The 57,671-nt window shown below is 33.5% G+C and carries 48 protein-coding genes and 1 riboswitch (2 of these 49 cut by a window edge); of the genes, 32 read left to right on the plus strand and 16 right to left on the minus strand.

The features are described from left to right. Positions 1-153: the end of a hypothetical protein gene (locus C8P67_RS15855; RefSeq protein WP_115814155.1), read on the plus strand. The gene continues 459 nt to the left of window position 1, outside the view; 153 of the gene's 612 nt are visible here — the last part of the coding sequence; its start codon lies off the left edge, out of view; its stop codon occupies positions 151-153. Between the two features lie 103 nt (positions 154-256). Here C8P67_RS15855 and lpxB read toward each other — a convergent pair whose 3' ends face one another. The 3 genes from lpxB to surE form a co-directional block, all read right to left on the minus strand. Next, the gene (lpxB, locus tag C8P67_RS15860) at positions 257-1,369 is read right to left on the minus strand and encodes a lipid-A-disaccharide synthase (RefSeq protein ID WP_115814156.1); all 1,113 of its coding nucleotides are present in this window, start codon (positions 1,367-1,369) and stop codon (positions 257-259) included. 100 nt (positions 1,370-1,469) lie between these two features. Next, on the minus strand, positions 1,470-1,742 hold the full coding sequence (locus C8P67_RS15865) for a hypothetical protein (protein WP_115814157.1): 273 nt from the start codon (positions 1,740-1,742) through the stop codon (positions 1,470-1,472). A 78-nt stretch (positions 1,743-1,820) separates the two neighbouring features. Continuing rightward, positions 1,821-2,603: a 5'/3'-nucleotidase SurE gene (surE, locus tag C8P67_RS15870; protein WP_115814158.1), complete on the minus strand. Its 783-nt coding sequence runs from the start codon at positions 2,601-2,603 to the stop codon at positions 1,821-1,823. Between the two features lie 214 nt (positions 2,604-2,817). Between surE and C8P67_RS15875 the strand changes: the two genes are divergently transcribed. Then, on the plus strand, positions 2,818-5,061 hold the full coding sequence (locus C8P67_RS15875; protein WP_115814159.1) for a carboxy terminal-processing peptidase: 2,244 nt from the start codon (positions 2,818-2,820) through the stop codon (positions 5,059-5,061). A gap of 225 nt (positions 5,062-5,286) precedes the next feature. Beyond that, a complete protein-coding gene (locus C8P67_RS15880; protein WP_394338661.1) occupies positions 5,287-7,440 on the plus strand; it encodes a carboxy terminal-processing peptidase in 2,154 nt (717 codons plus the stop codon). Between the two features lie 176 nt (positions 7,441-7,616). Here the strand turns inward: C8P67_RS15880 and C8P67_RS15885 are convergent, their stop codons facing one another. The 5 genes from C8P67_RS15885 to C8P67_RS15905 all read right to left on the minus strand — a co-directional run bounded on the left by C8P67_RS15885 (position 7,617) and on the right by C8P67_RS15905 (position 15,314). Next, entirely contained in the window at positions 7,617-10,205 is a 2,589-nt protein-coding gene (locus tag C8P67_RS15885) for a sodium-translocating pyrophosphatase (protein ID WP_115814161.1), read from the minus strand. 113 nt (positions 10,206-10,318) lie between these two features. Beyond that, positions 10,319-10,849 carry an inorganic diphosphatase gene (locus tag C8P67_RS15890; RefSeq protein WP_115814162.1) on the minus strand — a complete coding sequence of 177 codons (531 nt, stop codon included), beginning with the start codon at positions 10,847-10,849 and terminating at the stop codon, positions 10,319-10,321. A gap of 111 nt (positions 10,850-10,960) precedes the next feature. Continuing rightward, the gene (locus tag C8P67_RS15895) at positions 10,961-11,560 is read right to left on the minus strand and encodes a DNA-3-methyladenine glycosylase family protein (protein ID WP_115814163.1); all 600 of its coding nucleotides are present in this window, start codon (positions 11,558-11,560) and stop codon (positions 10,961-10,963) included. Positions 11,561-11,772: 212 nt separating this feature from the next. After that, positions 11,773-14,271 (minus strand): DUF5686 and carboxypeptidase-like regulatory domain-containing protein, encoded by a 2,499-nt coding sequence (locus C8P67_RS15900; protein ID WP_115814164.1) that lies wholly within the window; start codon positions 14,269-14,271, stop codon positions 11,773-11,775. Between the two features lie 65 nt (positions 14,272-14,336). Further along, a complete protein-coding gene (locus C8P67_RS15905) occupies positions 14,337-15,314 on the minus strand; it encodes a pyruvate dehydrogenase complex E1 component subunit beta (protein ID WP_115814165.1) in 978 nt (325 codons plus the stop codon). 421 nt (positions 15,315-15,735) lie between these two features. On the opposite strand from C8P67_RS15905, the gene C8P67_RS15910 reads away from it, so the two are divergent. Together C8P67_RS15910 and C8P67_RS15915 are read left to right on the plus strand one after the other, a co-directional pair. Beyond that, a complete protein-coding gene (locus tag C8P67_RS15910) occupies positions 15,736-17,832 on the plus strand; it encodes a tetratricopeptide repeat-containing sensor histidine kinase (protein WP_245980479.1) in 2,097 nt (698 codons plus the stop codon). Positions 17,833-17,837: 5 nt separating this feature from the next. Then, entirely contained in the window at positions 17,838-18,479 is a 642-nt protein-coding gene (locus tag C8P67_RS15915; RefSeq protein WP_115814167.1) for a response regulator, read from the plus strand. 21 nt (positions 18,480-18,500) lie between these two features. Here the strand turns inward: C8P67_RS15915 and C8P67_RS15920 are convergent, their stop codons facing one another. Both C8P67_RS15920 and C8P67_RS15925 read right to left on the minus strand, forming a co-directional pair. Continuing rightward, entirely contained in the window at positions 18,501-19,541 is a 1,041-nt protein-coding gene (locus C8P67_RS15920) for a hypothetical protein (RefSeq protein WP_115814168.1), read from the minus strand. Between the two features lie 387 nt (positions 19,542-19,928). Then, positions 19,929-21,437, minus strand: coding sequence for a T9SS type A sorting domain-containing protein (locus C8P67_RS15925; RefSeq protein ID WP_115814169.1), 1,509 nt, complete (start codon positions 21,435-21,437; stop codon positions 19,929-19,931). Positions 21,438-21,730: 293 nt separating this feature from the next. On the opposite strand from C8P67_RS15925, the gene C8P67_RS15930 reads away from it, so the two are divergent. The 4 genes from C8P67_RS15930 to C8P67_RS15945 all read left to right on the plus strand — a co-directional run bounded on the left by C8P67_RS15930 (position 21,731) and on the right by C8P67_RS15945 (position 25,277). Beyond that, positions 21,731-22,477: an electron transfer flavoprotein subunit beta/FixA family protein gene (locus C8P67_RS15930; RefSeq protein ID WP_115814170.1), complete on the plus strand. Its 747-nt coding sequence runs from the start codon at positions 21,731-21,733 to the stop codon at positions 22,475-22,477. Between the two features lie 122 nt (positions 22,478-22,599). Beyond that, a complete protein-coding gene (locus C8P67_RS15935; RefSeq protein WP_115814171.1) occupies positions 22,600-23,568 on the plus strand; it encodes an electron transfer flavoprotein subunit alpha/FixB family protein in 969 nt (322 codons plus the stop codon). 163 nt (positions 23,569-23,731) lie between these two features. Beyond that, the gene (locus tag C8P67_RS15940) at positions 23,732-24,349 is read left to right on the plus strand and encodes a bifunctional nuclease family protein (protein WP_115814172.1); all 618 of its coding nucleotides are present in this window, start codon (positions 23,732-23,734) and stop codon (positions 24,347-24,349) included. 76 nt (positions 24,350-24,425) lie between these two features. Further along, positions 24,426-25,277, plus strand: a complete 852-nt coding sequence (locus C8P67_RS15945) for a thymidylate synthase (RefSeq protein ID WP_115814173.1) — start codon at positions 24,426-24,428, stop codon at positions 25,275-25,277. A gap of 43 nt (positions 25,278-25,320) precedes the next feature. Here the strand turns inward: C8P67_RS15945 and C8P67_RS15950 are convergent, their stop codons facing one another. After that, on the minus strand, positions 25,321-25,617 hold the full coding sequence (locus C8P67_RS15950) for an isoamylase early set domain-containing protein (RefSeq protein ID WP_115814174.1): 297 nt from the start codon (positions 25,615-25,617) through the stop codon (positions 25,321-25,323). Between the two features lie 234 nt (positions 25,618-25,851). Here C8P67_RS15950 and C8P67_RS15955 point away from each other — a divergent pair, with 234 nt between their 5' ends. The 4 genes from C8P67_RS15955 (at position 25,852) to porT (ending at position 28,734) form a co-directional block, all read left to right on the plus strand. Then, the gene (locus C8P67_RS15955; RefSeq protein ID WP_115814175.1) at positions 25,852-26,184 is read left to right on the plus strand and encodes a 2TM domain-containing protein; all 333 of its coding nucleotides are present in this window, start codon (positions 25,852-25,854) and stop codon (positions 26,182-26,184) included. An 11-nt stretch (positions 26,185-26,195) separates the two neighbouring features. Then, the gene (locus C8P67_RS15960; RefSeq protein WP_115814176.1) at positions 26,196-26,678 is read left to right on the plus strand and encodes a dihydrofolate reductase; all 483 of its coding nucleotides are present in this window, start codon (positions 26,196-26,198) and stop codon (positions 26,676-26,678) included. 592 nt (positions 26,679-27,270) lie between these two features. Further along, on the plus strand, positions 27,271-27,999 hold the full coding sequence (ubiE, locus tag C8P67_RS15970) for a bifunctional demethylmenaquinone methyltransferase/2-methoxy-6-polyprenyl-1,4-benzoquinol methylase UbiE (protein ID WP_115814177.1): 729 nt from the start codon (positions 27,271-27,273) through the stop codon (positions 27,997-27,999). 24 nt (positions 28,000-28,023) lie between these two features. Continuing rightward, complete coding sequence (gene porT / locus C8P67_RS15975; protein ID WP_115814273.1) at positions 28,024-28,734, plus strand: type IX secretion/gliding motility protein PorT/SprT; 711 nt, start codon at positions 28,024-28,026, stop codon at positions 28,732-28,734. A gap of 4 nt (positions 28,735-28,738) precedes the next feature. On the opposite strand, the gene C8P67_RS15980 is transcribed toward porT, so the two are convergent. Beyond that, on the minus strand, positions 28,739-29,467 hold the full coding sequence (locus tag C8P67_RS15980; protein ID WP_115814178.1) for a TrmH family RNA methyltransferase: 729 nt from the start codon (positions 29,465-29,467) through the stop codon (positions 28,739-28,741). Positions 29,468-29,512: 45 nt separating this feature from the next. Here C8P67_RS15980 and tamL point away from each other — a divergent pair, with 45 nt between their 5' ends. The 3 genes from tamL (at position 29,513) to accD (ending at position 34,211) form a co-directional block, all read left to right on the plus strand. Beyond that, on the plus strand, positions 29,513-32,140 hold the full coding sequence (tamL, locus tag C8P67_RS15985; RefSeq protein ID WP_115814179.1) for a translocation and assembly module lipoprotein TamL: 2,628 nt from the start codon (positions 29,513-29,515) through the stop codon (positions 32,138-32,140). 70 nt (positions 32,141-32,210) lie between these two features. Further along, positions 32,211-33,278: a class II fructose-bisphosphate aldolase gene (gene fbaA, locus C8P67_RS15990; RefSeq protein ID WP_115814180.1), complete on the plus strand. Its 1,068-nt coding sequence runs from the start codon at positions 32,211-32,213 to the stop codon at positions 33,276-33,278. 78 nt (positions 33,279-33,356) lie between these two features. Next, entirely contained in the window at positions 33,357-34,211 is an 855-nt protein-coding gene (gene accD / locus C8P67_RS15995; protein WP_115814181.1) for an acetyl-CoA carboxylase, carboxyltransferase subunit beta, read from the plus strand. Positions 34,212-34,278: 67 nt separating this feature from the next. Here accD and C8P67_RS16000 read toward each other — a convergent pair whose 3' ends face one another. Together C8P67_RS16000 and C8P67_RS16005 are read right to left on the minus strand one after the other, a co-directional pair. Continuing rightward, positions 34,279-35,163, minus strand: coding sequence for a cupin-like domain-containing protein (locus C8P67_RS16000; RefSeq protein ID WP_115814182.1), 885 nt, complete (start codon positions 35,161-35,163; stop codon positions 34,279-34,281). Positions 35,164-35,264: 101 nt separating this feature from the next. Then, positions 35,265-36,512: an ABC transporter permease gene (locus tag C8P67_RS16005; RefSeq protein ID WP_115814183.1), complete on the minus strand. Its 1,248-nt coding sequence runs from the start codon at positions 36,510-36,512 to the stop codon at positions 35,265-35,267. Between the two features lie 166 nt (positions 36,513-36,678). Here C8P67_RS16005 and purH point away from each other — a divergent pair, with 166 nt between their 5' ends. From purH to rodA, 6 genes are read left to right on the plus strand one after another with little or no spacing between them, the layout of a single operon-like run. After that, entirely contained in the window at positions 36,679-38,205 is a 1,527-nt protein-coding gene (gene purH / locus C8P67_RS16010; RefSeq protein WP_115814274.1) for a bifunctional phosphoribosylaminoimidazolecarboxamide formyltransferase/IMP cyclohydrolase, read from the plus strand. Positions 38,206-38,259: 54 nt separating this feature from the next. Continuing rightward, positions 38,260-39,288 carry a rod shape-determining protein gene (locus tag C8P67_RS16015; RefSeq protein ID WP_115814184.1) on the plus strand — a complete coding sequence of 343 codons (1,029 nt, stop codon included), beginning with the start codon at positions 38,260-38,262 and terminating at the stop codon, positions 39,286-39,288. A gap of 54 nt (positions 39,289-39,342) precedes the next feature. After that, a complete protein-coding gene (gene mreC / locus C8P67_RS16020; RefSeq protein WP_115814185.1) occupies positions 39,343-40,170 on the plus strand; it encodes a rod shape-determining protein MreC in 828 nt (275 codons plus the stop codon). Continuing rightward, positions 40,163-40,669, plus strand: coding sequence for a rod shape-determining protein MreD (locus tag C8P67_RS16025; protein ID WP_115814186.1), 507 nt, complete (start codon positions 40,163-40,165; stop codon positions 40,667-40,669). The genes mreC and C8P67_RS16025 overlap by 8 nt, the downstream gene beginning before the upstream one ends. Beyond that, complete coding sequence (gene mrdA, locus C8P67_RS16030) at positions 40,666-42,603, plus strand: penicillin-binding protein 2 (protein WP_115814187.1); 1,938 nt, start codon at positions 40,666-40,668, stop codon at positions 42,601-42,603. Before C8P67_RS16025 ends, mrdA begins: the two co-directional genes overlap by 4 nt. A gap of 14 nt (positions 42,604-42,617) precedes the next feature. After that, on the plus strand, positions 42,618-43,853 hold the full coding sequence (gene rodA, locus C8P67_RS16035) for a rod shape-determining protein RodA (protein ID WP_115814188.1): 1,236 nt from the start codon (positions 42,618-42,620) through the stop codon (positions 43,851-43,853). A gap of 97 nt (positions 43,854-43,950) precedes the next feature. Here the strand turns inward: rodA and C8P67_RS16040 are convergent, their stop codons facing one another. Together C8P67_RS16040 and metK are read right to left on the minus strand one after the other, a co-directional pair. Next, complete coding sequence (locus C8P67_RS16040; RefSeq protein WP_115814189.1) at positions 43,951-44,565, minus strand: deoxynucleoside kinase; 615 nt, start codon at positions 44,563-44,565, stop codon at positions 43,951-43,953. A gap of 283 nt (positions 44,566-44,848) precedes the next feature. Then, positions 44,849-46,099 (minus strand): methionine adenosyltransferase, encoded by a 1,251-nt coding sequence (gene metK / locus C8P67_RS16045; protein ID WP_115814190.1) that lies wholly within the window; start codon positions 46,097-46,099, stop codon positions 44,849-44,851. Positions 46,100-47,046: 947 nt separating this feature from the next. Here metK and C8P67_RS16050 point away from each other — a divergent pair. The 10 genes from C8P67_RS16050 to C8P67_RS16095 form a co-directional block, all read left to right on the plus strand. Continuing rightward, the gene (locus tag C8P67_RS16050) at positions 47,047-47,235 is read left to right on the plus strand and encodes a hypothetical protein (RefSeq protein ID WP_115814191.1); all 189 of its coding nucleotides are present in this window, start codon (positions 47,047-47,049) and stop codon (positions 47,233-47,235) included. 57 nt (positions 47,236-47,292) lie between these two features. Beyond that, positions 47,293-48,585, plus strand: a complete 1,293-nt coding sequence (locus C8P67_RS16055) for an O-acetylhomoserine aminocarboxypropyltransferase/cysteine synthase family protein (protein ID WP_115814192.1) — start codon at positions 47,293-47,295, stop codon at positions 48,583-48,585. A 99-nt stretch (positions 48,586-48,684) separates the two neighbouring features. Further along, entirely contained in the window at positions 48,685-49,686 is a 1,002-nt protein-coding gene (locus C8P67_RS16060; protein WP_115814193.1) for an alpha/beta fold hydrolase, read from the plus strand. Then, a complete protein-coding gene (locus C8P67_RS16065) occupies positions 49,673-50,779 on the plus strand; it encodes a homoserine dehydrogenase family protein (RefSeq protein WP_115814194.1) in 1,107 nt (368 codons plus the stop codon). The genes C8P67_RS16060 and C8P67_RS16065 overlap by 14 nt, the downstream gene beginning before the upstream one ends. 108 nt (positions 50,780-50,887) lie before the next feature. Next, positions 50,888-52,102, plus strand: coding sequence for a sterol desaturase family protein (locus C8P67_RS16070; protein ID WP_115814195.1), 1,215 nt, complete (start codon positions 50,888-50,890; stop codon positions 52,100-52,102). An 803-nt stretch (positions 52,103-52,905) separates the two neighbouring features. After that, positions 52,906-53,115, plus strand: a complete 210-nt coding sequence (locus C8P67_RS16075; protein ID WP_115814196.1) for a hypothetical protein — start codon at positions 52,906-52,908, stop codon at positions 53,113-53,115. Positions 53,116-53,350: 235 nt separating this feature from the next. Next, positions 53,351-53,459: riboswitch (SAM riboswitch) on the plus strand. Positions 53,460-53,529: 70 nt separating this feature from the next. After that, complete coding sequence (locus C8P67_RS16080) at positions 53,530-54,498, plus strand: alpha/beta fold hydrolase (protein ID WP_115814197.1); 969 nt, start codon at positions 53,530-53,532, stop codon at positions 54,496-54,498. 21 nt (positions 54,499-54,519) lie between these two features. Continuing rightward, positions 54,520-56,934: a bifunctional aspartate kinase/homoserine dehydrogenase I gene (thrA, locus tag C8P67_RS16085; RefSeq protein ID WP_115814198.1), complete on the plus strand. Its 2,415-nt coding sequence runs from the start codon at positions 54,520-54,522 to the stop codon at positions 56,932-56,934. A 115-nt stretch (positions 56,935-57,049) separates the two neighbouring features. Further along, positions 57,050-57,352, plus strand: coding sequence for a DUF1330 domain-containing protein (locus tag C8P67_RS16090; protein ID WP_115814199.1), 303 nt, complete (start codon positions 57,050-57,052; stop codon positions 57,350-57,352). A 90-nt stretch (positions 57,353-57,442) separates the two neighbouring features. Beyond that, on the plus strand, positions 57,443-57,671 hold the 5' portion of the coding sequence (locus C8P67_RS16095; RefSeq protein ID WP_115814200.1) for an OsmC family protein. Its footprint extends 206 nt past the window's final position; the window shows 229 of its 435 coding nt (coding positions 1-229); it begins with the start codon at positions 57,443-57,445; the stop codon falls past the right edge of the window.

Below are 57,671 nucleotides of genomic sequence, written 5' to 3' on the forward strand. Positions count from 1 at the left end.
TTAATTGTTTTAGTAACTAAAAAATATGGAGTAATTGGTTCATATTACACAGACAATAATTTAGAAGCAGAAAAAATAATGATTGCACCTGCGGGAGATTTATTAAATGAATATATAGATTATTCAAAAGTTCAAATAATGACTTTAAAATAAACATCACATAACAGCTACAACGGATTTGGGCAATTGGCTTAATGTAAAAAAAAGTTTCGTATTTAGGCGCTTCTATGACTGGCTAGGAACAATGAAATTTAAATTATTTTACAGCATCAACTATTAAATGTGCTGTTTTTTTGCTGGCGCCTATTCCTCCCAGTTTTTCTTCGAGCAGATCATAGTTTTCAAGCAGTATTTTGCGGTAATTGGGTTCAAGGATTTTGGTTAGTTCTTCGCGGATGCGTTTGGTGGAGCAATCGTCCTGAATTAATTCGGTAACCACTTCTCTGTCCATGATTAGGTTAACGAGCGAAATATATTTTAGCGTGATAATTCGTTTGGCTATTTGGTAGGAAGCCCAGCTGCCTTTATAACATACCACTTCGGGAACTTTGAAAAGTGCTGTTTCGAGAGTTGCTGTTCCAGAAGTAACTAAAGCTGCCGTAGAATTTCGCAGCAATGCATATGTTTTGTTAGAAATAAATTTTATGTTTTCACTCGAAATAAATTGCTGGTAAAATGTAAAATCCTGACTTGGCGCTCCTGCAATTACAAATTGATAATCGGGAAAATCACTAACAACGCTTAACATTACCGATAGCATTTTGCTTATTTCCTGTTTGCGGCTTCCAGGCAAAATGGCAATGATTGGTTTTTCGGATAATTGATTTTCGGTTCTAAAAGCATTTATATCTATGCTCGACTGATTATGTATGGCATCGATTAATGGGTGTCCCACAAAGGTGACAGGAAAATTATGTTTCACTTCATAGAAATCTTTTTCGAAAGGTAAAATCACATACATTTTATCAACATCATGTTTGATAGCTGTGATTCGGTTTTCTTTCCAAGCCCAGATTTGAGGCGAAATATAGTAATGGTTTTTATATCCGGTTTGCTTAGCCCATTTGGCTATCCGCATATTAAAACCAGGATAATCAATATAAATAATTACATCGGGATTGAATTGCGCAATGTCTTTTTTGCAGATTGTAATGTTGCTCAAAATAGTCTTTAGATTAAAAACTACTTCAATGAAACCCATAAATGCCAAGTCACGGTAATGCTTAACGAGTGTACCGCCTACATTTTGCATCAGGTCTCCTCCCCAAAAACGGATATCGGCCTGTGGATCTTCTTCATAGATTGCTTTCATTAAATTAGAGCCGTGTAAATCTCCTGAAGCTTCTCCTGCAATAATATAGTATTTCATTTTGTGAATTTTTTGGATGGACAAAGATAATATTTAGATTCTAAGACTCTAAGTCACTAAGATTTTTTTCTTAGAATCTCAGGATCTTAGAATTTTTTAATTACAGAAATAAGGTAGTAATGGTCAACGCAATAACTGCCAGAACGACACCTCTGGCCATTAATTCCTTATTCATTTTTAGTAAAACTCCAAAAACGATTAAATCGAGTATAGAACCAAGAGTGACAATTTTTCCGAGGTTGCCTTCGTTTTTCATCAGCTGTAATCCAATTATAAAATCGTTGTCAGTCACTAATGTAATGTAGAGAAACATTCCTAAAATAGAAGCGATGATTCCAATTATAAATCCGATGAGTAAGTCTGTTTTATTCATGTTGAGATAGTATTTGTTTTTGTAGTCTAACAACAAGTAATTGAAATTTCTTGAGAGCTGTTTGTGTTTTAGACTCATTTAGATTTCGTTCCATTTCCATGTATTAAGCTGCTGCATAGTATGATGCGCTGTCAAATCAAACTGTACGGGAACTACCGATATATAACCGTTTTCTAAGGCCCATTCATCGGTATCTTCGCCTTTGTCCTCGTTTATAAAATCTCCTGCAAGCCAATAATAATCTTTACCTTGAGGTGTCTGCCTTTTATCAAATTTTTGGTCATATTTTGCATTCGCCTGACGGCAGATTTTAATTCCTTTAATTTCTTTCTCTTTTAATTTTGGAAAGTTTACATTCAGGACAACTCCTTTTGGCAGGTTGTTTTTTAAAACTTCAAGAGCAATATTTTTGACGTAAGATTTAATTTGGGTAAAATCAGCATTCCAGTCAAAATCCAGCAATGAGAATCCGATACCCTGAATTCCTTCAATGCCAGCTTCCAAAGCGGCACTCATAGTTCCGGAATAGATTACATTTATAGAGGAATTTGTACCGTGATTAATGCCGGAAACACATAAATCTGGTTTTTGTTTAAGAATTTCGTTTACTGCTATTTTGACACAGTCTACTGGTGTGCCAGAACAGCTGTATTCTGTGACAGCATCCGAATCTTTAGATATTTTATTGAGATATAATGTGTTGTTAATAGTAATTGCATGCCCCATTGCGCTTTGTGGTTTGTCTGGTGCAACAACAATGACTTCTCCGATTTCGGCCATTATCTCTATTAAAGTTCGGATTCCCGGTGCCGATACGCCATCGTCATTTGTAACAAGTATTAAAGGCTTTTTAGTTTTCATCAGAAATTTATGTTTTAAAAGGCCAATTTTATAAAAAAATTGTGTTCAGGAACAAATGTAGTAACACAAAATCTTATATTGCGAACAAATAAAATATATTTTTGAACCTGTTTTTAGTAAAGGACAAAAATCTATTTTATACCTTTAACAAAAAATTATATAGCACTGTTGGGGGTTGGCATGGTTTTTAATGTAACTTAGTTTAAAAAAATTGATGAATTCTATAGTAAGTTTTATGAAAAGAAATTATAAAATACTCATAGCTGTGGTATGCCTTTCCGCTACCTTATTTGCCTTTAATATTAACTCAAAAAAAGCGATTGATCCGGATAGGGATAAATTGCTGTTGGAATTGCTGACGTTTGTGATTGAGAAAGGACATTATAATCCAGCTGTTATTGATGATGATTTCTCAAAAGGAGTGTACAAGGATTATATAGCAGCATTAGATCCGTCTAAGCGGTTTTTTCTGCAGTCGGATATTAATGAATTTTCTAAATTCGAATTGGAAATTGATGATCAATTGATTAATAAAGACTTGACCTTCTTCAATCTTACTTATGATCGTTTGATGCTTCGTATGGATGAAAGTAAGAAAATATTTAAAGATATTTTAAGTAAGCCATTTGATTACAGTATTGATGAGAGTTTTAACGTAGATTATGATAAAGCTCCATATGCTAAAAACAGTACAGAATTAAAAGAAAGATGGAGAAAACAAATAAAGTTATCTACATTATCATCTTATACAGATAAGCAAAAAATTGAAATAGATAAAAAGGGTGGGAAGGAAGTAGCTTTTACTGCAAATTTGACTATTGCAGAAAAGCAAAAACTAGAAGAAGAGAGAAAACTAAAGAATTCTAATTATGTTCCCAAATCGGATGCTGTTCTAGAAGCGGAAACTAGAGAAAGCTCATTGAATTCCCTGAATGATTCTTTTGCATTTATGAGCGAATTGAAAAGAGATGATTGGTTTACATTGTATATTAATTCAATTATGTCTCGTTTTGATCCGCATACTACTTATTTTGCTCCAGAAGAAAAAGAGCGATTTGATGTGAGTATGAGCGGTAAGCTTGAAGGTATCGGAGCCAGATTGCAAAAGAAAAATGACTATACAGAAATTTCAGAATTAATCTCAGGCGGTCCTGCCTGGAGAGGAAAAAAACTGGAAGCAGGAGATTTAGTAATGAAAGTGGCGCAAGGCAACGGTGTTCCAGTTGATGTTGTTGGCATGCGTCTGGATGATGTTGTTAAAAAAATTAAAGGGCCTAAAGGTTCTGAAGTTCGTTTGACAGTTAAAAAAGTAGATGGAACAATTCAGGTAATTTCTATAATAAGAGATATTGTAGAAATTGAAGAAACTTATGCTAAATCAAGTATAGTTGAAAAGAACGGTAATAAATACGGAGTGATTTATCTGCCTAAATTTTATATTGATTTTGAAAATAAAGATGGCAGAGATGCAGGAAAAGACATAGCGCTGGAAGTTGACCGTTTGAAAAAAGCAGGCGTAAATGGTATTGTTCTGGATGTGCGTGATGATGGCGGAGGTTCATTATCTACTGTTGTTGATATTGCTGGTTTATTTATTGAGCAAGGTCCAATAGTACAGGTAAAATCGGCAGGAAAGAAAAAAGAGATTTTGTATGATACTGATAAAAAAATTGAATGGGATGGACCTTTGGTAATAATGGTAAATGAGTTTTCGGCTTCAGCTTCAGAAATTCTGGCTGCTGCTATCCAGGATTATAAAAGAGGAATCATTATTGGAAGTAAACAGACTTATGGGAAAGGAACTGTTCAAAATGTAATTGATTTGAACCAATTTGTACGCAACAGTTCTGCAGGAGATTTAGGAGCATTGAAAACAACCACTCAAAAATTTTACAGAATAAACGGCGGTTCTACTCAGCTGGAAGGAGTAAGCAGCGATGTAGTAATGCCAGACCGCTATGCTTATTTAAAAATGGGAGAACGTGATGAAGAGAATGCGATGAAGTGGGATAAAATCGATCCAGCTCCATATACAGTTTGGAATAAAAATTCAAAATTTGATCAGGCTATTGCAAATAGCAGACACAGAATTGCAAATAACGTTCAATTTCAGCTGATTGAAGAGAATGCTAAATGGATTGACAGCAGAAGTAATGAGAATACTTACAGCTTGAATGCAGATAAATTTAAAATTGCTCAAAATCAAATTGAAGAAGCTGCAAAAAAGTTTAAACCAATTGTGGATTTTCAAAACAGTTTAAAATTTAATTCTTTGCCATACGAATTAGAAGAGTTTGGTAAAGATCCAGTTCTAAAAGAAAAAAGAGATAGATGGCATGAAAGTTTATCTAAAGATATTTATGTTGAGGAAGCTTTAAATGTACTTGATGATCTGCAGGACAAATCAATTGTGAAAAGTACCATTCCTGGAGATAAAAAAAAGTTAGTTAAATCATAAAATTTTTTTCAAAAATTATAAAAAAACGCTTCAATTGGTTGAAGCGTTTTTTTATGATATGTGTAATATATGGAGACTCATGATTCAAAAGTTGTTTTCGGCTCATTCATGTTCCAATATTTTATAAACAGACGGTTTTATATCTTTAACAAAATAGCTTTCATAAATGATTTTGATTTTAATGTAATTTAAATATATTTGATGAATTCTATCATTAGAACATTTATGAAAAAAAAATACTTAAGACTTGTAGTAATAGTAAGCCTTTCGGCTTTTTTACTTGGGTTTACTACTGCCTCAAAAAGACCGATTGATCCAGAAAAAGATAAATTATTACTCGAATTATTGACGTTTGTCATTGAGAAAGGACACTACAATCCTGCCGTTATTGATGATAATTTTTCAAAAGGCGTATACAAAGATTATATTGCTGCTTTAGATCCGTCAAAACGATTTTTCCTGCAGTCGGATATTAATGAATTTTCTAAATTTGAATTAGAACTTGACAATCAGCTGAATGAAAAAGATTTAACCTTTTTTAATCTTACGTATGATCGACTAATACTTCGCGTCAATGAAAGCAAAAAATTGTTTAAAGACATTTTAAGCAAGCGATTTGATTATACTATGGACGAGAGTTTTAATATCGATTTCGATAAAACGCCCTATGCTAAAAACAGCAGAGAATTAAGAGATAAATGGAGAAAACAGATTAAATTATCTACTCTTTCGTCTTATACAGACAAGAAAAAAATGGAAGAGGATAAGAAATTAAAGGACCCAGCATATGTAATGAAGACGGATGCTGTACTTGAGACAGAAACAAGAGAAAGTTCTTTGAATTCGCTGAATGAATCTTTCGGATTTATGAGCGAATTGAAAAGAGACGATTGGTTTACATTATACATCAATTCTCTTATGTCTCAATTTGATCCGCATACTTCTTATTTTGCACCCGATGAAAAAGAGCGTTTTGATGTAGGGATAAGCGGTAAGCTGCAGGGGATTGGTGCTTTATTGCTAAAGAAGAATGACTACATTGAGATTTCAGAACTAATTTCAGGAGGACCTGCATGGAGAGGAAAGCAGTTAGCAAAAGGAGATTTAGTTATGAAAGTAGCGCAGGGAAATGGTGTTCCAGTTGATGTTGTAGGAATGCGATTGAAAGATGTAGTGAAAAAAGTAAAGGGACCAAAGGGTTCGGAGGTTCGTCTTACTGTTAAAAAGACGGATGGTACAATTCAGGTAATTTCTATAATAAGGGATATTGTAGAGATTGAAGAAACGTATGCAAAATCAAGTGTAGTTGAAAAGAATGGTAACAGATACGGAGTTATTTATCTGCCTAAATTTTACATTGATTTTGAGAATAAAGACGGTAGGGATGCTGGTAAAGATATTGCTTTAGAAGTAGACCGTTTAAAAAAGGCTGGTGTTAATGGTATTGTTTTAGATGTTCGTGATGATGGGGGAGGATCTCTGTCTACTGTTGTAGATATTGCGGGTCTGTTTATTCAAAATGGCCCAATTGTTCAGGTTAAATCAGCAAAAAAAGAAAAAGAAATTTTGTATGATACCGATAAAAAAATAGCATGGGATGGTCCATTAGTAATTATGGTAAATGAATTTTCAGCTTCGGCTTCCGAGATATTGGCGGCAGCTATTCAGGATTATAAAAGAGGAATTATTATTGGTAGTAAGCAAACTTATGGTAAAGGTACTGTTCAAAAGGTAATCGATCTGAATCCATTTGTGAGTAATAGTTCTTTTGGAGATTTAGGAGCATTGAAAACTACTATTCAAAAATTTTATAGAATAAATGGGGGTTCTACTCAGCTTGAAGGAGTAAGAAGCGATATAGTGATGCCAGACCGCTATACTTATTTAAAAATGGGCGAACGTGACAAAGAGCATGCAATGTCATGGGATAAAATTGATCCAGCTTCATATACTGTTTGGGGTAATACATCCAAATTTAACCAAGCAATAATTAATAGTAAAGCAAGAATTGCAAATAACGTTCAATTTCAGCTAATCGAAGAGAATGCTAAATGGATTGACGCTAGAAGTACTGAAAACACTTATAGCTTGAATATCGATAAATTTAAAGTAGCTCAAGACCAGATTGAAGAAACTGCTAAAAAGTTCAAATCTATTGGTGATTACCAGAACAATTTAAAATTCAAATCACTTCCATATGAGTTAGAGGAGTTTGTTAAAGATCCAATTCTAAAAGAAAAAAGAGATAGATGGCATGAAAGTTTATCCAAGGATATATACGTCGAAGAAGCTTTGAATGTACTTGATGACCTGCAGATCAAATCAATTGTGAAAAACAGCATTCCTGGAGATAAAAAAGGAAAATTAGTAAAGACATAAAATCTTTAAGAGCTGAAAAAATATATAAAGCAACGTTTTGTTAAATTCTTGACTGTCTATAAAAATAGGTTAGGAATTATTGAAATACCACTTTTATAAAAAAGGCTTCGATATTATCGAAGCCTTTTTTCAGTTTATAGAATTTAAACCAACAAACTATTCTTGGAATTTGATGTTTATTCTATTGCATCAATTTGTGCCTGTACTTCGGCATCTGTTCCTTGAAACTTTTTAACAACTTTCATCCCATTAACAGAAGTGGTAACGGTAGCATTTACTTTGCCATTAATATTAGTTTTTTCAATTCTAATTTCATGATCTGAACTCATAGACATTGGTTTTTTAGCACAGCAGTTTTTCCCTTTTGGCTCAACAAATTTCCCGTCTTTATCATAATGTGACAAACACATTTCTTTTTGCTTAGGAGAACATTTTAGGCTGTCGCACATTTTAGCACATTCTTCTTTGGTCATTTTTGCGCATTTAGACATGTCGCATTTGCCCATCATCATAGCTCCTTTATCTGCATGGCATTCTTTCATTTTGATTTCTTTCTTTGCACAACAGCTGTCAGTTTCAATAGTACTGCTTCCGCTTCCTAAAATCGGAGCCATTACTAATCCTATCAGACAAGTTAATTTAATCAAGATATTCATAGATGGTCCTGAAGTATCTTTGAATGGATCTCCAACTGTATCTCCGGTAACCGCTGCTTTATGCGCATCAGAACCTTTATACGTCATTTCACCATTAATCATAACACCCGCTTCAAATGATTTTTTAGCATTATCCCAAGCACCGCCGGCATTGTTTTGAAAAACTGCCCAAAGCACTCCCGAAACAGTAACTCCAGCCATATAACCACCCAGCATTTCAGCGATTAACTGATTGTTATCTCCATAAACTAATTTTCCTAAAAGCACGATTGCAATTGGAAAACCTATTGTCAAAATACCCGGCAGCATCATTTCGCGCAAAGCGGCTTTAGTCGAAATATCCACACATTTTGCGTATTCCGGTTTTCCGGTTCCTTCCATAATTCCTGAAATTTCCTTGAACTGACGGCGTACTTCATACACCATGTCCATTGCTGCTTTTCCAACTGAATTCATCGCTAAAGCTGAAAAAACAACTGGTATCATTCCTCCAACGAAAAGCATTGCCAGTACAGGAGCTTTGAAAATATTGATTCCATCAATACCAGTAAAAGTCACATACGCAGCAAATAAAGCCAAAGAGGTTAAAGCCGCCGAAGCAATTGCAAACCCTTTTCCAGTTGCTGCTGTAGTATTTCCTACTGAGTCCAAAATATCTGTTCTGGTACGCACTTCTTTTGGAAGTTCGCTCATTTCGGCAATTCCTCCAGCGTTATCAGATATAGGACCAAAAGCATCAATAGCCAATTGCATTGCTGTAGTTGCCATCATCGCTGAAGCGGCTAATGCAACACCATAAAATCCTGCTAAAGCATAAGAAGCCCAAATTGCAGTTGCAAATAACAATACCGTTGGAAAAGTAGAAATCATTCCTGTTGCCAATCCTGCAATTACGTTTGTTCCTGCGCCAGTACTTGATTTTTGAACAATCGCCAATACTGGTTTTGTTCCCAATCCTGTATAATATTCGGTTACCGATGAAATGGCACCGCCTACGACTAAACCTATCAATGTTGCATAGAAAACATGCATTGACGAAATATCTTTTGAACCTTCGCCGAAGAAAGTCATGCTCATTGTTTCCGGAAGCATGTGCTGTACTAAGAAAAAACAAGCAATTGCTGTTAAAACAATTGAAACCCAGTTACCAATATTCAATGCTTTCTGCACTTGAGCTTCTTTGGCGTTTTCGTCAGTAATTTTAACGAGCATGGTTCCAATTATAGAAAACAAAATTCCAAAACCTGCAATTGCCATTGGTAATAAAATTGGCCCGATTCCTCCAAAAGCGTCCTGAATGTTTCCGCCCATGTCTTTTATTACATAATTTCCAAGAACCATTGCAGCCAAAACGGTTGCTACATACGACCCAAATAAATCGGCTCCCATTCCTGCAACGTCTCCAACATTGTCTCCAACGTTATCTGCAATTGTAGCAGGATTACGAGGATCATCCTCTGGAATACCTGCTTCAACTTTGCCAACTAAATCCGCACCTACATCGGCAGCTTTTGTATAAATCCCTCCGCCTACACGGGCAAACAAAGCGATGGATTCAGCTCCAAGAGAGAAACCAGCCAGAGTTTCCAAAACAACGGTCATATCTTCTGTTGAAGTCCATTCTCCGTTCATAAATATTCTGAAAAAAAGAATAAAAAAACCGGTTAAACCTAAAACGGCCAAACCAGCTACTCCTAATCCCATTACTGTACCTCCGCCAAAAGAAACATTCAAGGCCTGTGGTAAACTTGTGCGGGCGGCCTGAGTTGTTCTAACATTGGTTTTTGTTGCAATTTTCATTCCCATATTCCCTGCCAATGCGGAGAAAAATGCTCCAAAAACAAAGGCAACTACTATTAATATATTGGTTTTAACTCCAGGGATAAAAGTGATTCCAGCTAATACAACACTTGCGATTAATACAAAGACAGCTAATAATCGATATTCTGCCTTTAAGAAAGCCAAAGCCCCTTCATAAATATAATCTGATATCTCCTTCATTTTGCCATCTCCAGGATCCTGTTTTAACACCCAAGATTTTTTGACAGCCATAAAAATAAGCCCTATTATTGCCATGACAATTGGCACATAAATCATAATTGAATTCATAAATATTCATTTTGGTTCGTTAATAATAAAAAAAGTAATGGATAGCAATTTAACAAAAAAAAGCAACACTCTTTGCAGAGTATTGCTTTTTTTATAAATTCAGAGTGTAAAAATTATTTAATGCTAAATAATCCTTCTGCTTTATTTGGAATGTCATTAAAACGCTGTGTACATTCTTTGATGATATCAAATGCTTCATTCACATCTCCCCATCCTTCTACATCAACTTTTTTGTTTTCAAGATCTTTGTAAACCTGGAAGAAATGTTCAATTTCTTTCAATAAGTGAGGATTAATATCCGATAGGTTTTCTAATGAATTCCAGATTGGGTCAGAAACCGGTACACAGATAATTTTTTCGTCTGGTCCTTTATCATCAGCCATGTGGAAAACACCAATAGGTTTTACTTCTATTACACAGCCAGGAAAAGTAGGTTCGTTTATCAAAACCAAAACATCTAACGGGTCACCATCTAATGCTAAAGTTTCTGGAATGAATCCATAATCAGCTGGGTACATCATTGAAGAGAATAACATTCTGTCAAAACGCATTCTTTTTATTTCAAAATCGTACTCGTATTTATTTCTACTTCCTCTTGGTATTTCAATTAATACATCAAAAGTTTTTAATTTGTCTGCAGTCATTATTTTTTTGTCTTTTCTTAATTTTATTAACGACTGCAAAAGTAATCAAACAATACTTTTTTGCAATAAAAAAAGACAATAATGACTATAAAGTTTTTGTTAATTAACAATTTAATACACAATTGTCCTTTTTCGTTTTCTTAAATAATAATGCCAAAGCAAAAATGTTGCATAAGAGCGATATGGACTCCATTTTTCTGTGTGAATTTCCATTTCTTTCTTGTCATGAATGTCAAGCAGTTCTTTGATCGTATTGATGACTGCTATGTCGCCTAATGGAATTAAATCTGGCTCCTGCAGACAAAACATCAGGTAAATATCGATAGTCCAGTTTCCGATGCCTTTTAACCTGATTAATTCTTCCCGAACCTGCTGCGCTGATTTGACTGCTAAACTTTCAATATCAAGCTCTTTATCAAGAACAGCTTGGGCTAATATTTTTATATAATTAGTTTTTTGACGGCTGACTCCCAAAGCTCTAAACTCTTCGTCAGGCAAAACCGACATCGCTTCGGGACTGCAGTCTGTGTGTGCTTTTATTTTTAAAAAAGTAGCTTTGGCTGAATCTATAGAAACCTGCTGCTCTAGAATTAACAGCACCAGCGTTTCAAATCCTTGAGGTCTTCTTGGAATTGTCGGCAATCCGTAGGTATCAATTATGTGCTGAAATATAGGATCTTTTTGAAATAGATGGTCGATTGCTTCTTGCATAGTTTGATTTTTTTAGCCCAGATTGCTTCGCCAGTTCGCTTCACTCGGACTAAATGAAAAGCCTTATGAAAAAAACTGCTAATTTTTGTTGAAGTAAAAAAAGCGGCCAAAGGAAACTTTTTTACTTTTTACAAAAATAGCAGTTTTTGAGTAAGCTTGTAATGGATTGCTTCGACAGTTCGGCTTTTCTGCCTCGTGCGCTGAATTAGCTCCTAAAAATAGAATCCAAACGATGCTTTTACTGCAAATTTATTAACATTAGGCACATCCAGATAGTTACCTCTCCAAGAGAAATCAATACGGAGTATTTTGAAAATATTTCCCACTCCTGCGTTGTACTCCCAATATACATCCTCGGGTGCTGTATATAGTAATCCGGAAGCATTGATGGCTTTATTATCATCTGAAACGCTTCCGTAAGCTGCTTTTACGCCTACAAATTCTCTCCAATTGAGTTTTCTCATAAAAGGGATTCTGGCAAAAATCCTTCCGTTGAAATCATGATTCCACTGGAAAGTGGCATACTTATCGGTGACAAATTCGTAATAATTAAGATTGCTAAACGTATTTTCAATAGTAAAAAACGTCTGGTTTCCAGGAACAATACTCAATAATCCCAAAGGAACTGTACCAAAAGTCTTTCCAAGTTCCAATATTAGATTTGTACGTCCAAGCGGACCAATGATAATAGGCTGTTTATAATAAACTTCTAGTTTTCTATAGTTAAAATCACTATTCATGATTCCTTTGTAACCTTGGCTGTAATTGACAAACAGCGTGGTGTATGGACTATTGGCTATACTTCTTTCGACTCCGTAAGCGATAGTTCTCCTGTTAGGCGTATACTCCGCCTGAATGTTAAACTCGGATTGAGTAGTAGTGCTTTTTACAACTCCAGCGGGATCCGCTGCTGTAGGCAGCGTGGTATAATAATCTAAACTAAAAACAGGCGATGCCGATTCCAGTGTTTTATACGAAACTCCTGTTTGAAAAGTCAAATTTTTAACCGGCTCTATAGCGATATAAGCATTGGTCAAACCTATATTGGTCAATTTTCCATTCGATCCTGTGGTAAAAAATGCCGAAGAACCATAATTTCTAGCCAAAATATCATTGGTAATTGTCAATTGAGAACCTAACTGCTCTATATCGCGTCTGTTCCCTCCGGAAATAATGATTCGGTTTTTCTTGTCTATCATCCACTTTCCTGCAAAACCATATTTAAATTTATCGTCTCTGGCTCCATAGGCAATAAATGCCTGTACGCGCCAGGGATCATTCGGTCCAAAGTAAGTTCGCGCGCCTAATCGGGTTTTAAATCCTTCGACTTCATTGTATCCAAAAGTGGAAAAAATAGGTCCGAAATCATAATTCCCATAATTGACATAACCGCTCGCAAGCATCGTTACTAAACTAGTAATCTGTTTAAAGGCTTGTACGTTTTTCAAAGTGTCGAGCATTTTGTAGACTCCCTGTTCGTCTTTGGTCAATTTCTCAAAACGATTCTCTTCCCAGTATTCATCGCTTTTCTTATATATTTCGTTGTCTACAAAATTGACTTCTTCTTTGTAGAATTTCTCCGGTTTTTCTACGTTGAACTTATGGTTTTGATAATAAGTTGTTCGCTTTCCATAAACCCCTTTTGATTTTTCTTTTTTATTAAAAGCAAAATCAGACATCAAATAATCTTTGGTCAAAAGAAAAACAGAATCGTTTAAAACTTCAAATTCCTGTTCGACATAAATATCCTTTACCCAGTTAATATTGGCACTTTTGGTAACTGCCATATTGATTTTTTTTATGGCAAATGTGGTGTCATTTACCCAAAAATCTCCTTTGAAAGTCAATTCGTTTTTTCTCCTTGGATAGAAAACAATATTATAACACCATTTTTTATCAATATAAGCACTGTCTTTTAATACATAATTATAGACATCGATTCCCGTTCTAGACAGCGGACTAGTAAAACTTTTGTCAAATAAAGCGATGTAATTATTATATATATTGTAATCAGAATATAAGTCTTTTATGAATGATAAAATTTGCTGATTTCCATCAAAACCAGAAGTTTTACTGGCTTTGGTGATTTCTTTTACTTTCGGTATTTTGTTGTCTCCATAAACATCTACCAATGCCTCATTAATAAAAATCGGCAGATAGGTTTTTCCAGTTACTTTAGAAGTATCAACGTGGTCAAATATGAATTCCATGCCTTTGAAAATCTTTTGTTTTCTATATGCACTGTCAATGGAATTGATGTCAAATTCCACTTTTTCATACTTCTCCATTTGGTATTGAGAAAACTGATAGAGTCCGTTTTTTTTCTTTTTCTCCCAGATTTTTCGCAGGATATCAAGCGCCGGATTATTTTTCTTAGAAGTTTTTCCAGCAAAAATTACAACTTCTTTCAGTTCCTGCTGTTCGCTTAATTCAATTGTAAAATTATAATTAACTGTTTTGCTAAGTGTAATTTCTTTGTCAGCAAAACCTATCGAAGTAATTAATAATATTGTGTAGGTGTTTGGAGATTCCATATAAAATCTTCCATCTTCATTGGTTACAGTACCTATGCTTGAATTCTTGAAAACAACATTCGCGTAAGGAACTGGCTGTTTGAGTTTATCCACAACAATGCCGCTCACTTTTGTCTGACCAAAAATGGAGTTAGCTGCAATAAAAATTAATACGATAACGGCTAATATTTTCTTCATGATGTATAAAAAAAAGCTTCATCAAAATTACAATTGATGAAGCTTTTTAAATAGTTATATGCAAATTATTTGTATAATACTTTCTTCACTGCTTTTACAACATCAGCAGCATTTGGCAACCATTCTTTTAATAATACCGGAGAATATGGCGCTGGAGTATCAGCAGTAGTAATACGTTGAATTGGCGCATCAAGGAAATCGAATGCCTGCTCCTGAACCAAGTAAGCAATCTCTGAAGACACACTTGCAAAAGGCCAAGCCTCTTCAAGAATTACCAGTCTGTTTGTTTTTTTAACAGAAGTTAAAATCGCTTCATTGTCCATTGGACGAACAGTTCTCAAATCGATAATTTCACAAGAGATTCCTTCTTTTGCTAATTCATCAGCAGCGATATAAGCTTCTTTGATAATTTTTCCGAAAGAAACAATAGTTACATCAGTTCCTTCTCTTTTAATATCAGCAACTCCAATTGGAATAGTATATTCACCGTCTGGCACTTCTCCTTTATCACCATACATCTGCTCAGATTCCATGAAAATAACCGGGTCATTATCACGAATAGCCGATTTCAATAAACCTTTGGCATCATAAACATTTGAAGGAACCACAACTTTAAGTCCTGGAGTATTTGCAAACCAGTTCTCGATAGCCTGAGAGTGAGTTGCTCCCAATTGTCCTGCAGAAGCAGTTGGTCCACGGAAAACGATTGGCACATTAAACTGCCCGCCGGTCATCTGACGCATTTTGGCAGCATTGTTTATAATTTGATCAATTCCAACTAAACAAAAGTTGAAAGTCATATACTCAACTATCGGGCGGCATCCATTCATTGCCGATCCTACTGCAATTCCAGTAAAACCAAGTTCGGCAATTGGTGTATCGATTACTCTTTTTTCGCCAAATTCAGCCAGCATTCCTTTAGATGCTTTGTAGGCACCATTATATTCTGCTACCTCTTCACCCATTAAGTATATGGACTCATCGCGGCGCATTTCTTCGCTCATCGCTTCACAAATGGCCTCTCTAAATTGTATCGTTCTCATATTTATATAGTCTGTGTGTAATTTTTAGAAATGCAAAAATAATTATTTTAAATTACTTAAAAGCATAAAACACTTTAAAATAACAAGGTTTTATGCTATTGTTTTTTTTAAGGCTTGTTTACCAAGTCAGTTCGTCTCGCTAGTGTACATCTATACGTTATATCTTCTTGAAGTTAAGACAGTCATAAGAAGGATGTCTTTATTAGCTGGGCTGTAGGATGATGTGAAAAAACATCATTGCATGCATAAAAAAATCGGCGTTTATAACAATTATAAGCAATAATGATAAATTATATTCAAAAAACAATTCTTCGGTGACAATTTTGTTACTTGCATGTATCCTTAAATTATTTTAGAAAATAAAAAATGAATATATTTGCTTATGCCCCAAATGTTTAAAAGTATTATTTTTCTAAGTTTTTTGAGTTTTTTTTGTATTTCGAATGCACAAAACTCAAAAAAGACACCATCTCAAAAGAGTACACCCCTTGAACTACAGGAAAAAAGGGTGGTTTCTGATGCTTTTAATTTACTGAATAAAAATGAAGATAAAAAAGCGTATAAAACTGCTCACCGACTTTTAAAAGAATCTAGAATAAAAGCTAGTTTAACTAACTCTAATTTACTTTTGGCATTTTATTTCAACAAACGATCACAAATTGATTCCTCTCTTTTTTATACCCAAAAAGCCATGCGGCTTAATCCAATTGCAAATGACTCTCTAACTTGTCGTCTGTATTCATTAGGATATAATTTATTGGCAATTAATAATAAAAAAAGAGGTCTTCTCGGAGAAAGCAAAAAATGGCACATTAAGGGAATTGATATTTCTCAAAAATTCAATGAAACTGATTTGTATTACACCCATGTGCATGGTTTGGCTTTGACCTATAGTGATTTGGGCGATTACAATAATGCATTAAAACTATTCCAACAATGCCTTGATTACAAGCAAAGTCGAGAAATAATGATTGGGAGCTACATCAATATTGGGGATATTTACAGTATCTTAAAAGAATATGAAAAATCCAATTGGTATTTATACAAAGTAAAAGCACTTTGTGAAAAAGGCAGTGATTTTCAGGCTAAAGCTGTTATTGCCTATAATTTGGGAGCTAATTACCAATATCAGAATAAAATTGAAGAAGCAATTTCTTTGTATAATGAAGCAATAGAAATAGCCGATAAAAACGAATTGCCTCAAATCGCTATTAATGCACGGCTCAGTGTGGGAAACATACTTTTAGAAAGAAAAAAAACAGAAGAAGCAAAAGATATTTTTTCCAGTGCATTAAACGATGCCATAAAACTTGGTTATCTTACAGAACAAGGAAATATTTATGACAATTTACAAGAGATCTCCCTGATGCAGAATGATTATAAAGATGCTTATTTTTATGCGGGAAAATCGGTAAAAATAAAGGATTCCATAGCGCATCTTCAAAAAGAAAAAGAAATCAATGAGTTAGAAGTGAAATTTAAAACCTGGCAAAAAGAAAAAGAAATCAGTCTGTTGCAAATAGAAAACAAAGCCAATGTCTTAGAACTTAAAAATAAAGAAGAAGCGCTTCAATTTTTTAATCTTCAAGAAGAAATTAATCAGAAGGCAAATGAGAATAAAATATTGAGCCTGAATAATATTTCGCAAAAAAAAGCAAGTGAAATTGTATCGCTCAAAAAAGACCAGCTGTTGAAAACTGCTGAAATTAATTGGCAGAAGCAAACTAAAAACATAACCTTCATTTCTTTTGTGGTATTCCTCATTCCTATTATAGGGTTGCTCTTTTTGTATTATCAGAGACTCAAAACACAGCGATTACTGAACCTCAGTGAAAAAGAGATCAGTGAGCAAAAAATAATTTCGCTGGTAAAAGACCAAGAACTGAAATTAATAAAAGCATCCATAAAAGGTCAGGATAAAGCGCGGGCTAAAATAGCCCAAGAACTGCATGACAGCATTGGGGGGAATCTAGCTGCAATAAAACTGCAGCTTAACTCGATTGCATCAAAACCAGATATAGTTCATAGCATCCGCGAACAATTGGAAGAGACTTATCAGCAGGTTCGGGACTTATCTCATAATTTGATTCCCGAAAAATTTAGTCAAAATAAATTTTCCAGCCTATTAGAAGAATATCAAAAAAGCCTAGCAGAAATTGATCATCTTAAAACTTCTTTTACGGCTTATCCAAGACAAAAAATTGATTCGATTACAGAAAGTCTGCAAATGGAAATTTATAAAATCATTCAAGAATTAGTTACTAATACGCTTAAGCATGCAAAAGCAACAACAATTGATTTGCAATTGAATTATGTCGAAGACAATCTTAATATTTTATTTGAAGATAATGGAATTGGTTTTGATTCTCAAAAAAAAGAGGAAGGAATTGGTTTCAAAAATATTAATAGCCGATTATACAGTGTTTCAGGTTCGATGGAAATTGATTCAATGATCAATCGGGGAACAATAATAAATATAGACATTCCGCTGAATGAATTCCATTTTAAAACTGAATAATAAGTATGGAAAAAATAAAAATCATTATTGCCGATGATCATACGATGTTTCTCCAAGGAATTGTTTCCTTGCTGGAAAATGAAGAAAATATTTCCATTTTAGGCAAAGCAGAAAACGGAAATGAAGTGTTCAAAGTAATAGAAAAACGCATTCCTGATATTATACTGCTGGATATAAGTATGCCCGAAATGGATGGAATTGAAGTCAGTAAAATAGTAAAACAAAAATATCCTGACATCAAAATTCTGATTGTAAGCACTCATAGTAATACTCAGATGATAGCCAAGCTTATTCGGATTGGCATTGACGGTTATTTACTAAAGAATGCCGAAAAAAAAGAACTTCTTTATGCGATTCAAACTATTCATAACGGAGAGGTTTATTTTTGTAAAGAAGCTGCAGAAAAAAATGACGGAAACAATTCAAAAATGAAAAGTGAGATTTTGCAGATAACTGAATTGAGCAGCAGGGAAAAAGAAATTTTGGTACTTATTGCCCAAGAATTTACAGGAAATGAAATTGCCGAGAAAACTAACATTACTCTCAATACAGTAAATACCCACCGTAGAAATTTATTATCTAAACTGAATGTAAAAAACACGGCGGGATTAGTAAAGTATGCTATTGAATATGGATTGTTGGATTAAAACACTTTTTTAGACAGTGTTTTAGTTTGTCGTAACAAATATTCCAGTAGCATTTGACCCTCTGCCAGGTGAAGTTTCAATAGTTTTAGCCATCCCATTTTCCCAATACATAGCAATAGAATTGTCTCCATTATTTATTGAACCTGCTATATATACATTATCTCCGGCTACAGATACAGCGTCAGAATTTATTGAAAAATTGGAGGGTAAAGTTAATGGTATGGCTGTATTATTTTTCCAGTAAAGTGGTTTCCACATATCTTGAGAACCAACTATATAAAGTTCATTACCTGCTATTGATAAAGATATAGCTTCGGTATCAGTCTGCTGTGAATCGACTGAGAGGGGAGTCTCTACTCCATTTTTCCAATAAACAGCAACACGTTTATTGTTCTTGTATACAGATCCCGCTACATAAACGTCATTGTTTGATATAGCTATATCATATGCAAAAGAGGTAACAGGGCTTTCAGGTAATATTGTAGCCACGCCATTTTTCCAGTATTTGGCTATAAAATCACAAACATCACCCGCTTCGTATCCTGACACGTAAACATTATTTCCGTCTACTGCCATTCCCGTGGCAAATGAATCTCGTGTTCCATCACCGAGAGGTACAGCCTTCCCATTTTTCCAGTATTTTGCTACGAAATGACCACTATCGTCTGCTTCATATCCTGCTACATAAACGTCGCCTCCTATTACAGCTATATCGCGTGCGGTGGAATAGCGTGTGTTATTATTAGTAAGTACAGTAGCTATTCCATTTTTCCAGTAAACAGCCACCATAACATCCTTGTTATTTTTTACACCACCTGCTACATACACATCATTTCCTATAACTGTAATGGCCTTCGTCTCTGCAGACTTTGTGCCATCAGTGAGTGAAAATGCTTTGCCGTTTTTCCAGTACTTGGCAATAAGTGATTTGTCGCTGGATTCATAGCCGCAAATATAGATGTCCTTTATTGTGCCAGAAGTTTCAGATGGTGTCTCATTGTCATTTGAACAGCTGCTTACAATGACAGTTAATGCGAATAAAATGGTTTTTAATTTTTTCATAATAGGTTTGGTTTTTACCTTGGTTTTTAATTTTTAGTTAATTAAAGAATGCTTTTATTAAATTGTGGTTTGTTTTGTCACTCTCCAATCTACTCTATAACAATTCTGTAGTATAATACCCTACTTTATATGCGCTTTATTTTGAAATTAAATTATTCATTGAGATCTAGTTACTTTATTTTTAATGATTTACAAAGTATAGATTAATATTTTAATAAAAAAAGCAGATGCCGGGTTTAGAAAATATTTCAAAATTATCTGATTTAATTTTTTAACCTTTTTAAGTCAATGATTATCTTTTTGATAAGGCTTAATATTATTAAGTCATGTTTGAAAACCTTACCTGTTTTTTGGATTTTTGTTCAAATATAAATTGTATAAAAAAAATTACTCCAGAATTATTTTTTGTGAATAAGTTTTTTCGAGGCCTTCCAGTAAAACAAAGTACACCCCTTTTGACAAATTGGATAAATCCAGACTACTGTTTTTTAGATTGTCCCTAAATAAAAATGAATTTATAATATTTCCTGCAGCATTATATACAGTTGCTTTTTCTACGTGAGTATTAGTAATATTCAAAATACCGCTTGTAGGGTTAGGATATAGTGCGATATTTTTTTGAAAAGAATCACTGATGCCTAGGCTGCAGCTTTCAGAATAACTTGCGGTGTCCTCTTTTTTACTTTTCCAATTACTATCCGCATAAGAGAAATTGTCTATCATTATACAGCTCAAATCAGGATTGTCTTTAAAATTTGGATAACTTGAAAAGTTAAAAGCAATTTTGGCATTATTTCCATTTTTTAAATTCAGGCTCGATAATTTATTGCTGTCGCATCTAAAGAATTCAAGAGCAGTATTGTGAGAAACATCCAAACTGCTTAACTGATTATTATTGCACTCCAATCGGTTTAATGCTCTTTGTCCCGAAACATCCAGGCTGGTTAACTGATTGTTCGAAACTATAAGATTAATCATTGCTGTATTTGAGGAAAGGTCAAGACTGTTTAATAAATTGGAACTGCAAATAAAATTTTCCAGTGCTAAATTGCCCGAAAGATCTATCACTGAAATTTGATTAGATGAGCATGATATGTTTTTTAAAAGTACATTTTTTGAAACATCTAATACAGTTAATTGATTACTCGATGCACTCAGATAAGTTAAGTTCTCATTTTTTGAAATATCAATAGATACTAATTGATTTGTACCAAAAACTAAATAGTCGAGCAAAAGGTTTTGTGAAATATCTAAGTTGGTCAGCCTATTTCTTGAGCAGTCTAAACGATTAATTTCTTTGCTGTTAGAAAGATTTAAGTTGGTTATGGCGTTATCATAACACGAAAAATCGTTTAATTTGATATTATTGGAAACATTTAGATCAGTTAGCCTGTTTTTATGAATATATAATTTTTCCAGCAGCTGGTTTTTGGATACATCTATAGCGTTTAATTGATTTGAAACACAGATAAGTTTTTTTAAACCTGAGTTAAAAGACAGGTCTAAGCTCGTCAGCTGGTTGCTCGAACAATCCAGATATTCTAAATTTGGATTATTGGTAACAAATAAACTTGTTAACGTATTGCTGTAGCATTCCAAAACAGTTAAGTTCGTATTGTTCGAAAAATCTGCAGCTGTTAGATTGTTGAAATAACAGTACAGTTCTTTTAGCTCTGCAAAATCCTGTATGCCTGTCAAGTCTGATATATTGGAGTTGTCAATCCGCAGTACAGTTACCGCTGCAATATTTGCAGTAGCTGCTTTACCATCCGGCTCTCCACTGTCGATCCCTAATGAGATTAATTTTTTTTCAAAATTTGAATCTGGAATGTCTGTAAATTGAGCATAGAGTGCTGCCTGAAAGAGAATTAAGCAAACGAGTATTATTTTTTTCATTTCTAGATTAGTTTTTAATATTTTTTAACGTGATACAAAAATATAGTAGGAAAATGCATCTGCAATCATTATAAATAGTGATTTATTATATAGATCTCACATTATAGAGATTTGGTAGAATTCACAACTTTTCTATTATTATTTATATTAATTGTAATTTTATCGAAATCATTTGGCGATTTATATAACGAAATCGTAATAGTTGCAAATAATGTTATGCATGCATAGTAAATTATTCGATTTATTATTTTAAATTTGTCTGAGAAAAAAAAGAATTTTTAATATATATAATTATGAAAATATTAGTTTGCATCAGTCACGTTCCTGATACTACATCAAAGATCAACTTTGCTAATGGAGATACTGAGTTTGATACCAATGGAGTTCAATATGTAATTAACCCAAATGACGAATTTGGTTTAACTCGTGCTATTTGGTTTCAAGAACAGCAAGGAGCTACAGTTACTATAGTTAATGTTGGCGGACCAGATACCGAACCAACTTTAAGAAAAGCATTGGCAATTGGTGCTAACGAAGCGATTCGTGTAAATGCAAATCCAACTGACGGCTTTTTTGTAGCAAAACAACTGGCTGAAGTAATTAAAAATGGGGGATATGATGTTGTAATTGCAGGAAAAGAATCTTTGGATTATAATGGCGGAATGGTTCCTGGTATGATTGCAGGCATCTTAGGCTATAACTTCTTAAATTCTTGTACGGCGATTACCGTTGATGGAACAAATGTAACTGCTGTCCGCGAAATAGACGGTGGAAAAGAAACAGTTAATACTTCATTACCTATCATTATTGGTGCTCAAAAAGGGATTGTAGAGGAAAAAGATTTACGTATTCCAAATATGAGAGGAATTATGACTGCTAGAACTAAAGTTTTAACAATTCTAGAACCAGTTGATGCCCCCGTGAATACAAAAGCTGTAAAATTTGAAAAACCAGCTCCAAAATCGGCGGTGAAATTAGTTTCTGCAGATAATCTTGACGAATTAATTAATTTATTGCACAACGAAGCTAAGGTAATTTAAGAATTGGATTGCTGATTGAAGATTAACGATTTTTGATTGCTGATGGCAAAAAAATCTAAAATTTTTAATCGGAGTTCTAAAATCTAAAATCACAAGTCTAAAATTTAAAATCTAAAATTATTATGTCAATACTAATATATGCAGAATCTGCAGAAGGAAAATTTAAAAAAGTAGCATTGGAATTAGCTTCTTATGCAAAAAAAGTAGCCGAATCATTAGGGACAACCGTGACAGCAGTAACTGTAAATGCTGGAGATGTGTCTGAATTATCAAAATACGGAGTAGATAAAGTCTTAAAAGTAAATAATGATAAATTAGCTGGTTTTACTGCCAAAGCTTACGCTGATGTTATCAAGCAGGCTGCGCAGAAAGAAGCAGTTAAAATAGTTTTATTATCTTCTACAACAGACAGTATCTACCTGGCTTCATTAGTTGCAGTAGCGTTGGAAGCTGGTTACGCTTCAAATGTGGTTGGATTGCCAGTAAGCACTTCACCGTTTCAGGTAAAAAGAACTGCTTTTTCAAACAAAGCATTTAATATCACAGAAATCAATACCGATGTAAAAGTATTGTCCATAGGTAAAAACTCTTATGGTATTTTCGAAAACGCTTCTTCATTAACTGAAGAAGATTTTAATCCGGCTATCGGAGATGCTGATTTCGGTGTAAAAGTAGCATCTGTAGAAAAAGTTTCAGGCAAGGTTTCAATTGCCGATGCTGATATTGTTGTTTCTGCAGGACGTGGTCTTAAAGGGCCTGAAAATTGGGGAATGATTGAAGAGTTAGCAGGGGTTCTTGGAGCAGCTACAGCTTGTTCAAAACCAGTATCTGATTTAGGATGGAGACCCCACGGAGAACACGTAGGACAAACAGGAAAACCAGTAGCAACTAATTTATACATAGCTGTCGGAATCTCTGGTGCAATTCAGCATATTGCAGGGATTAATTCTTCTAAAGTAAAAGTTGTTATCAACAGTGATTCTGAAGCTCCTTTCTTTAAAGTGGCAGATTATGGAGTGGTGGGCGATGCATTTGAAATTGTACCGCAGTTAATAGCTAAATTTAAAGCTTTCAAAGAACAACAATCTTAAAATTTAATTTCTCTTAAAAATTAAGCTGCCTAAAAATAAGATAATTGTATCTTTGCTTTAGGCAGTTTTTTTGTTCCATAAATTTTGATTAAAATTGCACTTTATTTAAAACAGAAAATAAGACACGATTTAATAGAGTACTTCATACTCTCACTATACCAACATGAGCTTAGTTAAATTATCTATAAAAGGAATTTCATACAGTCAAACTCAAAATGGCGCTTATGCGTTAATTTTAAATGAAGTTGACGGAGAGAGGAAATTGCCTATCGTCATTGGAGCTTTTGAGGCTCAATCTATAGCGATTGCTTTGGAAAAAGAAATTAAGCCGCCTCGTCCTTTGACACATGATTTATTCAAGAATTTTGCAGAACGTTTTGATATTGTTGTAAAACAGGTAATTATTCACAAACTGGTTGACGGCGTTTTTTATTCCAGTATCATCTGCGAAAGAGACAAAATCGAAGAAATAATCGATGCCAGAACTTCAGATGCAATTGCTTTGGCAATCAGGTTTAGCGCTCCGATTTTTACTTATAAAAACATATTAGACAAAGCAGGGATTTATTTAAAAGCGAATCCTCTTGAAAGCGAGGCATCGAATGAAATAGAAGATATTCTTTCTAATCCTGAAACTTTTGGTTCTACCGAAAGCAACGAATCAGGAAATACCTATTCCAACCATACATTACAGGAATTAAACGAATTATTAGCACAGGCAGTCGAGCATGAAGATTATGAAAAAGCGGCTAAAATTCGAGACGAAATTTCTAAAAGATAATAATATAAAGGCATTAGGCAATAAGCATTAGGCAATAGGCTTAAAGCATAGAGCGTAGAGCATAAAGCCCTAAAAAATGAAGCAGTATCTAGACTTAGTAAAGCACGTTTTAGAAAACGGAAATCAAAAAGGAGACCGCACAGGAACTGGTACCAAAAGTGTATTTGGATATCAGATGCGTTTTGATTTAAGCGAAGGTTTTCCAATGGTAACTACTAAAAAACTACACCTTAAATCAATCATATACGAATTGCTTTGGTTTTTGAAAGGTGATACTAATATTAAATACCTTCAGGACAACGGCGTGAAAATATGGGATGCTTGGGCAGACAGTAATGGCGATTTAGGTCCAGTTTACGGTCATCAATGGCGTAATTGGAATAGTGAAGAAATTGACCAGATTTCGGAACTAATTACTGAGCTGAAAACAAATCCAAACAGCCGCAGAATGCTTGTTTCGGCTTGGAATCCATCTGTATTGCCAGATACAACTAAGTCATTTGAGGAAAATGTTGCTAATAATAAAGCAGCTTTACCTCCTTGTCACGCATTCTTTCAGTTTTATGTCGCTTCACCGGATGCTTCTAAAGGCGAAACTAAAGGAAAACTGTCCTGTCAATTGTATCAGCGAAGTGCCGATATATTTCTTGGGGTACCTTTTAATATTGCATCATACGCCTTGCTTACAATGATGATTGCGCAAGTCTGCGATCTTGAAGCGGGTGAATTTATTCATACTTTTGGAGATGCACATATTTATAATAACCATTTTGAGCAGCTTGAACTGCAGCTTAGCCGTGAACCAAAACCGCTTCCAAAAATGATTTTAAATCCCAATATAAAAAACATCTTCGATTTTGATTTCGATGATTTCACTTTAGAAGGATACGAGCCGCATGCACTCATTAAAGGAAGTGTAGCTGTATAAAAATAAAAAATCCGCTCGAAGAAGCGGATTTTTTATTTTTATGCTATATTACTAATACGCTATTTTCAGCGCCTGCAAAGTCATTCCATTTGAATGAATCAGCTTCCGGCTCGTTTACATAAGTACCGTCAACTACATATTTAAACTCATAAGCTGCATCTTTGCCTAATTCGAAAGTTCCTTTAAAAGTTCCGTTTTTTAATTTACTCAAAGAACCTTCTTCAATTTTCCAATCATTAAAATCACCAATTACAGATACTTCATTAGCCTCTTTTGCTTCCAAAGAAAAGGTAACTTTAACAACAGGCTTCGTTTTTATAAATTGTTTTTTTATCGACATAACTATTTAGTTTTTAAGGTTATAACAAGGTAGGTAAAATAATCCGAAAGATATACAAGCTGCATCATTTTTAGCAAAATGACAAAAAGTGCATAACTTTTTTATCATTTAGAAAAAAATGAATCTCTTAAATATCAATTTCAATTTAAGAAAACGATTTCCCGTTAAATATTCAGCAGCCAAAATAGTTACATTTAAAAATAAATTTTACCTTTATAAGCAAAATTCTACATTATGGAAAAAGAATTACATGAACAATATGAGTATGCCAGAAACCGCATAAGGCAAAAGAAAAGATTATATTATCATTTCGTTTTCTTCTCATTGTGCAGTCTTTTTTTGTTTACGGCTGTGTATTTTTTTGAAATAGGAATAGAATTAAGTTGGTGTATCTGGATAATTACTATTTGGTTATTTCTTTTTGTATTGCATTTTATAAAGGTTTTCATTACGGACAGGTTTATGAATAAAACCTGGGAAAGAGACCAAATCGATCGGCTTGTGGCTTTGCAGCAAAAAAAGCTTACGCAATTGCAATCCAAAATTGAGGACAATAATTCTAAATAAATCCTGAAACTATGATTATTATGATTGCTGCTGTCGCAGAAAACAATGCTCTGGGAAAGAACAATGAGTTAGTCTGGCATTTGCCAAATGACTTTAAAAGATTCAAATCCTTAACTACTGGTCATCATATTATAATGGGAAGAAAAACATTTGAAAGTTTCCCAAAACCTCTTCCTAATAGGGTGCATGTTGTAATAACAAGACAAAAAGATTATAATCCAGAAGGTTGTATTGTTGTGGATAGCATTGAAAAAGCTCTTGCAGTTTGTCCAGCAAATGAAACATCTTTTATAATTGGCGGCGGAGAGATATATAATCTTGGACTTTCGTTTGCAGATCAGCTTGAAATCACAAAGGTGCATCATAGTTTTGAAGCGGACGCTTATTTTCCAGAAATCGATTCTAATGAATGGAAAGAAATTCAAACTGAGTTTAATCCAATAGATGATAAGCATCAATTTGCGTATACTTACCAGACATTTGTCAAAGTATAAAAAAACAACTTCAGCAAACATAATCTAAAAATAAAAAAAGCATCCTATGACTAGAATGCTTTTTTTAAATGATTAGCGGAATGACCTACTCTTGTACTACAATTTGATAACATAATATACAAATCACAAATATCAATATTATCCCCGATGTGAAGACAATATAATTTGATAATTTTTGAGAGTACAACTCAAAAAAACCTTTAGTACCAAATACCACAAAGGTACTAAAGGTAAAGAAAATTAAAATTTCCAAAAACAAATTTAATCCTAAGAACGTATTTTGCGCTTTTATAACAATACTATCACTAGTGATGGTACCTTCAAAAAACAGCACAAGAACAAATGAGATAAATAGCGCAAGAAGCATCCATTTGGTTTGGGTCATTAGTTCCCGTCTAATCATTTTAAAAATATTTAAATTTTAAAGTACAAACATCAGTAATAAAAACAGTTTCCACAATACCCACTTTTAGTGATATTTCAATTATTTTTCATTCTAAAATCAGAAAAAACTTAAAATAAAATTCTGTTTAGCATAAAAAACACAATTCATAGTTTACAGAGTTTGTTTATATTTGTAGAAATTAAAAAAATGCCGAAAGAAATTACCCCTTATAAAGATTCTTCCCTTAGTAAAAAAGAACAGGTTGCAAAAATGTTTGATACTATTTCGGGGAACTATGACAGCCTCAACAGAGTTATTTCATTTGGAATAGATGTAAAATGGAGAAAAAAAGTCTTGAAATTAGTTTCAGAAACCAATCCTGAAACTATATTAGACATTGCTACAGGAACTGGTGATTTGGCTATTTTAATGGCCCAGACTAAAGCAAAAAAAATCATTGGACTTGATATTTCGGCTGGAATGCTGGAAATAGGCACAAAAAAAATTAAAGAAAAAAATCTGTCCCAAATTATCGAAATGGTATTAGCAGACTCCGAGAGTATGCCTTTTGAAGACAATTATTTTGATGCTATAACAGTTGCGTTTGGTGTAAGGAACTTTGAGCATCTGGAAAAAGGGCTTTCAGAGATTCTTAGAATATTAAAACCCGGCGGGATATTTGTTATTCTAGAAACCTCGGTACCTGATAAAACACCTTATAAACAAGGTTACAATTTTTACAGTAAAAATATTTTGCCGTTGATTGGGAAAATATTTTCAAAAGACGATGTGGCATATGGATATTTGTCTGAATCTGCAGCTGCTTTTCCATATGGTGAAGCATTAAACAATATTTTAAGAAAAACTGGGTTTATTAGTGTAAAAGCTCTGCCGCAAACATTTGGCGTAGCAACAATTTACACAGCTTCAAAATAATAATACTCAAATATGCAGCATAAGATGAAAAAAATAATCGTATTAATTTTATTGTGTACTGCTGTAGAAGGATCTTCGCAAAGTAAAGGGATTTTCAGTAAAGACCCAATAATTAACCTAGAAAATTGGCAAAAGAAAAAACTCTATTTTGGTTTTTTCTTAGGGTTTAACACCTATGATTTTAAAATTGATTATAAAACGGTTGGGCCTGATATACAAGTAGACAAATCGGGAGGTTTTAATGTGGGATTAGTAACTAATTTCAGATTACAGGAATACTTAGATTTACGATTTGAACCAGGGCTTTACTATTCGGACAGAATTTTGCATTATCCTCCTAACTCAGGTTTTAATTCTCCAAGCGATGCTATAAGAGAGATAAATAGTACTTATGTTAATTTTCCATTGCTATTGAAATTTTCAGCATTGAGAACTGGAAATGTTCGGCCATATTTATTGGGAGGAGTATCAGCCAATTTAAATTTATCTAGTAATGCAAAGTCTTTTGACGATAATCTTGAAGAACGATTTAGAGTGAAAACCTGGACTACAAATTATGAAATAGGTTTTGGGATTGATATTTTTTCGGAGTATTTTATATTCTCGCCTTCTATAAGAGGTCAATTTGGAATTTCCGATGAATTAATTCGCGATAAAGACCCAAACAGCCCTTGGACAGGTAATATACAATCGATGAAATCTAGAGGGTTTTTAATTAATTTCGCCTTTCATTAAGGTTTTATCCTTTTCTTCTAAATTCGCTTAGAATAATGGCTGTGGCTGTGGCTACATTTAAACTTTCGGTTATTTGAAGTTCTCCAAAACGAGGAATAGTGATTCTTTTTGTGACTAATTTTTCTATACTTTCAGAAATTCCGTTTGCTTCATTTCCCATAACAATTATACCTTCCTGAGGCAGAGCTGCTTTGTAAATGTTATCACTGTCCATAAAGGTGCCAAATACGGGTAATTTTGTTTTTTCTAGAAAAGAAACTAAATCTACATAATTAACGTTTACTCTAGTAATGGAACCCATTGTAGCTTGAACAACTTTTGGATTATAAATATCGACAGTTTCTTTTGAACAAATCAGCTGCTGAATTCCAAACCAGTCACAAAGTCTAAGGATGGTTCCCAGATTGCCTGGGTCACGGATAGAATCAAGAGCAAGGATTAATCCGGATTCATTTATTTTGCTTTCTGAAGGGATTTTAAACACAGCCAAACAAGTATTTGGTGTAGACAGAGCGCTTATTTTATTTAATTCATTTTCAGAAATAAGTGTTATTTTATTGGGAGCAATCTCTTTAAAGTCTTCTTTGGTAGTATAAAGATGTTCCAATTCAAAATTTGATTTTACTAATTCTTGAATTACTTTTACACCCTCGGCAAAAAACAATTGATTAGCAAAACGGTATTTCTTTTGCTGCAGGCTAGATATAAGTTTTATTTGGTTTTTACTAAGCATAAAAGATGTATTTTTGAATTAATATTTTATAACACGAATTCCCACATGAATAAATGTTTCTTTTCTTTAAAAAATAAAAATAGTTTTGCCAGCGATTTAAGGCAGTCTATAGTTTTTAAGAAGAAAAAGAATAGTGCAAAAATAGCAGTATTTATTCTAATTAGTTTGTTTTTCTATGCTTGTAATTCAGAAAAAAGAGTTCCTGCCAGAAAACAGCTCCTCGTTAAAAATGAAATTTTTGAGAACGATAAATTACTCAAAAATCAAACAATTTATGATCAATTGTACCAGCAGCCCAACAGCAGTATATTGGGGTACAGGCTTCTGTTGAATATTTATAATCAGGCTAATCCAAATCCGGATTCAACTTTCAATCTAAAATATTTAAATAATAAAAAGAAGTACGACAGAGAGGTTAAATGGCTGTCGGCAAAACAGGTAGAAGGACTTCGTAAATCTTTCTGGTATCTTGGAATTCATAATTTTTTAAAAGAAACTGGCGAGGTACCAGTAATTGCAGATACTTTAAAGTCAATAAAATCGTTAACACGATTAAAGAGCTATTATTTTAATAATGGCTATTTTGATATTAAAGCATCATATAAAATAGATTCACTGGGTCCCAAAAAAGCTCAGGCAAAATACTTTTTGACTACAGGGAATCCTTATTTTATCGATTCTGTAAAAACTAAAATCCGTACTCCTGCTTTAGATTCTCTTTACAAAAAAACAAAATCAGTATTGATTCCTGGAAATCAATATAAAACAGAAGATTTTGAAAATGAAAAAAACCATATTACAACCTATTTTAGAAACCATGGTGCTTATAGATTTCAATCCAATTACATCAATTTTGATATAGATACGATCAATAAAAAAAATAAGGCAACGGTAATTTTGAATGTTGAAAACTACTCTTTTCAAGAAAATGATTCTACTAAAAATGAGCCTTTTAAGATTTATAAAATTAGCGATATTAAAATTTTCACGGATTATTCAGTTGCAAATCATAATAAGCAGGTTAGGGATAGCGTGGCTTACAACAATATGACATTATATGGTTATCAAAAAATAAAATACAATCCGCACGCAATAACAGACGCGATATTTATTTCCAAAGGAGATGTGTTCAGTGATACAAAAACGGTTTTGTCTACCAGATATCTTAATAATTTAAGAACTTTTAATTATCCCACGATACAATATGAGGTTGACAAAAAAGACTCAACTGCCCAGTCACTAGTTGCCAAAGTTTATTTAACCCCGCGAAAGAAGTATAGTTTTGGTTATACATTAGATTTTACGCATTCCAATATAGAGGATTTTGGGATCACGGGAAGTATTACTGAAACGATACGGAATGTATTTAATGGCGCGGAAACATTGGAGCTTTCAGCTAGAGGAAATATTGGAGCTTCGAACGATATTGCTAATTCTAATGATAGTTTTTTCAACGTTTCAGAATATGGAGTTGATGCAAAACTAAACTTCCCTAGAGTTTTATTTCCAATCAAAACAGAAAAAATCATTCCCAAGAGTATGATTCCTTCTACTGTATTTAGTTTAGGTTTGTCTAAACAGACTAATATTGGATTGGACAAAGAAAATTTCACAGGATCTTTTTCGTACAATTGGACGCCAAAGAGGAATACTACAACCCGATTGGATATCTTAAACTTTCAGTTTGTCCGCAATTTAAATCCTAGTAATTATTTTAACGTTTATACTAGTTCGTATGACGCTTTAAATGATATTGCCAAAACGCATAATACAGAACCATCGTACGTTGATCCGGCAAGTGGAGATTTGATTATAGAAAGCGGAACGACAGCCTTTACAAATGACGTTTTAACACTCAAGACAGATTTAAGACCTGAAGATGAAGAATTTCAAAATGTTAGCAGTATTGAGCAGCAGAGAATAAGACTTTCAGATAATGATTTTATCTTGGCAACAAATTTTAATTTCACTAAAACGAGCAGAAGGGATCTGCAGGATAATGATTTTTATACTTTTAGAACAAAATTAGAATCGGCAGGAACGATATTGTCTGCAGTATCAGCAATTGGAAATATTCCTAAAAACCAGAATGGAAATTATGAGATTTTTAATTTGGAATATTCTGAATATATAAAAACAGAATTTGATTTTATTAAACACTGGAGTATTAGTAAATCTGGAATATTTGCCATGAGAACTTTTTTCGGTATTGCTATTCCATATGGAAATTCAAATACCATTCCGTTTTCAAAAAGTTACTTTGCTGGGGGGTCGAATGATAACAGGGCATGGCAGCCTTATAATCTGGGACCTGGAAGCAGTTCTTTCTCCAATGACTTTAATGAGGCCAATATGAAAATTGCTATTAGCGGTGAATATCGTTTTCCAATTGCGGGTAAATGGGGAGGAGCTCTTTTTGCAGATGCAGGAAATATTTGGAATGTACTTGATGCTGTGACTTATGAAGCGGCAAAATTTGATAGTATTGAAGACTTAAGCGAAATAGCCCTGGGTACGGGATTTGGTATTCGATACGATTTAAGTTTCTTCGTGATACGATTAGATTTAGGATTTAAAACCTACAATCCAGCCAAGGAAATAGGAGAAAGATGGTTTACGCAATACAACTTCGCAAACGTTGTATATAATTTTGGTATCAATTACCCTTTTTAAGTGCTATTTTATTCTTATTTTTGCAAATTATAATCTAAAAACTAAAAAAAACAATTAAAAGAAAATTACAATGGCACACAATATTAAACCCGGAGTAGCTACAGGCGATCAAGTACAAGAAATATTTAACTATGCAAAAGAAAAAGGTTTTGCACTTCCAGCTGTAAATGTTATTGGATCTGATACAATAAATGGAGTACTAGAAACTGCTGCTAAATTAAACGCACCAGTTATTATCCAATTTTCAAACGGAGGAGCACAATTTAATGCTGGAAAAGGACTTTCTAATGCTGGAGAAAAAGCAGCTATTGCTGGTGGTATTGCAGGAGCAAAGCACATTCATACATTAGCAGAAGCATACGGAGCTACTGTTATCTTACATACTGACCACTGTGCTAAAAAGTTACTGCCTTGGATTGACGGATTATTAGATGCTTCAGAAGAGCACTTTGCTGCAACTGGTAAACCTTTATTCTCTTCTCACATGATTGATTTATCTGAAGAGCCTATCGAAGAAAACATCGAAATCTGTAAAGGGTATTTAGAAAGAATGAGTAAAATGGGAATGACTCTAGAAATCGAACTTGGAATCACTGGTGGTGAAGAAGATGGTGTAGATAACTCTGATGTAGACAGCTCAAAATTATACACACAGCCAGAAGAAGTTGCTTTTGCTTACGAAGAATTATCAAAAGTGAGCCCAAAATTCACAATTGCAGCTGCTTTTGGAAACGTTCACGGTGTTTACAAACCAGGAAACGTAAAATTAACTCCAAAAATCTTAAAAAACTCTCAGGATTTTGTGCAGGCTAAATTCAACACAGGAAATAATCCAGTTGATTTTGTTTTCCACGGAGGATCAGGTTCTACATTAGAAGAAATAAGAGAAGGAATCAGCTACGGTGTAGTAAAAATGAATATCGATACCGATTTGCAGTTTGCATTTACTGAAGGTATCCGTGATTTTATGGTTAACAACATTGAGTACCTTAAAACTCAAATTGGTAACCCAACTGGTGCTGATTCACCAAACAAAAAATTCTACGATCCAAGAAAATGGTTGCGTGAAGGTGAATCAACTTTCAATGCAAGACTTGAGCAGGCATTTGCTGACTTAAACAACGTGAATACACTGTAAATTCAATTCCAAAATTCCCAATTATGAATTACGGGTTTAACTCGTAATTCATAATTTATAATTCATAATTACAAAAAGATGGCTTGGTTTAAAAGAAAAGAAAAAGGAATCACTACGGCTACCGAAGACAAAATGGATATTCCAAAAGGACTTTGGTACAAATCACCTACAGGGAAAATTATTGATGCTGATGAATTGGCTCGTAATTTATTTGTAAGTCCCGAAGATGGTTTCCATGTTAGAATTGGAAGTGAAGCTTATTTTGATATTTTATTTGACAATAATGAATTTGTTGAATTAGACAAAAACATGACATCCAAAGATCCTTTGCAGTTTGTTGATACAAAAAAATATGCAGACCGATTGAAAGAAGTGATGGAAAAAACAAAACTTAAAGACGCTGTACGTACTGGTGTTGGTAAATCCAAAGGAAGAGAAGTAGTTATCTGCTGTATGGATTTTGCCTTTATCGGCGGATCGATGGGAGCTGTTGTTGGAGAAAAAATTGCAAGAGGAATTGATTTTGCAATCAAAAACAGACTGCCTTTTGTGATGATATCAAAGTCAGGAGGAGCTAGAATGATGGAAGCTGCTTATTCTTTAATGCAATTAGCTAAGACATCTGTAAAACTAGCGCAGCTTTCAGAGGCAAAACTTCCTTACATTTCGCTTTGTACTGATCCAACAACGGGTGGAACTACCGCTTCATATGCTATGTTAGGAGATATTAATATTTCTGAACCAGGTGCATTAATTGGATTTGCCGGGCCTCGTGTTGTTAGAGATACTACTGGTAAAGATTTGCCAGAAGGATTTCAAACCGCAGAGTTTTTGCTTGAACATGGTTTCTTAGATTTTATTACACCAAGAAAAGAATTGAAAGACAAGATTAATTTATATCTTGATTTAATTCAAAACAATCCTATTAGATAAAAAAAATCCCGAGCAATCGGGATTTTTTTTGTTTTTAGTTTTCTAAAGAAAAATTTATTATGATTTTTTAATTTCTTGGCTTTCCCTTTTTCAATTCTCTCTCGGCTATTTTAAATACGAGTTTCTCTCTCCATTTGGCATAACGCGCTTTAAAGACTACTTTTATAGCGCTGTCAACCGCACCGTGCATAAATAAACTCCAAACACTTGCCACTTTCCTTGTGATAGATCTGTCCCATGCACGAAGTGTTAAAGAAAAAGAACCGTCAATATAACGCATCCAATGCCACATTCCTGTCGGCATGAACAAAGTATCTCCATGTTCTAGAAAAACTTCATAACCTTCGACTCCTTTTAAGGCTGGGAATTTTTTGAAATCGGGATTGGCAACATCATAATCTTCCAGTGCATAGGTGGTGTTGGGTAGACAGTAAAGTCGTTTTTTCCATTTATTGTCAAATAATATAATGTGTTTTCTGCCTCCAAAATGAGTGTGGAAAAGGTGTGGCAGATCAATGTCGTAATGTAAAAAAGTAATTGCTTTGGATCCTCCAAAAAACATGGCCGGCATGCTTTCTATAAAACCGCCCATTAAATCTTTGGGTACTTTAACATCATTGACTAATTCAGGTCTGTGTTTGAAAAGATTAAAGAAAAAAATACGCAGTTCCGTAGGTTCTCTTTTTATTAAATCCAAATATTCGCCAAATTTCATGCTGGCAATAGATGCATTAATCACTTTAGTAGGGTCGGCTTTAGAATTGTCTACCAGCTTAACTTCTATATCACCAGCTATTTCTTTGAAATACTCTGTTGACCATTTTGTGCGAGCAGGCCAATCATTTGTTAGTCCTTTTATAATTAAGGGCTTTCTTTTATCTAAATAGTTTTTTTTAAAATCCTCTCTGGTAATAGAGTCAACTGTGTCTACATTTTTTAAAATAAAGCTCATTTATAACAGTTTAATAATTGGATGTTTATCCAAAACTAGTTAAATATTTATAGGCTTCCAAATTTACATTAAAATAACAATCACACAATATTGACGATAAACTACATTCCTGTTCTTATAGCTTCAACCGGATCCAGATTAGAGGCGGTAATTGCGGGAATAATGCCAGATATAATCCCAACAAGAATTGACAATCCAGAGCCTATTATAATGTTCCAAAAACTTAAAACAAATTCAAAATCTAAGACATTTGTTAGTACTATAGATATAATCCAAACCATAAATAGGCCTATTAATCCGCCGATTACACAAAGAATAATAGCTTCAAATAAAAATTGAAATAATATAAAGCGGTTTTTAGCGCCTAATGATTTTTGGATTCCAATTAAATTAGTTCTTTCTTTTACAGAAACGAACATTATGTTAGCAACACCGAATCCTCCTACCAAAAAAGAGAAGAAACTTATAAAGATTCCTCCAATACGCAAAGATCCCAAAACTTCATCTATAATGTTTAAAAACCCAGCAAAAACATTAATGAAAAAGTTGTCAATTTCTCCCGCTTTCACTCCTCTGAAATTTCTAAGTTTTTGCGAAATTTCACTTTTATACTCTTCCATATCCACTCCTTTTTCGGGTTTGAATATTATAACATTTGTTAAATTCGGATTGTTATCACCATACATTTTTCGAATAAAATTAACGGGAATAAATGCTGCCGAGTCGTTGCTTCCTCCAAAAGTAGATCCTTCTTTTTTCAAAACCCCTATGACAGTAAACCGCTGACCGTACAGTCTGATGTTTTTTCCAATAGGCTCCGTGTCTTCAAAAAGTGATTTTGCAATTTCATCTCCTAAAACGATTACTGGTGCCCCCGAATTAGCTTCAGACTCATTGTAAAATCTTCCTTCTTCAAATGTTAGTCCTTCAATGTCAATAAATTCATGGGAAACTGGCATTATCTGAACATCACTTACAATGTTGGCTCCGTATTTTATAGATTCATTTCTAGTAAATATTCGGTAGCCCAATTCATCAGTATGCGTCATGGCATCTTTCAAATAAATATATTCGGAATATTTTACGTTAGGGAATTGTTCTCTTTTCCACTGCGGAATATCCGAAGGACCAAATGGGAATTTTAGTAAATAAATAGTGTTTTTATCCATACTGCTCAAATCTTTGGATATTTTTTTGTCCAAAGAATCAACTGCGGCAAGCACAGCTATTATAGAGAATATACCAATCGTTACACCCAATAAAGAAAGAAATGTTCTTAATTTATTGCTTCGCAAAGCATTCATAGCAAAGCCAAAACTCTCTTTTAATAATCGCAGGTAAACTAACATGTTTTTTAAATTTGTATTACTAGTAAACTTCTATCTTTTTCTCCCAAAAATCAAAAAAAATACATTTAACAATAGGTATGATATTTTAAGAGATTGTTACATCTTTTTTATTGAATTATATAATCAAAAAAAACTACTTTTGCACTTTAAAAACTATAACTACGCAATGAGCACAACAAAAACAATCCAATCAGCATTAATTTCAGTCTTTTCAAAAGATGGTCTTGAGCCAATTGTTAGAAAATTACACGAACAAAATGTGACTTTTTATTCTACTGGAGGCACTGAAGAATTCATTAAAAATTTAGGCATTCCTGTAATTCCTGTTGAAGATGTTACTTCTTATCCATCAATTCTTGGAGGAAGAGTAAAAACATTGCATCCAAAAGTTTTTGGTGGTATTCTAAATCGTCAAGATAACGAAAGCGATGTACAGCAAATGAAGGAATATGAGATTCCGCAGATTGATTTGGTGATTGTTGATTTATACCCATTTGAAAAAACAGTTGCTTCTGGAGCAAGTGAAGAAGATATTATCGAAAAAATAGATATTGGCGGAATTTCGTTAATTCGCGCTGCCGCAAAAAACTTTAAAGACACTGTAATTGTTTCTTCTATGGATCAATATGGTTTGTTTTTAGATTTGATTTCTGCTCAAAACGGTGCTACAACATTGGCCGACAGAAAATTATTGGCTACTAAAGCATTTCATGTTTCTTCACATTATGATGGTGCAATCTTTAACTATTTTAGCACTGATGAGACTATCTATAAAGCAAGTATAGAAAACGGGCAAGTATTGAGATATGGAGAAAATCCACACCAAAAAGGATTCTATTTTGGTGATTTTGAAGCAATGTTCACTAAGGTTCACGGAAAAGAATTGTCATATAATAACTTACTTGATGTAGATGCTGCCGTGAATTTAATTCATGAATTCAAAAATGACGGTCCAACATTTGCTATTTTAAAGCATAATAACGCTTGCGGATTGGCAACAAGAAGCACGATTTGCGAAGCTTATAATGTAGCTTTGGCTTGTGATCCAACTTCTGCTTTTGGCGGTGTATTAATTTCGAACACAACTATTGATGTTGCTACGGCTAATGAAATAAACAAATTGTTCTGCGAAGTAGTTATCGCACCGTCTTATGATGCTGAAGCAATTGCTATTTTACAGGAAAAGAAAAATAGAATTATTTTAATTCAAAATGAAGTCGAATTGCCTCAAAAACAAGTAAGAACATGCTTGAACGGATTGTTGATTCAAGAAAGAAACAATATCACCGATACTAAAGCTGACTTAAAAACCGTTACAACAACAGCACCTACAGCGCAAGAAATTGACGATTTGATTTTTGCTTCCAAAGTGTGTAAGAATACCAAATCAAACACCATTGTTTTTGCTAAAAATGGAACTTTGATTTCTTCTGGGACAGGACAGACTTCAAGAGTAGATGCATTATTACAAGCTATCGAAAAGGCTAATGCTTTTGGATTTAGTCTAGAAGGAGCTTCTATGGCAAGTGATGCTTTTTTCCCTTTTCCAGACTGTGTAGAATTAGCTAAAAAGGCTGGGATAACAGCTGTAATTCAGCCAGGTGGATCAATCAAAGACGAATTGAGTATCAATTACTGCAACGAAAACAATCTTGCAATGGTATTTACAGGAACACGTCATTTTAAACATTAATTTGTTTAACTTTGTGCGTAATTTATTTATAACTTTTTAACCCTTAAAAGGCATATGGGATTTTTTGATTTCATGACCGAGGATATTGCGATAGACCTTGGTACAGCAAACACTTTAATCATTCACAATGACAAAGTCGTAATTGACAGTCCGTCTATAGTTGCGCGTGATAGAATATCAGGCAAAATTATTGCAGTTGGTAAGGAAGCCAATATGATGCAGGGGAAGACGCATGAAAACATTAAAACTATCAGGCCTTTAAAAGATGGTGTAATTGCTGATTTTGATGCTTCTGAGAAAATGATAAATATGTTTATCAAAAGCATTCCGGCATTGAAAAAAAGAATGTTTACCCCCGCTTTAAGAATGGTTGTTTGTATTCCTTCTGGGATTACAGAAGTGGAGATGAGAGCGGTAAAAGAATCTTGTGAAAGAGTAAACGGAAAAGAAGTATACTTGATTCATGAGCCTATGGCAGCTGCTATTGGTATTGGAATCGATATCATGCAGCCAAAAGGGAACATGATTGTGGATATAGGTGGTGGAACAACAGAAATTGCTGTAATTGCATTAGGCGGAATCGTTTGTGATAAATCAGTCAAAATTGCAGGTGACGTATTTACTAATGATATTGTTTACTACATGCGTACGCAGCACAACTTATTTGTTGGGGAAAGTACCGCTGAAAAAATAAAAATTCAAATTGGTGCTGCTATCGAGAACTTAGAGACTCCTCCAGAGGATATGTCTGTTCAAGGAAGAGATTTGCTGACAGGAAAGCCAAAACAAGTAGAAGTATCTTATAGAGAAATTGCAAAAGCATTGGATAAATCAATTCAGCGAATTGAAGATGCTGTAATGGAAACTTTATCGCAGACTCCTCCAGAATTAGCTGCTGATATTTACAATACGGGTATCTATCTTGCTGGTGGTGGGTCTATGTTAAGAGGTCTTGATAAAAGAATCTCTCAAAAAACAGATTTACCAGTTTATATTGCAGAAGATCCATTAAGAGCGGTTGTAAGAGGAACTGGAATGGCTCTTAAAAACATTACAAAATTTAAAAACATATTAATTAAGTAGCATTCGGGTTAACTGAAACTTATAATTATTTATCATTTATTATACCGTTAAAAAATGCAGCAAATATTTTCATTTATTATAAAAAACAGTAATCGAATACTGTTTTTGCTGCTTTTGGGTATTTCGTTATCCCTTACTATACAATCCCATTCTTTTCATAGAAGCAAAATAATTAGTTCTGCCAATTTTTTAAGCGGTGGTGTATATGAAAGAATAAATTCTGTAGAAGAATATTTAAATCTTCGGGAACAAAATGATCAGTTAGCACTGGAAAATGCTAATTTGAAAAGTCTGCTGTTTAAAATTAAAGATTCTGCCGATATTCCAAATTTAGATAGTCTCAAAGGGGTCTTGCCAAAAGACATCGTCGTTTCTAAAGTAATTCATAATTCATTCAATGTATATGAGAATTTCTTAACTTTAAATTCTGGTGCTAAATCGGGAGTTAGACCTGATATGGGGGTAATAAATAGTTTAGGAATTGTTGGTATCATCGATAATGTTTCTGAGAATTATTCTACAGTGATAAGTATATTAAATACAAAATCACAAATAAACGCAAAGATTAAAAATTCAGACCATTTTGGAACTTTAAATTGGGATGGTAAAAATGCTGGTATAGTACAATTGATAGACGTTCCGAGGCTTGCTAGTATTAGAACAGGAGATACAATCGTAACCGGTGGTCAGTCAGTTATTTTTCCTGAAAACATTGGAATTGGAACAATTGACAAAATATTTATTCCAAGTGATAAAAATCATTACTACAAAATAAATGTAAAATTATTTAATGACATGACCAATTTAGGACATGTTTACATAATAAAAACTGAAAACAGCGAAGAAATTAAAAATTTAGAAAACCAAAGAAAAGATGAATAGCACGTTGTTGGTGAATATTTTTCGTTTTGTGTTCTTACTAGCTTTACAAATTTTAGTTTTTAATAAAATGAATTTTGGAGGTTATGTAAGTGCGTTTCCTTATATTCTTTTTATCATTCTTTACCCTGTAAATGGGAATAAAGCCAATCTTCTTATCGCCAGTTTTTTTTTAGGCTTGATTATGGATTTATTTTGTAACTCTGGTGGTGTTCATGCTGCTGCCTGTGTTCTTTTGGCTTATTTTAGACCCGCTTTTTTTAAATTTTCATTTGGACTTAGTTATGAGTATCAAACAATCAAACTAAATGATGTTTTGACACCAGAGCGGTTTACTTTTATCTTATTATCAGTTATCACCCATAATGTTACATTGTTTCTGTTAGAATCTTTTGAGATTTCTTTCCTATTAGATGTTTTAATTCGAACTGTTTTAAGTACACTCTTTACAATGTTAATTTGTATTATCTTAATTTATCTTATAAAGCCAAATAAACGATGAGAAAAGCCTTATTACCAGCTTTAATTATTATTGGTGCATCTTTGTTAATTATACGTGTCTTTTATTTGCAGATTATTGACGATTCGTTTAAACTGAAATCAGAAAATAATGCCATAAAAATCAAATATGATTATCCAGAGAGGGGTTATATTTATGATAGAAATGGTGTTTTATTAGTAGCCAATCAGCCTTCTTATGATATCATGGTTATACCAAGGGAATTAAATAAGACGGATACTCTTGAGTTTTGTAAGCTATTGAATATTACCAAAGATGATTTTATCAAGAGAATAGAAAAAGCCAAAGTATACAGCCCTAGATTGCCTTCTGTGTTTTTGGCACAATTAAATAAGACTGAGTTTGCTGCTTTTCAGGAAAAAATAAGAAAATTCGAAGGGTTTTATTTTCAAAAGCGTTCTTTGCGTGATTATGAGGTGAATTTCGGAGCCAATATTTTTGGATCTATTAATCAGGTTAATGATAAGCAAATTGAAAAAAATCATTATTACAAGAGTGGAGATTTAATTGGGGTACAAGGGGTCGAGGAAAGCTACGAAGAAGTTCTTCGTGGAATTAAAGGTGTCAAATATTTTCAAAAAGATAAATTTAATAGGGAAATAGGATCCTATAAAGAAGGGAAGTTTGATACAATTGCAAGACCAGGTGAGGATATAGATCTTACCATTGATGCTGAGATTCAAAAATATGGTGAGCAGCTAATGATAAATAAGCGCGGAGGAATAGTTGCTATAGAGCCACAAACTGGAGAAATTTTAGCGCTTGTTACAGCTCCTTCATATGATCCTGGAATTTTAGTAGGCAGACAGCGTTCTAAGAATTATACAAAATTATATCGTGACTCCATTGCAAAACCACTTTATGACAGAGGACTGTTGGCAGAATATCCACCAGGTTCTCCTTTTAAAATCATGACAGGTCTTGTTGGACTGCAAGAAGGAGTAGTTGAAGAAGAAACTAAATTTGTGTGTAATCATGGTTTTTATTATGCTCCCGGCCGCTTTCAGCGTTGTCATTGCGGTGGCGGTGTATTAGATCTTCATGTAGGTATTTATAAATCATGTAACGCATATTTTTCGAATGTATATTTGAAGACTATGGGTAAATATAAAAGTACTCCTTATTCTGTGGATGTATGGAGTAACCATATTAAAAGTTTTGGACTGGGTGAGTTTATGGGATATGATTTGCCTACAGGAAGAAGAGGAAAGATTCCGACTTCTAAAACCTATAAAAGAATGTATCCAGGATGGGGTTATAGCGGTAAAACGATTATTTCTAATGCTATCGGTCAAGGGGAAGTATTGGTGACTCCTATCCAATTAGCCAATATGATGGCGACTGTGTCCAATCACGGGTATTATTACACTCCTCATATCATTAAAAAAATAAAAGGAGAAAAAATAGATGCCAAATTTACTACTAAGCACGTAACAACTATTGATGAAAAATATTTCCCTCCAATGATTAGCGGATTATTTGATGTTTACAATAGAGGTACTGCCTATGGATTACGTGTAGAAGGAATTGATATCTGCGGAAAAACAGGAACAGCCGAAAATTTCGCTAAAATTGGAGGCAAAAGAGTGCAGCTAAAAGACCACTCTATTTTTGTAGCTTTTGCTCCAAAAGACAATCCAAAAATAGCTATAGCAGTATTGGTAGAAAATGGTGGTTTCGGAGCAACAATTGCAGGACCTATTGCCAGTTTGATGATTGAAAAATATCTTAGAAAAAAAATCACAAGAACTGATTTAGAAACTCGTGTGTTAAATACAAGTTTACAGAGCAGATATGCAATTTTGGGCGGACTTTCAGAAGAGGTGAAAAAAGAATTAAGAATAAAGGATTCTATTGCTCAAAGCAAAGTAAAAGCTGCGATGCAAAAAAAAATTGACACAACCAAAACTAAATAATACATTCATATCAGATGAAAAATCAAAGTTTATCAAGCAATATTGATTGGATATGTGTCATTATCTACATTGCCCTAGTGGTTTTAGGCTGGTTAAATATATACTCTTCTTCTTTGTCCTCAACCGATGGCACCTACGAAAAACAAGCCATATTTATTGCTTTGGCAGTTCCTATGATTTTTGTTTTACTGTATATAGACGGTAAATTTTATGAAAAATATGCCAGTATCATTTTTGTTGTTTCTCTGATTTCTCTGGCTGGACTATTCGTTTTTGGAAAAACGATTGCAGGTCAGCGGTGCTGGTATGGTTTTGGAAGTTTTACATTGCAGCCATCTGAATTTGCTAAAGCTGCTACCTCATTGGCAATTGCAAAATATCTCAGTGATACTCAGATAAATTTAAAAGAAGTTAACAGACAGGTACAGGCATTAGCTATTGTTTTTTTGCCGGTGATGCTTATTTTGCCACAGCCTGACCCAGGAAGTGCTTTGATTTACAGTGTTTTTATTATTGTTTTATTTAGAGAAGGATTACCGTCTTGGTATGTATGGACTGGATTTATAACGATTGTATTGTTTATGCTGACGTTGATATTAGAACCCCAATATGTAATTTTAATATCGCTTTTGGTTATTGTTCTAATTCATTATAAGTCAAGATTAGCTGATAGAAATATTGTATTGAGCGGTATATTATTTGCTGTTATTTCAGGTTTTGTCTTATCTGTAAATTATGTTTTTACAAATGTTTTTAAGCAGCACCACCGAGACCGATTTAATATATTGTTAGGCAAGGAAGTCGATATGAAAGGTATTGGATATAATACAAATCAATCTGAAATTGCTGTTGGATCTGGAGGCTGGCTTGGCAAAGGTTTTCTAGAAGGAACCCAGACAAAAGGTGGTTTTGTGCCCGAACAGCATACTGATTATATTTTTACTACGGTTGGAGAAGAATGGGGATTTGTTGGTTCTTTAGTTGTAATTGGTCTTTTTGCAGCATTATTGCTGAGGGTTATTTATTTGGCAGAAAGACAAAAAACGAAGTTTAGCAGAGTATATGGTTATTGTGTTGCAGGCATTTTATTTATTCACTTTTTTGTAAATATTGCAATGGTTATTGGAATTTTTCCAACCATTGGTGTGCCTTTGCCTTTCTTTTCATACGGGGGATCCGGGCTCTGGGGATTCACAATTTTATTGTTTATCTTTATTAAAATGGATGCTAATAAGGTGAACGAATGGTAGTTTTTAAAAAATAATCTAAAATTGTTTTGTAATATAGCTCAAAAAAAATGCCTCGAATTATTTATCGAGGCATTTTTTTTGAGATTAAGTCAAGGTTTTAAAATAATCCATTTAATTCAGCATCGATACGATTGATGATAGTCCCTAGATCTTCTGGGTTGTCTACAAAATTAATATTGTCAACATCAATGATCATAATTTTTCCTTTGTTATAGGTTTGAACCCATGCTTCATAACGCTCATTAAGACGGCTTAAATAATCGATAGAAATAGTATTCTCATATTCGCGTCCGCGTTTATGAATTTGTCCTACTAAGTTAGGTATAGAACTTCTCAGGTAGATTAATAGATCTGGTGCTTTGACAAGAGATTCCATTAATTCAAAAAGAGAAGAATAGTTTTCAAAATCACGGTTTGTCATCAATCCCATAGCATAAAGGTTGGGAGCAAAAATATGAGCATCTTCATAGATAGTTCTATCCTGAATAATTTTTTTACCGCTTTCTCTGATTTGCATTATCTGACGGAAACGGCTGTTCAAAAAATAGATTTGTAAATTAAAGGACCAGCGTTCCATCTGATGGTAAAAATCATCAAGATATGGATTGTCTACTACTTCTTCAAAATGGGGTTCCCATTTAAAATGTTTGGCTAACAGACGGGTTAATGTTGTTTTTCCTGAGCCTATGTTTCCTGCTATAGCTATGTGCATTATAGTGTTGCGATTTTATAATTTCTAATTTCTAAGATTGTAAAAATAGCTAAAATTTAGATTTAGCAAAGGTATTTAACTAATGATTTTAGAAATATAAATTCAATATTTAACTCTTTATAAAACAGTAAATAACGTGTTTTGATTTTAGCACGAATCAGAACTCTTTTTTATGAAATAGTTATGATGCGTTTATGCTTGATATTTTTGGATAAAAAAATCTAACATAAAAAAAACCATTCGGGATTCGAATGGTTTTTTATAAAATATCAATTTAGATTTTTTACAATCCAAAAGCTGTTTTCACCTGATCAACAAAATCTAATTTTTCCCAAGTAAATAAGTCAACAGTAACAGTTTTAGTTAATCCGCCTGGAGCAGAGAAGGTTTTAGCTACAGTTTCTGGCGTACGGCCCATATGTCCGTAAGCGGCAGTTTCGCTATAAATTGGATTTCTTAATTTTAATCTTTGTTCGATGAAGTAAGGACGCATATCAAAAATAGCTTCAACTTTTTTGGCAATTTCGCCATTAGTTAAGTTTACTTTAGATGTCCCGTAAGTTTCGATAAAAATACCCATTGGTTTTGCAACTCCAATTGCATACGAAACTTGTACCAAAATCTCATCAGCAACACCTGCTGCGACAAGATTTTTAGCGATGTGACGTGTAGCATAAGCAGCACTTCTGTCTACTTTACTTGGGTCTTTTCCAGAGAAAGCACCACCACCGTGAGCTCCTTTTCCTCCGTAAGTATCAACAATAATTTTTCTTCCGGTCAAACCAGTATCTCCGTGAGGTCCTCCAATAACGAATTTTCCAGTTGGGTTGATATGGTATTGGATTTTATCATTGAATAAATGTGCGTGTTCAGGATTTTTTGCAATAATTCTTGGAATCAATATTTCGATGATGTCTTTTTTGATTTTTGCAAGCATTGTTGCTTCTTCATCAAAATCATCATGCTGCGTAGAAATTACGATAGCATCAATACGTGTAGGTTTGTTATCATCACTGTATTCTAAAGTAACCTGAGATTTCGCATCAGGACGCAAATAAGTGATTTCGTTATTTTCGCGTCTTAGAATTGCTAATTCCTGTAATAATTTATGAGACAAATCAAGTGCCAATGGCATGTAATTTTCAGTTTCATTAGTTGCGTAACCAAACATCATTCCTTGATCTCCAGCACCTTGTTCTTCTTTGCTTGCTCTGTCAACACCTTGATTAATATCTGCAGATTGTTCGTGAATTGCCGAAAGAATACCGCAAGAGTTTGCTTCAAACATATATTCACTTTTTGTATAACCAATTTTGCGGATTACTTCACGCGCAATTTGTTGTACATCTAAGTATGTATTCGACTTTACTTCTCCTGCCAAGATTACCTGGCCAGTAGTTACTAACGTCTCACAAGCTACTTTTGAGTCAGCATCAAATGCCAAAAAGTTATCAATTAATGCATCCGAAATTTGATCTGCAACTTTGTCTGGGTGTCCCTCACTTACAGATTCTGACGTAAATAAATAAGCCATAATAATTATAAATTTTTAAAATTAATCGAGAAAAAATAATTGCTGGAAATGCTAAAGGAGAGTTTCTGCTTTAGCATTTTTTATACTGAAAATTTTTCAGCACTCATAATGAAGTTTGTTCATTATGAAGAGGTTGCAATCAGTTCAAATTTTTCCTCTTATATTCGGGTGCAAAGGTATGAAACCATTTTGAATTCCAAATTATTCTTTAACTTTTTTTAATTAAATAAGTGGATTTTAACATATTCTAGTAGTTCTATAGAATTTAAAAAAAATATTTTCTAATGGCTGATTAAAAAATAGTTTAGGCTACTACATAAAAAAAATAGAATCAAAAATGAAATTGATGTGTACAAATATATTTTGTATGATGCTGGAAGCTTTCGCAAAGCGACCTAAAAAATAGGGCCTATTTTAAATCTGGGAAATAAACCAATTAAAGAGTATGGTCTTTTGATAGTAATAAATAGAGTAGTAATTACGAGACTTACAAGTTATGGCTTCAGCTAAAAAATTAAAAATGATTGCAAAAGATTGTTTTAGGTGTCAGTATTTCAAATTTAATATAAAAAATAATTTTTAAAGATAAAGCTTCTTAAGTCTTGAATTTAAAGAGTTTGTTAAGTGATTTTGATAAAATTTTTAAAACAAATTTCTTTTTTAAATGTTAAAAAATGTATTTTTTTTTGGTAGATTGAAAATACTTACTACATTTACTCTATCAAATTAGTAGAATTAAAAAATCAAACGATTTTCAATTAAAAACAAATTATAATATGAAAACAATAGCTGATAAAATAAGGATGTGTTGTATGATGCGAAATTGCCTTCCTGCCTGCTGTTGCCAAAAGTGAAAGATGAATCTTTTTTATAGTTAAAAAACTGTAAACCCTTTTGGCCAGCTAGTTAAAAGGGTTTTTTATTCCACACTTTTAGAAATTATAATTATGAAAACATTAGATAAAAATTCGAAAGCAATACAGTCTTTATTAAAAACAGATTTTCGAAAAACCGTCAGCGTTCTAGAGGACATTCCAATAGAAGTTAATCAGCAAAATGAAGAGCTGTATTTAACAGGCCACGAATCATTACTATTTCGAATGTATGATTTGGAAGAAGAAGACCTTTTTATATAAAAATAAAGCAATACCAATTCAAAATACTATTTAAAAATATTAAAAAAATAAGAAATTATGAGCACACAAAACTTTGCTACAAACGCATTACACGCAGGACACGACGTAACTAAAAATGGTGGATCTAGAGCAGTTCCAATTTATCAGACCTCTTCATATGTATTTAATAATTCAGATCACGCAGCTAATTTATTTGGTCTTGCCGAAGAGGGATACATTTATACAAGATTAAATAACCCGACAAATGATATTCTTGAAAAACGCTTAGCAGTTTTAGAAGGAGGTATTGGCGCTGTAGTTACAGCCTCTGGTGCATCAGCAATTTCGACGGCTTTGTTAGTGCTTTTGAAAGCTGGTGATCACATTGTAGCATCAAGCAGCTTATACGGTGGAACTTATAATTTATTGAAAGTAACATTACCTAGATTAGGAATCACAACCACATTTGTAGATGCTACAGATCCAGAAAATTTTACGCGTGCCGCCAAGCAGAACACAAGAGCATTTTTTGTAGAAAGTTTAGGTAACCCAAAATTGGATGTGCTGAATTTAAAGGCAATTTCGCAGGAAGCCAAAGCTTACAAAGTTCCTTTTATCGTTGATAATACGGTTGCTTCCCCTTATTTATTGAACCCTATTGAATATGGAGCTGATATTGTTATCCATTCTTTAACAAAATATATTTCAGGAAATGGAACCTCATTAGGAGGCGTTATTATTGATGCGGGAAAATTTGACTGGTCAAATGGTAAATTCCCAGAATTCACCGAACCATCTGCAGGTTATCATGGACTGATCTATCACGAAGCTTTAGGAAACGCAGCTTTTATTGCAAAAGCACGTATCGAAGGACTGCGCGACTATGGAGCTGCTTTGAGTCCTTTTAATGCTTTCCAAATCATACAAGGCTTGGAAACTTTGGAGGTGCGTATTAAAAGACACAGCGAAAATGCTTTGGCATTAGCACAATGGCTGGAGGTTCAGGATCAAGTGGCTTGGGTAAATTATCCAGGTTTAAAATCCAGCAAGTATTATGTATTAGTACAAAAGTATTTGCCTAAAGGACAAAGCGGTGTAGTAACTTTTGGCTTAAAGGCTGGTTATGATGCTGCCAAAAAAGTAGCGGATAATACAAAACTATTTTCCATATTGGCAAACATTGGGGATACCAAATCCTTAATTATTCACCCTGCCAGCACCACACATCAGCAATTGACAGATGAGGAGCAAATCTCGACAGGTGTTACCAAAGATTTAATTAGACTGTCCGTTGGACTTGAAGATATAGAGGATTTAAAAGCAGATTTAAAAGCTGTTTTTGAAACCATAAAAGCGCCACAATTAGCTTAATAATGTGTTTTTTTTTGTTAGTAAAACTGCCTTAGTGCTACTTTGGATTGTTAGCCTAGGGTAGTTTTTACAAAAAATAATTTTAAAAAATATTCGAAAATGGAAAATTTAGAAAAAATAGATCTCTTTAATTTTGATTTAGAAATAGGGAAACAAAAAGCATACCTGCCTTTGTTTTATAATGTTTTTGGAAGGCCGTTGGGAAGTGCTCCTGTTGTGGTAGTAAATCATTCCTTAACAGGGAATTCTAAAGTGACAGGGCAAAAAGGATGGTGGAATGGTATAGTTGGCGAAAATAAGGCAATTGATACGGACTATTTTACCGTAATAGCCTTCAATATTCCAGGAAACGGCTACGATGACAATATTGATAATTTAATTGATAATTATCGCGATTTTAGTGTTCGCGACATTGCCAGAATCTTTTGGGAAGGCTTGTTTTACTTGAAAGTAAAAAATGTTTATGCCGTAATCGGCGGTAGTTTAGGCGGAGCCATAGCTTGGGAAATGGCAGCTTTACAGCCAGACAAGATTGATAATCTCATTCCAATTGCTACTGACTGGAAAGCTACAGATTGGGTTATTGCTAATGTACTTATTCAAGACCAAATCCTTAATCACTCGGATGATCCGATAGTTGATGCCCGTCTGCATGCAACATTGCTTTACAGAACTCCAGAATATGTAAACCAAAGATTTAGAAGAAGCAAATTAGATGAATTATCAGCGTTAAAAATTGAGAATTGGCTGCTTGATCACGGTTTTAAATTGAAAAACAGATACCGGCTGGCCGCTTATAAATTAATGAATCATTTGCTAAAAACAATTGACATTACTAGAAATCGCCCTGATTTTCTAACAGTTGCAAATGAAATAGAAAGTAATATTCATCTTGTAACTGTCGATACCGATTATTTATTTATTGCCGAAGAAACCCGTAAAACTTATAGAGAATTGACAAATAAAAAGCTAAATGTTTTTTATCATCAAATTCAATCCATTCACGGCCACGATGCTTACTTGATTGAATTCAATCAATTGTCAGATATTTTAAAGCCAATTTTTAACTTTAGTAAACAGCACCTCTATGCCAGCGCTTAGAATAAATATAATCCTTTTTGGAATTGGAAACGTGGGAAGCGCCTTGATAAATCAAATTATCGAGAGCCAGCAATTCTATCTGGAAAAAAAAGAGATTGATTTACGTTTTCCAGTTATTACCAACTCGACTTTGGCTTTTTTTGAAAAAGAAGGTGTCAAAAATAATTGGGAGGCTAATTTTGATGAATTAGCATTTCCCTTTACGATAACAGATATTATTGAGTTTGTCAAAAATAAGGAACTTGAAAATGTAATAATAGTTGATGCTACTGAAAGTTCAGAATTAGTTAAGCATTATATTCCTTTAATTCAAAATCAATTTGATATTGTTGCGGCTAATCAAAGTGCAAACGTACTCCATATCGACTTTTATAAAGAAATACGAAGAAATCTAAAGAGGTTTGATAAGAGTTTTTTATACGAAACTAATATTGGAGCAGGAATTCCAGTTTTGCAGATCATAAGTGATTTATATTATTCAGGGGAAAAAATAACTAAAATAAGAGGAGTTTTTTCAGATTCGCTAAGTTATATTTTTAATAAGTTTTCATCAGAAGATATCTCTTTTTCATCTGTATTAAATGATGCGGATAAAAAAGGTTTATTAAAAGCAGACTTTAAAGAAGAGCTTTCGGGCATTGGAGTTGCCAAGAAATTATTAGTATTAGCAAGAGAGCTGGGTAAAGAAATTGAGTTTCTGGATATAAAAATCACTTCGCTTTTATCGCACCGTTTGGATGAATCAAGTCTCAAGTCTAAATTTTTATCCAATGCGTCAATATTGGATAAAGATTTTGAAGCAGCCAAGCTTGCACAGCCAAAAAATGAAGTGCTGCGGTATGTTGGAGAAATTTTGATTCCAGAAAACAAATTTGAGGTCAAGCTGGTTTCAGAGCCTATTTCATCTGCTATTGGTCAATTAAAAGGAACTGAGACGGTTTATGAAATCTATACTCAATCCCGTGGAGATAATCCAATTATTGTTCGCGGTGACAATTCAGGAAAAAAGACAGAGGTCATTTCCAGAGGAATTCTTGTCGATATTTTAAAAGTGAGTGAAAAAATAAAAATAAAAGAAGCAATTTGGCTCTAAGCCAATAAAAAATCCCAAATGAAATGAGCATGACTATAAATTGGTCGTAAATACCTAATAACGATATGCGAATTACATATGACCGATAAAAAACAATAAAATCTACATATGAAATTAAATTACATAGCACTTGCAGTTCCATTTTTTGCAATATTCATGCTTTTGGAATACTATATTAGTGTAAAAAAAAATAAAAAACTTCATCATTTTAATGAAACTGTCGCCAATCTCAACGTTGGAATCGCAGAACGTATTGCCGATCTTTTAACTACAGGGACATTTTTCTTTGTTTTTTCTTGGCTGCATGCAAATTTTTCTATCTTTTCAATTGAGTCTACGGCTACAACTTGGGTACTTCTCTTTTTGGCCACCGATTTACTTTGGTATTGGTACCACCGATTTGGTCATACTGTGAATCTTTTTTGGGCATCACATATTGTACACCACCAAAGTGATGATTTTAATTACACGGCTGCGGCCAGAATAACAGTTTTTCAAGCTTTTGCCAGAGGACTGTTTTGGTGCGTTTTGCCTATTATTGGTTTCAATGCAGAAATGATTACAATATTATTGCTTGTTCATGGAACGTATCCTTTTTTTACACATACGCAATTAGTGGGGAAACTCGGCTGGTTAGAATACATTATTGTTACGCCGTCGCATCACAGAGTTCATCACAGCAGTAATCCAGAGTATTTGGATAAAAATTATGGCGATATGCTGATTATCTGGGATAAAATTTTTGGGACTTTTATAGAAGAAACTACAGAACCTAAATTTGGATTAACTAAGTCGCTGGGCAGTTACAGTTTTTTATGGCAGCATTTTCATTACGTTTTAGAATTAACTGTAGCTTTCAGAATGGCTAAAACAGTAAAGGCAAAATTAAAAGTGATTTTTGGAGGTCCAAATGATATTGATGCAAGAATACGATCACTTCTTGAAAGGAAGTTTTCTAAAAAAACGGTTGCGATAGATACAAAATATTCTAAGAAACTGACAAATTCAATTATTGCCAAAACTATTGTAACAATGATCGTGCTGTTCTTGACAATTCTCTTTTCAGAATTTATAACTGCTTTTAATGTTATTTTAATTACTGTTTTTATTGTTTTGAGTGTTATTGCAACAGGAGCTATGCTGGATCAAAAGAAATGGATTTTTCATTTGGATTTTTTAAGAGGCATTATTATTGGTTATTTGGCTTTTTCATTTTTTCCAAATCCGCTTTTGCATTTTGTAATCGCATTATTTGGGGCAATAGGAGTTTTTTTTTACCAGACCATCCATTCAAAGTACCAGGATTTTCTGTTTTCAAATTAATTTTAAGCTGTCTAATAGCTTAAAAAAGAGAAAGTTTTGTTAAAAAATCCACTTATTTATTTAAAAATGTAGGGTGCTGTTTTGTAAAATATTGATTTTTAACCTGTTTGTGTTTTAACTCAATGTTTATTCATTATTAAATTTATGTTTTGTGTTTGGAAAATTGAAAAAAAGTTCAGATATTTGTTCAACAAAATAAGAAAAGAGAAAATGAGATTTAATTTATGTAATATGTCTAAACAAGCCATTCAGGTGAAAACCTGCAGGGAGAGGTATATATAGCATTATTTTTAAATTAAATAATATATAACAAAACCTCTCAACTTATTGGGAGGTTTTTTTTTAGTCATTTTTCAAGTCAATTTTTTCTAGGTTAAAACAATTATAAGATTAAGTAAAATAATAATTAAATATGCAGCAACTCTACACTATTAAGATTACCATTTGCAAAGCGAAGAAGACGAAGATGATGATGATGCGTGTCAATGCCATGATGGTTGCCCGTATTTGTTGATTCCAAAAGAATAAGTTTATATACAGCTTAAAACCCTTTTGGATATATGTCTAAAAGGGTTTTTTGTTTTAAAGCAGTATTAAAAAATTAAACGTTAATAAATAAAATTATGAGTTCTAAAAAAATAAAATCAAATGTATTGCACGCAACAGGTTTGTCAACTTTTTTTTGTTGTATTAAGCGGGAAAGTGTCCAGACTTTTACAGATAAACTCATAATGCATAAAAAATAGAATAGTAAAAAATAAATATAAGCCGTTAATAAAAATTAATTTTAAAATTACACTATCATGAAAATTATATCATACATCAGAAATACAATAGAATTCTTCAAAAGGACAATTACAAAAACTATAATTATAGAACCATTCAATCCAAAAAAAGAATTAGATCACACAAGATTTGAAGTAGACGATAACTTCAGTCTGAAAGAAAAAAGAGGAAATAGTTCTTTGCTTTTTCATATGTACTCAAAAGAGAATGAAACTCTTTTTATTTGAGGCATAAGAGCGGTAACTCGGGAAATAATGTTCAGTTTAAATTATTTGCCAAGAATTCCACAGATTAAAACACGGTATTCTTTTTTAAATGAGAGAAGTGCGTGAGAATAAGTGCGATTTTTGGCAGATTTTTTACTATTTGGAAAGAAGTATTTCAAAGAAGAGTCAAGTAATTATTTGGTTGTTTCATAAAATTGTAGTTAATTTGCACCTTTAAGTTCAGAAACGTATTGAAATGTTATAAAGAAAGGCAGAGGGATTAGACCCGATGAAGCCTTAGCAACCCTTCGATTTATCGAAGAAGGTGCTGCATTCTACCACGCCCAAACGTGGAAAGATAACACAAAGAAAATCATCTGGTTTTTTCAACTTTCTTCATAATATTTCCGGTACAAATCAAAAAACAATAAAGATTTGAAATTGGAAAATAAACCAACTACAATAACTATACAAAATTTTACTACCGAGAGTGGTGCCATTTACGCGTCAATCAATTTGAGTTATCAGATTTTTGGCTGTGAATTACATACTGCACCCATTGTTTTGGTCAATCATGCCCTAACTGGGAACTCCCAAGTTGTGGGTTCAAAAGGCTGGTGGAATGTACTCATAGGTGAAAACCGAACTATAGATACAAATAGATATACAATATTGGCTTTCAATATTCCAGGAAATGGTTTTGATGATACTGTAATCGAAAACTATTTGGATTTTACTGCAAGAGATGTAGCTAGACTTTTTATAGAAGGATTAAAAGTGCTTCAAATAAAGCAGCTGTTTGCAATTATTGGTGGTTCTGTAGGCGGAGGAATTGCATGGGAAATTGCTGCATTGTCTCCTAAAATTACAAAGCACTTAATCCCGATAGCTACTGATTGGAAATCGACTGATTGGCTTATTGCCAATTGTTTCCTGCAGGAACAAATTTTAAATAATTCGGCAAAGCCAATAGAGGATGCAAGAATTCATGCAATGCTGTGTTACCGAACGCCCGAATCATTCAAAGCTAAATTTGACAGAACGATAAACGAGGAATTAGCTGTTTTTAACATCGAAAGCTGGCTGAATCATCATGGAGAGAAACTGCAGAAACGTTTTCAGCTTTCGGCATATAAGCTGATGAATCAATTGCTTAAAACGATAGATATTTCTCGAAACAGAGAATCTTTTGTAGCAGTAGCATCACAAATAGAAGCCGATATCCATATTATCGGCATCAATTCGGATTTGTTTTTTACGGTAAATGAAAATAAAGAAACCTACGAAATATTAAAAAAACAAAAAGAGAATGTAACGTTTCAGGAAATTGATTCCATTCACGGACACGACGCTTTCTTGATCGAATATAAACAACTGGACAATTTGCTTAAAGGAATTTTTTAAGCTGGAAAAAAATATATCAAAATGAAAATATTAAAATTTGGAGGAAAGTCTTTGTCGAACGGAGACGGAATCAATAAAGTGGTTGCAATAATTGAGAGTAAAGTAGGAGCAGGAGAACAAATTGCGATAGTAGTTTCGGCACGCGGGAATGCTACAGATGAATTAGAAGAAATATTGGCTTTGGCTTCAAAAAACGGTGATTATAAACCGCTTTTTGAAGATTTTAAACGTTACCAGCAAGACGTTTACACAGATGTTGATTTGTCTGTGGAGTTCAATAAGCTGGAAAAACTTTTTGAAGGCGTGAGTTTGATTGGCGATTACAGTGTAAAAATTAAAGACGAAGTACTATCTAAAGGAGAGTTGATTTCGGCAAAACTGCTTACGGCGATTCTAATTTCGAAAGGGATAAAAGCAAATTTTGCGGATACCAGAGAATTGATTAAAACCGATTCGAATTATGGTGATGCACAGCCGGTAGAACAGCTTTCGAAGAAAAATGTGATCGCTTATTTTAAACAGCACAATGGTGACACTGTAAATGTTGTGACTGGTTTTATAGGCTCTAACAATAAAAATGAAGCCACGACTCTTGGCAGGAACGGTAGTAACTATACGGCTTCGTTGCTGGCGAATTATTTGGATGCCAAAGAACTTCAAAATTATACGCACGTAGATGGTATTTACACTGCTAATCCAGATTTGGTTTTGGATGCTAAAAAAATTGAATGCTTGTCGTTTAATGAAGCAAATGAGTTAGCAAATTTTGGAGCAACGATTTTGCATGCAAAAACGATTATTCCTTTGTTGGAAAAAAACATTCCGCTTCGTATTTTGAATACTTTTAATCACGAAAATCAAGGGACATTAATCACTTCAAATTCTGATAAAGAAGGAATTAAAACTCTTTCAGTTTTGGAAAATGTGGCTTTGGTTAACTTGGAAGGAAGAGGATTGCTTGGAAAAACAGGCGTTGATGCTCGTATTTTTAGAGTAATGGGCGATAATGATATTAGTGTGAGTATTATTTCGCAAGGTTCATCTGAACGCGGCATTGGACTTGTGGTAAACGCTGATCTAGCTACAAAAGCAATGATTGAGCTGGAAAAAGAATTTGAAAATGATTTTTATTCTAAAGACGTCAACAAAATTTCGGTAACTGATAATGTTTCGGTGATTTCGATTATCGGGCAGGATTTGAGTACGTTTCATAAACCATATACTGCTTTGATCAAAAATAAAATTGTTCCGATTCTTTTCAACAACACGGTTACGGGTAAAAACGTGAGTTTGGTTGTGAAAAAAGAAGAATTGAATAAAGCTCTGAATGTAATTCACGGAGAGATTTTTGGAGTTTCCAAAAAAATCAATATCGCGATTTTTGGTCACGGATTAGTAGGAGGAACATTGATTAATCAGATTTTAGAATCACAAGATGCTATTGAAAAACGCAAAGGTGTTAAACTGAATGTTTTTGCGATTGCTAATTCTAAAAGTGTGCTTTTGAATAAAGATGGAGTTTCACCAAATTGGAAAAACGAAATTCAGACCAATGGTTCTTCTTACACAATTGATGACGTTATTACTTATGCAAATGACAATCATTTGGAGAACTTGATTGCTATTGATAACTCGGCAAGTAAAACTTTTGTTGAGAATTACATTAAATTGGCAGAGAATAGTTTTGACCTGATTTCATCCAATAAAGTTGCAAATACTTTGAGTTACTCATTTTATAAAGAGTTGAGACAAGTATTAGAAAATAATCAAAAGACTTATTTGTATGAAACCAATGTTGGTGCTGGTTTGCCTTTGATTGATACGATAAAATTATTGCATCTTTCAGGTGAGAATATCACTAAAATAAAAGGAGTTTTCTCAGGAACATTGAGTTATTTATTCAATAATTTCTCTGCAAAAGATGTTCCATTCAGCGAAATCTTGAAAGAAGCTATTGATAACGGTTATACTGAACCAGATCCGAGAGAAGACCTTTGCGGAAATGACGTTGGTAGAAAATTATTGATTTTGGCGAGAGAATTAGACTTGCAAAATGAGTTTGAAGAAATTGCTATTCAGAATTTAATTCCGGAACATTTGCGTGAAGGAGAGGTTTCTGATTTCTTGAATAAACTGAAAGAGTTTGACCCGATTTATGATAAAATAAAAGCAGATCAACAGCCGAATCACGTGTTAAGATACATCGGTGAGTTGTCCGGTGATTTGCAAAATGATAAAGGAAATTTGGAGGTGAAATTGGTTTCAGTACCAAAAGATACCGCTTTGGGCGGATTGAAAGGTTCTGATTCTTTCTTCGAAATTTACACAGAATCCTATGGAGACAGACCAATTGTTATTCAAGGAGCTGGAGCTGGTTCTGCAGTAACGGCAAGAGGAGTTTTTGGAGATATTTTGAGATTGTCTGATAAAGGATAGGCATTTTAGATTGCAGATTTTAGATTTAAGAATTCAGATTTTTGGAATGAATGATTTAATCGCAAAGTATTTGAAATGAAATAATTTTAATTGTAAAAAATAAAATTTCAGCAAAATGATATTTATAACACAGTTAATATATGTAGTCGAAGGACAAGAAGAAGTTTTTCATCAGTTTGAAGATGTCGCTATTCCAACGATTTTGAAATACAATGGACAATTATTGCTTCGGGTACGTCCAGATGATAAAAATTATGTAGAAAGTATTATAGAGAAACCGTACGAAATCCATTTGGTGCAATTTGCTTCAGAAGAAGATTTTGAGAATTTCAAACATGATGAGGAACGAAAAAAGTTTCTTCATTTGAAAGATCAGTCAATAAGAGCAACGCTAATGGTTAAAGGTGTTAAGCTTTAATTTTTTATAAAATAATAATAACTTAAAACAAGACTTACCTCCAGTCTTAACTCCTTCTTCGCCACGGCGAAAGAGTTGGGGAGGGTACAGATGAAAATAACATTAGACAGAGTAAACGAAAATTTCCATTTTGAGTTAAAAAACGAACGCGGTCACATCGTAAACGTTGATGCAAGACCTGAATTTGGCGGAAACGATATGGGACCAAGCCCAATGGAATTAGTATTAATGGGTGTTGCTGGATGCAGTGGAATTGATATGATTTCGATTCTAAAAAAACAGCGTCAGGAAATTACTTCTTTCAAAGCTGAGGTGGAAG

Source organism: Flavobacterium aquicola, from assembly GCF_003385115.1.
Taxonomy (GTDB): domain Bacteria; phylum Bacteroidota; class Bacteroidia; order Flavobacteriales; family Flavobacteriaceae; genus Flavobacterium; species Flavobacterium aquicola.

Excerpts from the sequence above, each read along its gene's own strand:
- purH (WP_115814274.1), top strand. The coding sequence starts at position 36,679 with ATGAGCACAACAAAAACAATCCAATCAGCATTAATTTCAGTCTTTTCA.
- C8P67_RS15920 (WP_115814168.1), bottom strand. The coding sequence starts at position 19,541 with ATGAAAAAATTAAAAACCATTTTATTCGCATTAACTGTCATTGTAAGC.
- thrA (WP_115814198.1), top strand. The coding sequence starts at position 54,520 with ATGAAAATATTAAAATTTGGAGGAAAGTCTTTGTCGAACGGAGACGGA.
- rodA (WP_115814188.1), top strand. The coding sequence starts at position 42,618 with ATGAAAAATCAAAGTTTATCAAGCAATATTGATTGGATATGTGTCATT.
- C8P67_RS15925 (WP_115814169.1), bottom strand. The coding sequence starts at position 21,437 with ATGAAAAAAATAATACTCGTTTGCTTAATTCTCTTTCAGGCAGCACTC.
- C8P67_RS15895 (WP_115814163.1), bottom strand. The coding sequence starts at position 11,560 with ATGCAAGAAGCAATCGACCATCTATTTCAAAAAGATCCTATATTTCAG.
- mreC (WP_115814185.1), top strand. The coding sequence starts at position 39,343 with ATGCAGCAAATATTTTCATTTATTATAAAAAACAGTAATCGAATACTG.
- C8P67_RS15930 (WP_115814170.1), top strand. The coding sequence starts at position 21,731 with ATGAAAATATTAGTTTGCATCAGTCACGTTCCTGATACTACATCAAAG.
- surE (WP_115814158.1), bottom strand. The coding sequence starts at position 2,603 with ATGAAAACTAAAAAGCCTTTAATACTTGTTACAAATGACGATGGCGTA.
- lpxB (WP_115814156.1), bottom strand. The coding sequence starts at position 1,369 with ATGAAATACTATATTATTGCAGGAGAAGCTTCAGGAGATTTACACGGC.
- C8P67_RS16070 (WP_115814195.1), top strand. The coding sequence starts at position 50,888 with ATGAAATTAAATTACATAGCACTTGCAGTTCCATTTTTTGCAATATTC.
- C8P67_RS16050 (WP_115814191.1), top strand. The coding sequence starts at position 47,047 with ATGAAAACATTAGATAAAAATTCGAAAGCAATACAGTCTTTATTAAAA.
- C8P67_RS15905 (WP_115814165.1), bottom strand. The coding sequence starts at position 15,314 with ATGAGAACGATACAATTTAGAGAGGCCATTTGTGAAGCGATGAGCGAA.
- C8P67_RS16000 (WP_115814182.1), bottom strand. The coding sequence starts at position 35,163 with ATGAGCTTTATTTTAAAAAATGTAGACACAGTTGACTCTATTACCAGA.
- C8P67_RS15875 (WP_115814159.1), top strand. The coding sequence starts at position 2,818 with ATGAATTCTATAGTAAGTTTTATGAAAAGAAATTATAAAATACTCATA.
- C8P67_RS16075 (WP_115814196.1), top strand. The coding sequence starts at position 52,906 with ATGAAAATTATATCATACATCAGAAATACAATAGAATTCTTCAAAAGG.
- C8P67_RS15950 (WP_115814174.1), bottom strand. The coding sequence starts at position 25,617 with ATGTCGATAAAAAAACAATTTATAAAAACGAAGCCTGTTGTTAAAGTT.
- C8P67_RS15940 (WP_115814172.1), top strand. The coding sequence starts at position 23,732 with ATGAGCTTAGTTAAATTATCTATAAAAGGAATTTCATACAGTCAAACT.
- C8P67_RS15960 (WP_115814176.1), top strand. The coding sequence starts at position 26,196 with ATGATTATTATGATTGCTGCTGTCGCAGAAAACAATGCTCTGGGAAAG.
- C8P67_RS16055 (WP_115814192.1), top strand. The coding sequence starts at position 47,293 with ATGAGCACACAAAACTTTGCTACAAACGCATTACACGCAGGACACGAC.
- C8P67_RS15915 (WP_115814167.1), top strand. The coding sequence starts at position 17,838 with ATGGAAAAAATAAAAATCATTATTGCCGATGATCATACGATGTTTCTC.
- ubiE (WP_115814177.1), top strand. The coding sequence starts at position 27,271 with ATGCCGAAAGAAATTACCCCTTATAAAGATTCTTCCCTTAGTAAAAAA.
- C8P67_RS15890 (WP_115814162.1), bottom strand. The coding sequence starts at position 10,849 with ATGACTGCAGACAAATTAAAAACTTTTGATGTATTAATTGAAATACCA.
- C8P67_RS15935 (WP_115814171.1), top strand. The coding sequence starts at position 22,600 with ATGTCAATACTAATATATGCAGAATCTGCAGAAGGAAAATTTAAAAAA.
- fbaA (WP_115814180.1), top strand. The coding sequence starts at position 32,211 with ATGGCACACAATATTAAACCCGGAGTAGCTACAGGCGATCAAGTACAA.
- C8P67_RS16090 (WP_115814199.1), top strand. The coding sequence starts at position 57,050 with ATGATATTTATAACACAGTTAATATATGTAGTCGAAGGACAAGAAGAA.
- mrdA (WP_115814187.1), top strand. The coding sequence starts at position 40,666 with ATGAGAAAAGCCTTATTACCAGCTTTAATTATTATTGGTGCATCTTTG.
- C8P67_RS16025 (WP_115814186.1), top strand. The coding sequence starts at position 40,163 with ATGAATAGCACGTTGTTGGTGAATATTTTTCGTTTTGTGTTCTTACTA.
- C8P67_RS16065 (WP_115814194.1), top strand. The coding sequence starts at position 49,673 with ATGCCAGCGCTTAGAATAAATATAATCCTTTTTGGAATTGGAAACGTG.
- metK (WP_115814190.1), bottom strand. The coding sequence starts at position 46,099 with ATGGCTTATTTATTTACGTCAGAATCTGTAAGTGAGGGACACCCAGAC.
- C8P67_RS15955 (WP_115814175.1), top strand. The coding sequence starts at position 25,852 with ATGGAAAAAGAATTACATGAACAATATGAGTATGCCAGAAACCGCATA.
- porT (WP_115814273.1), top strand. The coding sequence starts at position 28,024 with ATGAAAAAAATAATCGTATTAATTTTATTGTGTACTGCTGTAGAAGGA.
- C8P67_RS16060 (WP_115814193.1), top strand. The coding sequence starts at position 48,685 with ATGGAAAATTTAGAAAAAATAGATCTCTTTAATTTTGATTTAGAAATA.
- C8P67_RS15900 (WP_115814164.1), bottom strand. The coding sequence starts at position 14,271 with ATGAAGAAAATATTAGCCGTTATCGTATTAATTTTTATTGCAGCTAAC.
- C8P67_RS15885 (WP_115814161.1), bottom strand. The coding sequence starts at position 10,205 with ATGAATTCAATTATGATTTATGTGCCAATTGTCATGGCAATAATAGGG.
- C8P67_RS15945 (WP_115814173.1), top strand. The coding sequence starts at position 24,426 with ATGAAGCAGTATCTAGACTTAGTAAAGCACGTTTTAGAAAACGGAAAT.
- accD (WP_115814181.1), top strand. The coding sequence starts at position 33,357 with ATGGCTTGGTTTAAAAGAAAAGAAAAAGGAATCACTACGGCTACCGAA.
- C8P67_RS15980 (WP_115814178.1), bottom strand. The coding sequence starts at position 29,467 with ATGCTTAGTAAAAACCAAATAAAACTTATATCTAGCCTGCAGCAAAAG.
- C8P67_RS16005 (WP_115814183.1), bottom strand. The coding sequence starts at position 36,512 with ATGTTAGTTTACCTGCGATTATTAAAAGAGAGTTTTGGCTTTGCTATG.
- C8P67_RS16040 (WP_115814189.1), bottom strand. The coding sequence starts at position 44,565 with ATGCACATAGCTATAGCAGGAAACATAGGCTCAGGAAAAACAACATTA.
- C8P67_RS15880 (WP_394338661.1), top strand. The coding sequence starts at position 5,287 with ATGAAAAAAAAATACTTAAGACTTGTAGTAATAGTAAGCCTTTCGGCT.
- C8P67_RS16015 (WP_115814184.1), top strand. The coding sequence starts at position 38,260 with ATGGGATTTTTTGATTTCATGACCGAGGATATTGCGATAGACCTTGGT.
- C8P67_RS15865 (WP_115814157.1), bottom strand. The coding sequence starts at position 1,742 with ATGAATAAAACAGACTTACTCATCGGATTTATAATTGGAATCATCGCT.
- tamL (WP_115814179.1), top strand. The coding sequence starts at position 29,513 with ATGAATAAATGTTTCTTTTCTTTAAAAAATAAAAATAGTTTTGCCAGC.